The organism is Citrobacter sp. Cb004 (assembly GCF_030337065.1).
Taxonomy (GTDB): Bacteria; Pseudomonadota; Gammaproteobacteria; order Enterobacterales; family Enterobacteriaceae; genus Citrobacter; species Citrobacter braakii.
Window position 1 is genome coordinate 172,026 of sequence record NZ_JAOWCH010000046.1, and the last position, 57,671, is coordinate 229,696.

The 57,671-nt window shown below is 49.6% G+C and carries 58 protein-coding genes and 1 pseudogene (2 of these 59 cut by a window edge); 21 read left to right on the forward strand and 38 right to left on the reverse strand.

The features are described from left to right. The 4 genes in view from OGV65_RS06005 to OGV65_RS06020 are tightly spaced (at most 27 nt apart) and all read right to left on the reverse strand, a layout consistent with a single transcriptional unit that may run on beyond the window. Positions 1–789, reverse strand: the 5' portion of a protein-coding gene (locus OGV65_RS06005; RefSeq protein WP_016152822.1) for a ketose-bisphosphate aldolase. It extends 48 nt beyond the left edge of the window; 789 of the gene's 837 nt are visible here — the first part of the coding sequence; the start codon lies at positions 787–789; the stop codon falls past the left edge of the window. A 24-nt stretch (positions 790–813) separates the two neighbouring features. Continuing rightward, positions 814–1,857 carry an NAD(P)-dependent alcohol dehydrogenase gene (locus OGV65_RS06010; RefSeq protein WP_047498905.1) on the reverse strand — a complete coding sequence of 348 codons (1,044 nt, stop codon included), beginning with the start codon at positions 1,855–1,857 and terminating at the stop codon, positions 814–816. A 17-nt stretch (positions 1,858–1,874) separates the two neighbouring features. Then, the gene (locus tag OGV65_RS06015) at positions 1,875–3,254 is read right to left on the reverse strand and encodes an MFS transporter (RefSeq protein WP_286454737.1); all 1,380 of its coding nucleotides are present in this window, start codon (positions 3,252–3,254) and stop codon (positions 1,875–1,877) included. A gap of 27 nt (positions 3,255–3,281) precedes the next feature. Continuing rightward, positions 3,282–4,358 carry a zinc-binding dehydrogenase gene (locus tag OGV65_RS06020; protein WP_286454738.1) on the reverse strand — a complete coding sequence of 359 codons (1,077 nt, stop codon included), beginning with the start codon at positions 4,356–4,358 and terminating at the stop codon, positions 3,282–3,284. A 294-nt stretch (positions 4,359–4,652) separates the two neighbouring features. Between OGV65_RS06020 and chiD the strand changes: the two genes are divergently transcribed. Next, positions 4,653–5,906: a chitinase ChiD gene (gene chiD / locus OGV65_RS06025; protein ID WP_286454739.1), complete on the forward strand. Its 1,254-nt coding sequence runs from the start codon at positions 4,653–4,655 to the stop codon at positions 5,904–5,906. Between the two features lie 93 nt (positions 5,907–5,999). Beyond that, entirely contained in the window at positions 6,000–6,344 is a 345-nt protein-coding gene (gene yajD / locus OGV65_RS06030; RefSeq protein WP_003832478.1) for an HNH nuclease YajD, read from the forward strand. A 44-nt stretch (positions 6,345–6,388) separates the two neighbouring features. On the opposite strand, the gene OGV65_RS06035 is transcribed toward yajD, so the two are convergent. Both OGV65_RS06035 and msrB read right to left on the reverse strand, forming a co-directional pair. Then, positions 6,389–6,664, reverse strand: coding sequence for a YeaC family protein (locus tag OGV65_RS06035; RefSeq protein ID WP_016152817.1), 276 nt, complete (start codon positions 6,662–6,664; stop codon positions 6,389–6,391). 42 nt (positions 6,665–6,706) lie between these two features. Next, entirely contained in the window at positions 6,707–7,120 is a 414-nt protein-coding gene (gene msrB, locus OGV65_RS06040) for a peptide-methionine (R)-S-oxide reductase MsrB (protein WP_049282061.1), read from the reverse strand. Positions 7,121–7,461: 341 nt separating this feature from the next. Here msrB and gapA point away from each other — a divergent pair, with 341 nt between their 5' ends. Then, positions 7,462–8,457: a glyceraldehyde-3-phosphate dehydrogenase gene (gene gapA, locus OGV65_RS06045; protein WP_003030697.1), complete on the forward strand. Its 996-nt coding sequence runs from the start codon at positions 7,462–7,464 to the stop codon at positions 8,455–8,457. Between the two features lie 199 nt (positions 8,458–8,656). Beyond that, positions 8,657–9,541, forward strand: coding sequence for a D-hexose-6-phosphate mutarotase (locus OGV65_RS06050; RefSeq protein WP_131348412.1), 885 nt, complete (start codon positions 8,657–8,659; stop codon positions 9,539–9,541). A 95-nt stretch (positions 9,542–9,636) separates the two neighbouring features. Here OGV65_RS06050 and OGV65_RS06055 read toward each other — a convergent pair whose 3' ends face one another. The 4 genes from OGV65_RS06055 to OGV65_RS06070 form a co-directional block, all read right to left on the reverse strand. Beyond that, positions 9,637–10,491: an aldo/keto reductase gene (locus OGV65_RS06055; RefSeq protein WP_047498916.1), complete on the reverse strand. Its 855-nt coding sequence runs from the start codon at positions 10,489–10,491 to the stop codon at positions 9,637–9,639. 178 nt (positions 10,492–10,669) lie between these two features. Further along, positions 10,670–11,023 (reverse strand): hypothetical protein, encoded by a 354-nt coding sequence (locus OGV65_RS06060; RefSeq protein ID WP_016156306.1) that lies wholly within the window; start codon positions 11,021–11,023, stop codon positions 10,670–10,672. A gap of 10 nt (positions 11,024–11,033) precedes the next feature. After that, complete coding sequence (locus OGV65_RS06065) at positions 11,034–11,276, reverse strand: hypothetical protein (protein WP_019076610.1); 243 nt, start codon at positions 11,274–11,276, stop codon at positions 11,034–11,036. Between the two features lie 579 nt (positions 11,277–11,855). Beyond that, positions 11,856–12,602 (reverse strand): MipA/OmpV family protein, encoded by a 747-nt coding sequence (locus OGV65_RS06070; RefSeq protein WP_235116717.1) that lies wholly within the window; start codon positions 12,600–12,602, stop codon positions 11,856–11,858. Positions 12,603–13,036: 434 nt separating this feature from the next. Here OGV65_RS06070 and yeaG point away from each other — a divergent pair, with 434 nt between their 5' ends. Both yeaG and OGV65_RS06080 read left to right on the forward strand, forming a co-directional pair. Then, on the forward strand, positions 13,037–14,971 hold the full coding sequence (gene yeaG, locus OGV65_RS06075; RefSeq protein WP_286454740.1) for a protein kinase YeaG: 1,935 nt from the start codon (positions 13,037–13,039) through the stop codon (positions 14,969–14,971). 123 nt (positions 14,972–15,094) lie between these two features. Beyond that, entirely contained in the window at positions 15,095–16,378 is a 1,284-nt protein-coding gene (locus OGV65_RS06080) for a YeaH/YhbH family protein (RefSeq protein ID WP_047498921.1), read from the forward strand. 62 nt (positions 16,379–16,440) lie between these two features. On the opposite strand, the gene OGV65_RS06085 is transcribed toward OGV65_RS06080, so the two are convergent. The 9 genes from OGV65_RS06085 to OGV65_RS06125 all read right to left on the reverse strand — a co-directional run bounded on the left by OGV65_RS06085 (position 16,441) and on the right by OGV65_RS06125 (position 25,015). After that, complete coding sequence (locus tag OGV65_RS06085; protein WP_080756015.1) at positions 16,441–17,697, reverse strand: fimbrial protein; 1,257 nt, start codon at positions 17,695–17,697, stop codon at positions 16,441–16,443. Beyond that, the gene (locus OGV65_RS06090) at positions 17,690–18,295 is read right to left on the reverse strand and encodes a fimbrial protein (protein WP_047498925.1); all 606 of its coding nucleotides are present in this window, start codon (positions 18,293–18,295) and stop codon (positions 17,690–17,692) included. The genes OGV65_RS06085 and OGV65_RS06090 overlap by 8 nt, the downstream gene beginning before the upstream one ends. Before the next feature lie 74 nt (positions 18,296–18,369). Next, on the reverse strand, positions 18,370–18,984 hold the full coding sequence (locus tag OGV65_RS06095) for a fimbrial protein (protein ID WP_153690439.1): 615 nt from the start codon (positions 18,982–18,984) through the stop codon (positions 18,370–18,372). A 16-nt stretch (positions 18,985–19,000) separates the two neighbouring features. Beyond that, positions 19,001–19,567, reverse strand: coding sequence for a fimbrial protein (locus tag OGV65_RS06100; RefSeq protein WP_047498928.1), 567 nt, complete (start codon positions 19,565–19,567; stop codon positions 19,001–19,003). 145 nt (positions 19,568–19,712) lie between these two features. After that, positions 19,713–20,324, reverse strand: coding sequence for a fimbrial protein (locus tag OGV65_RS06105; protein ID WP_047498930.1), 612 nt, complete (start codon positions 20,322–20,324; stop codon positions 19,713–19,715). A gap of 15 nt (positions 20,325–20,339) precedes the next feature. Beyond that, positions 20,340–20,909, reverse strand: coding sequence for a fimbrial protein (locus tag OGV65_RS06110; RefSeq protein WP_103766200.1), 570 nt, complete (start codon positions 20,907–20,909; stop codon positions 20,340–20,342). 63 nt (positions 20,910–20,972) lie between these two features. Then, the gene (locus OGV65_RS06115; protein ID WP_052137993.1) at positions 20,973–23,600 is read right to left on the reverse strand and encodes a fimbria/pilus outer membrane usher protein; all 2,628 of its coding nucleotides are present in this window, start codon (positions 23,598–23,600) and stop codon (positions 20,973–20,975) included. A gap of 33 nt (positions 23,601–23,633) precedes the next feature. Next, positions 23,634–24,341 carry a fimbria/pilus periplasmic chaperone gene (locus tag OGV65_RS06120; RefSeq protein ID WP_047498933.1) on the reverse strand — a complete coding sequence of 236 codons (708 nt, stop codon included), beginning with the start codon at positions 24,339–24,341 and terminating at the stop codon, positions 23,634–23,636. A 65-nt stretch (positions 24,342–24,406) separates the two neighbouring features. Continuing rightward, a complete protein-coding gene (locus OGV65_RS06125) occupies positions 24,407–25,015 on the reverse strand; it encodes a fimbrial protein (protein ID WP_141875090.1) in 609 nt (202 codons plus the stop codon). 860 nt (positions 25,016–25,875) lie between these two features. On the opposite strand from OGV65_RS06125, the gene dgcJ reads away from it, so the two are divergent. The 3 genes from dgcJ to OGV65_RS06140 all read left to right on the forward strand — a co-directional run bounded on the left by dgcJ (position 25,876) and on the right by OGV65_RS06140 (position 28,498). Next, complete coding sequence (gene dgcJ, locus OGV65_RS06130; RefSeq protein WP_103766197.1) at positions 25,876–27,366, forward strand: diguanylate cyclase DgcJ; 1,491 nt, start codon at positions 25,876–25,878, stop codon at positions 27,364–27,366. Positions 27,367–27,410: 44 nt separating this feature from the next. Then, positions 27,411–27,914: a YbaK/prolyl-tRNA synthetase associated domain-containing protein gene (locus OGV65_RS06135; RefSeq protein WP_286454742.1), complete on the forward strand. Its 504-nt coding sequence runs from the start codon at positions 27,411–27,413 to the stop codon at positions 27,912–27,914. Between the two features lie 137 nt (positions 27,915–28,051). Beyond that, a complete protein-coding gene (locus OGV65_RS06140; protein ID WP_016152803.1) occupies positions 28,052–28,498 on the forward strand; it encodes a DUF441 domain-containing protein in 447 nt (148 codons plus the stop codon). On the opposite strand, the pseudogene OGV65_RS06145 reads toward OGV65_RS06140, so the two are convergent. Beyond that, positions 28,475–29,273: pseudogene (locus OGV65_RS06145) on the reverse strand (AraC family transcriptional regulator). The gene OGV65_RS06140 and the pseudogene OGV65_RS06145 overlap by 24 nt on opposite strands. A 99-nt stretch (positions 29,274–29,372) precedes the next feature. Between OGV65_RS06145 and OGV65_RS06150 the strand changes: the two are divergent. Further along, complete coding sequence (locus tag OGV65_RS06150) at positions 29,373–30,560, forward strand: CynX/NimT family MFS transporter (RefSeq protein WP_094761887.1); 1,188 nt, start codon at positions 29,373–29,375, stop codon at positions 30,558–30,560. 36 nt (positions 30,561–30,596) lie between these two features. Here the strand turns inward: OGV65_RS06150 and OGV65_RS06155 are convergent, their stop codons facing one another. Next, positions 30,597–31,304 carry a CTP synthase C-terminal region-related (seleno)protein gene (locus OGV65_RS06155; RefSeq protein ID WP_141875088.1) on the reverse strand — a complete coding sequence of 236 codons (708 nt, stop codon included), beginning with the start codon at positions 31,302–31,304 and terminating at the stop codon, positions 30,597–30,599. 198 nt (positions 31,305–31,502) lie between these two features. Between OGV65_RS06155 and OGV65_RS06160 the strand changes: the two genes are divergently transcribed. Then, complete coding sequence (locus OGV65_RS06160) at positions 31,503–31,850, forward strand: DUF488 domain-containing protein (protein WP_016152799.1); 348 nt, start codon at positions 31,503–31,505, stop codon at positions 31,848–31,850. A 7-nt stretch (positions 31,851–31,857) separates the two neighbouring features. Here OGV65_RS06160 and OGV65_RS06165 read toward each other — a convergent pair whose 3' ends face one another. Next, complete coding sequence (locus OGV65_RS06165) at positions 31,858–32,106, reverse strand: putative hemolysin (RefSeq protein ID WP_016152798.1); 249 nt, start codon at positions 32,104–32,106, stop codon at positions 31,858–31,860. Positions 32,107–32,292: 186 nt separating this feature from the next. On the opposite strand from OGV65_RS06165, the gene OGV65_RS06170 reads away from it, so the two are divergent. From OGV65_RS06170 to yoaJ, 3 genes are read left to right on the forward strand one after another with little or no spacing between them, the layout of a single operon-like run. Then, positions 32,293–33,318, forward strand: coding sequence for a sensor domain-containing diguanylate cyclase (locus OGV65_RS06170; RefSeq protein WP_103766195.1), 1,026 nt, complete (start codon positions 32,293–32,295; stop codon positions 33,316–33,318). A gap of 47 nt (positions 33,319–33,365) precedes the next feature. Further along, complete coding sequence (locus OGV65_RS06175) at positions 33,366–33,464, forward strand: YoaK family small membrane protein (RefSeq protein WP_032941789.1); 99 nt, start codon at positions 33,366–33,368, stop codon at positions 33,462–33,464. 2 nt (positions 33,465–33,466) lie between these two features. Then, on the forward strand, positions 33,467–33,541 hold the full coding sequence (gene yoaJ, locus OGV65_RS06180; RefSeq protein WP_101700011.1) for a protein YoaJ: 75 nt from the start codon (positions 33,467–33,469) through the stop codon (positions 33,539–33,541). 50 nt (positions 33,542–33,591) lie between these two features. Here the strand turns inward: yoaJ and OGV65_RS06185 are convergent, their stop codons facing one another. Next, entirely contained in the window at positions 33,592–33,840 is a 249-nt protein-coding gene (locus tag OGV65_RS06185; protein WP_047498947.1) for a GlsB/YeaQ/YmgE family stress response membrane protein, read from the reverse strand. A 358-nt stretch (positions 33,841–34,198) separates the two neighbouring features. On the opposite strand from OGV65_RS06185, the gene fdhF reads away from it, so the two are divergent. Continuing rightward, on the forward strand, positions 34,199–36,346 hold the full coding sequence (gene fdhF / locus OGV65_RS06190) for a formate dehydrogenase subunit alpha (protein ID WP_047358587.1): 2,148 nt from the start codon (positions 34,199–34,201) through the stop codon (positions 36,344–36,346). A gap of 49 nt (positions 36,347–36,395) precedes the next feature. On the opposite strand, the gene OGV65_RS06195 is transcribed toward fdhF, so the two are convergent. From OGV65_RS06195 to OGV65_RS06240, 10 genes are all read right to left on the reverse strand, one after another. Further along, positions 36,396–37,043 carry a hypothetical protein gene (locus tag OGV65_RS06195; protein ID WP_200047773.1) on the reverse strand — a complete coding sequence of 216 codons (648 nt, stop codon included), beginning with the start codon at positions 37,041–37,043 and terminating at the stop codon, positions 36,396–36,398. Positions 37,044–37,259: 216 nt separating this feature from the next. Next, positions 37,260–37,442, reverse strand: coding sequence for a DUF1869 domain-containing protein (locus OGV65_RS06200; protein ID WP_003832433.1), 183 nt, complete (start codon positions 37,440–37,442; stop codon positions 37,260–37,262). Positions 37,443–37,445: 3 nt separating this feature from the next. Next, positions 37,446–37,808, reverse strand: coding sequence for a DUF1971 domain-containing protein YeaR (yeaR, locus tag OGV65_RS06205; protein ID WP_005120376.1), 363 nt, complete (start codon positions 37,806–37,808; stop codon positions 37,446–37,448). A 173-nt stretch (positions 37,809–37,981) separates the two neighbouring features. Next, positions 37,982–38,620 carry a leucine efflux protein LeuE gene (gene leuE, locus OGV65_RS06210; RefSeq protein ID WP_016152793.1) on the reverse strand — a complete coding sequence of 213 codons (639 nt, stop codon included), beginning with the start codon at positions 38,618–38,620 and terminating at the stop codon, positions 37,982–37,984. A gap of 140 nt (positions 38,621–38,760) precedes the next feature. Then, positions 38,761–39,411, reverse strand: coding sequence for a metal-binding protein ZinT (zinT, locus tag OGV65_RS06215; RefSeq protein ID WP_016152792.1), 651 nt, complete (start codon positions 39,409–39,411; stop codon positions 38,761–38,763). Positions 39,412–39,496: 85 nt separating this feature from the next. Continuing rightward, entirely contained in the window at positions 39,497–40,087 is a 591-nt protein-coding gene (locus OGV65_RS06220; protein WP_029139511.1) for an ATP-binding cassette domain-containing protein, read from the reverse strand. After that, the gene (locus OGV65_RS06225) at positions 40,071–40,865 is read right to left on the reverse strand and encodes an ATP-binding cassette domain-containing protein (RefSeq protein WP_016152790.1); all 795 of its coding nucleotides are present in this window, start codon (positions 40,863–40,865) and stop codon (positions 40,071–40,073) included. The genes OGV65_RS06220 and OGV65_RS06225 overlap by 17 nt, the downstream gene beginning before the upstream one ends. Then, positions 40,859–41,671 (reverse strand): ABC transporter permease, encoded by an 813-nt coding sequence (locus OGV65_RS06230; RefSeq protein ID WP_047358584.1) that lies wholly within the window; start codon positions 41,669–41,671, stop codon positions 40,859–40,861. The genes OGV65_RS06225 and OGV65_RS06230 overlap by 7 nt, the downstream gene beginning before the upstream one ends. Beyond that, complete coding sequence (locus OGV65_RS06235) at positions 41,661–42,635, reverse strand: ABC transporter permease (RefSeq protein ID WP_286454743.1); 975 nt, start codon at positions 42,633–42,635, stop codon at positions 41,661–41,663. The genes OGV65_RS06230 and OGV65_RS06235 overlap by 11 nt, the downstream gene beginning before the upstream one ends. Beyond that, on the reverse strand, positions 42,635–44,221 hold the full coding sequence (locus tag OGV65_RS06240; RefSeq protein ID WP_286454744.1) for an ABC transporter substrate-binding protein: 1,587 nt from the start codon (positions 44,219–44,221) through the stop codon (positions 42,635–42,637). The genes OGV65_RS06235 and OGV65_RS06240 overlap by 1 nt, the downstream gene beginning before the upstream one ends. A gap of 432 nt (positions 44,222–44,653) precedes the next feature. Here OGV65_RS06240 and OGV65_RS06245 point away from each other — a divergent pair, with 432 nt between their 5' ends. Then, positions 44,654–46,741 (forward strand): TonB-dependent receptor, encoded by a 2,088-nt coding sequence (locus OGV65_RS06245; RefSeq protein ID WP_286454745.1) that lies wholly within the window; start codon positions 44,654–44,656, stop codon positions 46,739–46,741. A gap of 285 nt (positions 46,742–47,026) precedes the next feature. On the opposite strand, the gene htpX is transcribed toward OGV65_RS06245, so the two are convergent. The 4 genes from htpX to msrC form a co-directional block, all read right to left on the reverse strand. Further along, positions 47,027–47,908 carry a protease HtpX gene (htpX, locus tag OGV65_RS06250; RefSeq protein WP_003034964.1) on the reverse strand — a complete coding sequence of 294 codons (882 nt, stop codon included), beginning with the start codon at positions 47,906–47,908 and terminating at the stop codon, positions 47,027–47,029. A gap of 192 nt (positions 47,909–48,100) precedes the next feature. Further along, the gene (prc, locus tag OGV65_RS06255; RefSeq protein WP_046276431.1) at positions 48,101–50,149 is read right to left on the reverse strand and encodes a carboxy terminal-processing peptidase; all 2,049 of its coding nucleotides are present in this window, start codon (positions 50,147–50,149) and stop codon (positions 48,101–48,103) included. A 19-nt stretch (positions 50,150–50,168) separates the two neighbouring features. Beyond that, positions 50,169–50,855 carry an RNA chaperone ProQ gene (proQ, locus tag OGV65_RS06260; protein WP_003833781.1) on the reverse strand — a complete coding sequence of 229 codons (687 nt, stop codon included), beginning with the start codon at positions 50,853–50,855 and terminating at the stop codon, positions 50,169–50,171. Positions 50,856–50,951: 96 nt separating this feature from the next. Then, a complete protein-coding gene (gene msrC / locus OGV65_RS06265; protein ID WP_016152783.1) occupies positions 50,952–51,449 on the reverse strand; it encodes a free L-methionine (R)-S-oxide reductase MsrC in 498 nt (165 codons plus the stop codon). Positions 51,450–51,577: 128 nt separating this feature from the next. On the opposite strand from msrC, the gene yebS reads away from it, so the two are divergent. The 5 genes from yebS (at position 51,578) to OGV65_RS06290 (ending at position 57,599) form a co-directional block, all read left to right on the forward strand. Beyond that, complete coding sequence (gene yebS, locus OGV65_RS06270) at positions 51,578–52,861, forward strand: membrane integrity lipid transport subunit YebS (protein ID WP_016152782.1); 1,284 nt, start codon at positions 51,578–51,580, stop codon at positions 52,859–52,861. Further along, positions 52,830–55,463, forward strand: a complete 2,634-nt coding sequence (locus tag OGV65_RS06275) for a PqiB family protein (protein WP_286454746.1) — start codon at positions 52,830–52,832, stop codon at positions 55,461–55,463. The genes yebS and OGV65_RS06275 overlap by 32 nt, the downstream gene beginning before the upstream one ends. A gap of 83 nt (positions 55,464–55,546) precedes the next feature. Then, complete coding sequence (gene rsmF, locus OGV65_RS06280) at positions 55,547–56,968, forward strand: 16S rRNA (cytosine(1407)-C(5))-methyltransferase RsmF (protein ID WP_286454747.1); 1,422 nt, start codon at positions 55,547–55,549, stop codon at positions 56,966–56,968. A 100-nt stretch (positions 56,969–57,068) separates the two neighbouring features. Further along, on the forward strand, positions 57,069–57,305 hold the full coding sequence (locus OGV65_RS06285) for a YebV family protein (RefSeq protein WP_029139506.1): 237 nt from the start codon (positions 57,069–57,071) through the stop codon (positions 57,303–57,305). A gap of 102 nt (positions 57,306–57,407) precedes the next feature. Beyond that, positions 57,408–57,599: a YdfD/YebW family protein gene (locus OGV65_RS06290; protein ID WP_016152779.1), complete on the forward strand. Its 192-nt coding sequence runs from the start codon at positions 57,408–57,410 to the stop codon at positions 57,597–57,599. On the opposite strand, the gene pphA is transcribed toward OGV65_RS06290, so the two are convergent. Then, positions 57,600–57,671 carry the 3' end of a protein-serine/threonine phosphatase gene (gene pphA / locus OGV65_RS06295; RefSeq protein ID WP_286454748.1) on the reverse strand. 570 nt of this gene lie beyond the right edge of the window, so only the last 72 of its 642 coding nucleotides appear in the window; its start codon lies beyond the right edge, outside the window; it ends in the stop codon at positions 57,600–57,602.

Consider the following 57,671-nt stretch of genomic DNA (forward strand, 5'->3'; position numbering starts at 1 on the left):
GCGCTCTTTTACCGCTTTGCGAACTTCACGTTCAACGTGCAGGAAGGGCTGATTCTGGTTCTCCTGCACTGCCACCATGGCAGCCTGGCACAGTTCGGTATGAATGTTGATTTTAGAGATACCTAATGAAATGGCTTTTTTGATATCCGCATCGCTGATACCCGACGCACCATGCAACACCAGTGGCACGGATACGGCTTCCCGCACGCGTTTAACCACGTCGAAATTCAGTTTCGGCTCTGAGGTATAGACGCCGTGCTGGTTACCAATCGCCACCGCCAGAGAATCGCAGCCGGTACGCTCGACAAATTCCGCCGCCTGGTTCGGATCGGTATAGTGATAACCCGCCAGCGCTTCTTCGTACACCGTTTCATTGCCCACATGGCCCAGCTCAGCTTCGACCGGCACACCCAGCGGATGGAAAAAATCCACGGCCTCTTTTGTCAGACGAATATTCTCTTCGAAATCAAAGGCAGAGGCATCACGCATCAGCGAATTCATACCATGAGTCCAGGCGTTATGGATAATCTCCATGCTACGTCCGTGATCCCAGTGGGTAATAACTGGAACCGAGGCCTTTTTAGCCATTGAAACCATCATGTGCGAAAAATCTTCGAACGAGGTATTACCCACAAAACCAGTACCGAAAGAGATAATCACCGGCGATTTCGATTCTTCCGCCGCATCAATCACCCCCATTAGCATTTCCGCATTCCACACGTTGAAGTGAGCAATCGCATAATGTTTATTTTGGGCATCATTTTCCCAATATTTAATATCTGCCAGCATAGTTATTTCTCCCTTTTCGATAAATTAATGATTTACTTTAATTACGCCTTTAATAATTTCGCTTTTGTTATTAACGGATTCATCAAACGCGCGCTGAACATCTGCATAATCGTAAATATGCGTCACCATCGATTTCACATCGAACCGACCGGAGGATATGGCTTCAATAGTAACCGGATAGCGGTTGGCGTAACGGAAAACAGTCTGAATAGACACTTCACGGTTAATTTTGAGGAAATTAATTGCGGAATCACCAGGTACTGTACCAACGATCATGATTTTCCCGCCGCGCATCACCAGATACGGCGCCTGCTTAACGGTTATGGCTGAACCGGCAGTTTCGAAAACAATGTCCGCGCCCATATCGCCAGAGAACTGCTGGCAGCGGACAATGGTGTCCTCTTTTGCACCGTTTATAACGGTTGTCGCCCCGAGTTGTTCAGCCATCGCCAGACGTTTTTCCAGCACATCAACCACCGCGATCTCAGTTGCGCCCAAACATTTACACGCCTGCAAAGTCATTAAACCAATACACCCCGCCCCAAGAATGACGATTTTCTTACCCGGTTTAACGTCTGCCAGCATTGCAGCATGCATACCCACCGCCGCTGGCTCCACCAGCGCACCTTCCAGGGTGTCCATGTTATCGGGCAATTTGTAAGTGAAACTCTCCGGATGACACAGATAGTGGGTTAGCGCGCCGCGGTAGTTGGGCTGCGTAGCCATAAAATCGACGTCCGGGCAGATATTATATTTCCCTTCCAGGCAGTAGCGGCAGTGACCGCACGGTACACCGGGTTCAATATTCACCCGATCACCCGGTTTAAATTTGGTTACACGGTTCCCTACCGCCACCACCGTACCGGCGCATTCATGCCCCAAACCAATTTCCTGATTAGGATCTTTCGGCGGAATAAAAGGACCTGATTCAAAACCGTGAACATCTGAACCGCAAATCCCAACGTATTCAACTTTGATCAGCACTTCATGCTCATTGGGCACCGGAATATCGGCGGCGATAATTTTCATCGTGCCCGGCGTTTTTAATATCGCTTTCGAGTTTTTCATTTTATTTCCCGTCAATATTATTTGCTGGTAACTGCATCAATCCCGAGACTTTCGACAGAGACGCCTTTGGTTTCAATTCCGATGGTAGCAATGGCAATGGCGACAATAATGGAGACCGCACCTAGCAGTACAAACACCCCTGTCACGCCGTAACCATTAAGTAATACTGCGACTGCATAAGGTGCGGCGATACCACTGACACGCCCGACAGCGTTGGCCAGTCCCGAACCGCGAAGTTTCGCTTCGGTCGGCCATATTTCCGGAACGTATACAGCGGAGGCATAACAAACATACATATAAACAAAAGTAATCAGGAAAAAACCTATTAATGTAATTAGCAGCATACTGGTTTGCAGCGAATAGATATAACCCAGCACAGCAATTAACACTAATAACCCCACCCCCATTGTTTTTCTCGGAATTTTATCCATTACCAGCATGGCGATAAAAATCCCAAATGGCGCACCGAACATGCTCATGGTATTTAAGACAATGGAGTCTTTCAGATTAATACCCTGGGTCATAAATATTGTCGGTAGCCAGTTAATTAAGGTGTACTGAACGACGTTCATGGCAATCAGAACAAAAGAACCCAAAATAACCCGCTTCAGCAATACACCTGTTAATAAGGCGGAGTACGGTACAGAACGAGGTTGTTTGCCATCATCCTTTATCAGGACTGGCGGAAGAGGCTTACCGGTCTGTCGAATAACACCTTCTTCAATTGCCCGCATCACCTTTTCGGCTTCCTGGTAGCGCCCGCGAGACTCCAGCCAGCGAGGCGACTCAGGGAAACTGCGCCAGGCAATAACAGTTGCTATGAGCGACAGCACCGCAGGAATCAACAACTGTACGCGCCAGTTCCATTCCGCGCTGATAAGTGGCGTCAGCCCCATCGCGATCAGTGAACAGAGCGGATAAGACCAGTTGCCGATAAACGAGACCCGACTCGACCAGGTGCCACGATTTCTGCCAGGCATATATTCGGTAAACCCGGCAAATAAGGTGACCAGCAGCGCGCCTAATCCAACTCCCATCACAAAACGACAGGCGATCAGGAAGGTCATATTGGGTGAAAACGCACCAACGATCATAGAAATAATATGAATCGCTTCATACAGAATAAATGCATTTTTACGCCCGATCTTATCGCCAATAATTCCCCCACCGAGCGCACCGAGAAACATTCCAGCCGTCGTAATGGCAGAGAATGTGGCGGTGGTGGAATTATCAGTCCAGCCAAGTTCTTTTAATTGCGCGAGAATTAATCCGCCGACGGCATTACTCCAGCAAACCAGTAATCCGAAGGCAACCATGGCAAACATAGACGTATGCCAGCGACAGTCAGGCAGCCTGTCCAACCTCGCGCCGCAGTGCGGTTTTGCTATCTGTTCCATCCGGGAACCTTCCTTTAATAAATGGGGTTATTCATCAAAGTCGTAGGTCATGATGACCTTAATCGCGGTCTTATCGACCATCGCGTCAAAACCTTCTCGCCATTGCGATAAGCCGATACGGTGAGTGATCATCGGTTTGACTTTTATCGCACCGCTAGCGAGCAGGCGAATAGCATTGCGCCAGGAAGTGGAATCGTAGGCCATATGACCAATGATGCTTTTATTCCACGCAGTGATGTCGTTAATAGAAAAATCGAGAGGTTTGAAGCCCATCCCCACGCGGACGACTTCACCGTTAGGACGCAGCATTTCGATAGATTGTTTCAGGGCAATATTGGCACCAGAACATTCGATGACCAGTCCCAGATTGTCTTTCCCGCAGATCTCCTGACAACGTGCGACCACATCTTCGGTTGAACCGTTGACGACAGCCGTGGCCCCCATTTCTTTGGCTATCGGGAAACGTACCGCGACATCGTCTTCCAGCCCGACCATCACGATATTAACGGCCCCCATAATGCGCGCCATTTGTACCGAAAAAAGTCCCAGCGGGCCGGTACCAAAAACCACCACATCCTGACCCGGAAGAAATTTGGATTGCTGGGCGATAGATTTGTAGGCATTGCAGATGGGATCGAGTACAGCCGCCTCTTCATAATCAACGCCTGTTGGGATTTCCCACAGCGCATGACGGTGAATTTTGAGGATCTCCCCAGGGACCAGACAGTATTTCGAAAACCCCCCTCCCCAGGTATTGTTATCCAGACCTAAATTCACCTTTTCTGTACAACAAAGAAAATTACCTTGTTCGCAAGACGGACAAACGCCGCAGACGTGCCCGCTGTTGTCAGAAACCACTCGCTGACCGACTTTCCAGTCCTTAACCTTATCGCCAACCTGCACAATTTGGCCGGCAAATTCGTGACCACGAATCGAATTGAACTGGTCGGACCCACTGTCGACATTGTAGTGTTTCATGTCCGCGCCGCAGATAGCTGCCGCCTTGATTTCAATCACTACGTCATCCGGGCCGCATATCGGTTCCGGGACATCAATCATCTTGTAGCCGCCAAAGCTCTTGCCAAATCTTGCCAGTGCTTTCATTGAATTTTCCTTTGTGTTTAGTTTTGCATCACCTGGCATCATACTTATCCATATAATTTTTGAGGTCAACACAAAATCTTTAAAACACAGATTGTGATCTGCATTTCACAACTTAGATCACAAATAAGTGCCAAGATGAATTGAAAGCCAAAGACACAGCAGCCGCTTGGTTAAAATGACGTGAACACCTTCGCATTTTTCCTGTTATGAAACTGTTAACCTGCAGGTGCTGTTTTTTTCGCCACGCCATTTCCGTGGCGTGTTTGCTTGTTTAAATGTCAAAGAGGAACACCGATGAAACTATTGCCTTTGTTGGCAGCATTACCCCTGCTTTGCGCCAGCGTTGTTTCCGCCAGTTCACTGATGTCAGTTGGCTACTTCAATGGTGGCGGCGACGTCACTGCCGGTCCTGGTGGCGACATCAATAAACTGGATGTTCGTCAGATAACCCATCTCAACTATTCGTTTGGCCTTGTCTACAACAACGAAAAAGACGAGACCAATGACGCCTTAAAAGACGCCGGCAAGCTGCATCAGATTTGGCTTTCACCGAAAGTGCAGGATGATTTACTGAAAATTCCACAGCTGCGTAAACAAAATCCGAACCTGAAAGTATTGCTTTCCGTCGGTGGTTGGGGGGCACGTGGATTCTCCGGCGCGGCAGCAACGAAAGAATCGCGCGCGGTGTTTATTCAGTCTGCTCAGGAGATAATTGCGAAATATGGCATTGATGGCATCGACCTCGACTGGGAATACCCGGTCAACGGCGCCTGGGGACTGGTCGAAAGTCAACCGGCCGACCGAGCTAACTTTACCGCGCTGTTAAAAGAGCTCCGCGCCGAATTGGGGCATAAAAAACTACTGACTATCGCCGTGGGCGCAAATGCGGAAAGCCCGAAAAGCTGGGTGGATGTGAAAGCCATTGCGCCATCGCTCGACTACATAAACCTGATGACCTATGACATGGCTTACGGTACGCAGTATTTCAACTCGAACCTGTACGATTCGACACAATGGCCGACAGTCGCCGCGGCGGATAAGTACAGCGCTGATTTTGTGGTCAACAACTATCTTGCTGCCGGTCTAAAAGCGAGTCAGATGAACCTGGGCATTGGTTTTTATGGTCGCGTACCGAAACGCGCTGTTGAGCCAGGCATTGACTGGAGCAAACCTGACGCACAGAAAAATCCTGTTACCCAGCCCTATTTCGGGCCCGCGCAAATTGAATTGTTCAAATCACTGGGCGTCGATCTGAGCAAAGATACCTATGTGAAGTACAACGATATCGTGGCGAAATTGATCAACGATCCGCAGAAGCGCTTTAGCCAGCATTGGGATGATGAAGCAAAAGTACCGTGGCTGTCAGTGCAGTCTGTGGATGGAAAAGCGCTCTTTGCCCTCTCTTATGAAAACCCGCGCTCGGTAGCGATCAAGGCTGACTACATCAAGAGCAAGGGGCTGGGAGGCGCCATGTTCTGGGAATACGGTGCGGATGACCAAAACCAGTTGGCGAAGCAGTTAGCCGATTCGTTAGGCATCAAACACTGATCCCAACGCCTGACACAATAGGTTATGATTATCGCATTCTGCTGCGCCAGCTTTTGGCGCAGCTTTTCATTTTCTACTGGAGGCATGAGCTTTATGGCTTTTATCCCTAAAAATTACGCCCGTCTGGAAGTCGGTTACCGGGAAAAGGCGCTTAAACTCTTCCCCTGGGTCTGCGGACGTTGTTCCCGTGAGTTCGTGTACTCAAATTTGCGCGAATTGACGGTACACCATATCGATCACGATCACTCCAATAACCCGGAAGATGGTAGCAACTGGGAAATGTTGTGCCTGTACTGCCACGATCACGAACATTCCAAATATACGGAAGCGGACCAGTATGGTTCAACGGTGGTTGCAGGCGAAGATGCGCAGAAAGCGGTGGGCGAAGCGAAATATAATCCGTTCGCCGATCTGAAGGCGATGATGAACAAGAAATAACTTCAACTGCGGGCCCGACATAGATGTTTGCCGGGCCTGAGTAATCAGGATTTAAACGTCGCAATGGGTTCGGGCGTAATACCAAACTCCACTTTCAACTGCTGCTTACTCTTCATCACCATCTCACCGTTGGTATCAATCGTCATATGCTGCGCGTCAATATTGTTTCGCGCCTGCCATAACATCACCAGCTGTAAGCAGTTCTCTTTTTGTTCTGCCGTTAGCGCCACGCCATCCGGCCATTTTCCGAGTTCAACGGCAGTTGATAAGCGCTGATAAACTTCCGGCGTCATGCTGTTGATCATCTCATCAAGATTCATGTTAAATCCACTCTCCGTAGAATAATTTGCTGAATCGTTTCTTCAGCCTTTGGTCTGCTCACCGTTTTCACCATCGGTGAAGTTCAAAGAGGCTGAGTTAACGCAGTAACGTTCACCGGTAGGTTGCGGACCATCCGGGAAAACGTGCCCCAGATGCGCATCACAGTTACCACAGCGGATTTCAATGCGCTGCATACCGTGTGAAGTATCTTTAATGTAACGGATAGACTCTGCGCTGACAGGCTCGTAAAAGCTGGGCCAGCCGCAGCCAGAGTCATATTTTGTCTCGGAACGAAATAGCGGTTTGTCACAGACCAAACAGTGGTAGATTCCGTCACGCTTGTTGTGCAGCAAACGTCCGGTAAATGGCGGTTCTGTCCCGTGATTCTGCGTCACGTAGAACTGCATTTCGGTTAAATTTTTTTTTAGTTCTTCTGGAGAAGGTTGATTAGCCATTTGCTCACATCTCGCTTTATCTAAACTCACATCGCGAGACAGATTCTAACAAAACATTAACACCAGAGTGCGAACTTTTGTTCTAAACTTGATCCGTGCGAAATGGCAGCCTGCAATTCGTGATCACAATCACGTTTTTATCTTGATTGCCCTTTAAAATTCGGGCCGCCGACCCCATGTGGTTTCAAGCCCAAAGGAAGAGTGAGGCGAGTCAGTTGCGCAAAGCTTAAGCAGCAGATTGATTTGTCGCAATGATTGACACGATTCCGCTTGACGCTGCGTAAGGTTTTTGTAATTTTACAGGCAACCTTTTATTCACTAACAAATAGCTGGTGGAATATATGACTATCAAAGTAGGTATCAACGGTTTTGGCCGTATCGGTCGCATTGTTTTCCGTGCTGCTCAAGAACGCTCTGACATCGAGATCGTTGCAATCAACGACCTGTTAGACGCTGACTACATGGCTTACATGCTGAAATATGACTCCACTCACGGCCGTTTCAACGGTACCGTTGAAGTGAAAGACGGTCATCTGATCGTGAACGGTAAAAAAATCCGTGTTACCGCTGAACGTGATCCGGCTAACCTGAAATGGGACGAAGTTGGTGTTGACGTAGTAGCTGAAGCTACTGGCCTGTTCCTGACAGATGAAACCGCTCGTAAGCACATCACTGCTGGCGCGAAAAAAGTGGTTCTGACTGGTCCGTCCAAAGATAACACTCCGATGTTTGTTAAAGGCGCTAACTTTGACAAATACGAAGGTCAGGACATCGTTTCTAACGCTTCCTGCACCACTAACTGCCTGGCTCCGCTGGCTAAAGTTATCAACGACAACTTCGGCATCATCGAAGGTCTGATGACTACTGTTCACGCGACCACCGCTACTCAGAAAACCGTTGATGGCCCGTCTCACAAAGACTGGCGCGGCGGCCGCGGCGCATCCCAGAACATCATCCCGTCCTCTACCGGTGCTGCTAAAGCTGTAGGTAAAGTACTGCCAGAACTGAACGGCAAACTGACTGGTATGGCGTTCCGCGTTCCTACCCCGAACGTATCTGTTGTTGACCTGACCGTTCGTCTGGAAAAAGCTGCTTCTTACGAAGAAATTAAGAAAGCAATCAAAGCTGCTTCCGAAGGCCCGATGAAAGGCGTTCTGGGTTACACCGAAGACGACGTAGTATCTACCGATTTCAACGGTGAAGTTTGCACTTCCGTGTTCGATGCTAAAGCTGGTATCGCACTGAACGACAACTTCGTGAAACTGGTATCCTGGTACGACAACGAAACCGGCTACTCCAACAAAGTTCTGGACCTGATTGCTCACATCTCCAAATAAGTTGAGATGAAACAGTAATCTGTAAGAGCGACTCAGGTCGCTCTTTTTTTTGCCTGAAGATACCCGTCATACTTCAAGTTACCGGTGTGTTGGCAATGCTCTCTCACCCGAATCACTTACTTCTGTAAGCTCATCGGGATCGTTCACTTGCCGCCGTCCTGCAACTCGAATTATTTAGGGTAAAAAAAAGGATTGCATAATGATTAATAAAATTTTTGCACTTCCGGTAATCGAACAAATTACCCCGGTCCTCTCCCGCCGCCAGCTTGATGAACTTGAGATTCTTGTGGTCGATCATCCACAGGTTAAAGCATCTTTCGCACTGCAGGGCGCACATCTTCTTTCCTGGAAACCCAACGGCGAAGAGGAAGTCCTGTGGCTAAGTAACAATACCCCGTTTAAAACCGGCGTAGCGCTGCGTGGCGGCGTACCAATTTGCTGGCCGTGGTTTGGTCCGGCTGCTCAGCAGGGCCTGCCTTCTCATGGTTTTGCCCGCAACCTGCCATGGACGCTGAAAGCGCACAACGAAGACGACAATGGCGTGGCGCTAACGTTTGAATTGCAAAGCAACGCTGAAACGCGTCAGCTATGGCCGCACGAGTTCTGCCTGCTGGCCCGTTTCAAAGTAGGTGCCACCTGTGAAATGGAACTGGAAGCCCACGGTGAATTTGAAACCACCTCTGCGCTGCATACCTATTTCAACGTCGGTGACATTGCGGCAGTAAAAGTCAGTGGACTTGGCGATCGCCTGATCGACAAAGTGAATGATGCTAAAGAAGATGTGCTGGCTGATGGTATCCAGACCTTCCCGGACCGCACCGATCGTGTCTATCTGAATCCGCAAGCGTGCAGCGTTATCCATGATGATGCGCTCAACCGCAATATCGACGTCGTCCATCATCACCATCTGAATGTCGTGGGCTGGAACCCGGGTCCGGCGCTGTCCGTTAGCATGGGCGACATGCCGGATGACGGCTATAAAACGTTTGTTTGCGTAGAGACGGCTTACGCGACCGCGCCGCAGAAAACCCGCGAAGAAAAACCATCACGCCTGGCACAAACTATCCGCGTTGCTAAACGCTAAAATTGTGTCTGTAGCCTGACGGAGCTTGCGCCTTATCCGGCCTACCAAACATTGCGTTGGCCGGATAAGAAGCGTGAGCATCGCCATTCGGCAAATCAGGCCATATCCAGCGCCGTTTTACCCTTTGGCGCTGGATATGCCTTATCTAACTGCTTCAGCTCATCAACTGAGAGCGTTATCTCCAGCGCGGCGGCATTTTGTTCGACATGCGCTACGCTTGCCGCTTTTGGAATCGCCATCACGCCCGGCAGACGAATCACCCATGCCAGCAAAATCTGCGCAGCACTAACATTGTGCGCGTGCGCGATGTCGTTCACCACAGAGTGAGAAAGCAAGTCACCGCGCAATCGCCCCGCCTGAGCCAGCGGACTGTAAGCCATGACCGGCATCTGCTGCTGCTGGCACCACGGCAGTAAATCATATTCAATACCGCGCGATGCTAAATGATAAAGCACCTGGTTAGTGGCACATTCCCGCCCACCAGTGACTTGCCATAACGCCTGCATGTCATCGTAATCGAGATTAGAGACGCCCCAGCGGCGGATTTTCCCCTGCGCAATGAGTGCTTCCATGGCATCAACGGTCTCAGCAAATGAAAAACTGCCCGTCCAGTGGAGCAAATAGAGATCCAGATAATCGGTTTTTAGTCGACGCAGGCTCGCTTCACAGGCGGCAATGGCTTTCTGACCACCGGCATTCCAGGGGTATACTTTCGAGACTAAAAAAGCGCTATCACGACGCCCGGTTAATGCTTCACCCACTACCTCTTCCGCTGCACCATCTGCATACATTTCGGCGGTATCAATCAACCGCAGACCGAGATCCAGACCAGCCCGCAGCGCTGAAACCTCTTCCCGGCGTCGGCCAGGATCCTCGCCCATGTACCATGTTCCCTGCCCAATAGCAGGCAGCGATACCTGCTTTGTAAACATCACCTGTTTCGCTGTCATTGCACCCTCCTGTGTTAATGCACCACAGTAAAGCAAAACAACTGGCATGTGTCCTGTTAGGGTGCACAAATTGCACCTTCTAAGATTGGAAGTTGACCGCTATGGCAACGGCAATAAAAAAACCGGGAACAAACAATGCTCCCGGGCCGAATGACAGAAAATCTTAACTGCACTGCGGTTATTTTAAGCGACCTAAATATTTCCCCTCTTTCATCGCGTTAATTTTCCCATTTTTATAGACAATGACGGAAATCAAGCCCGCGCTATAAGACTGAGCATCTGCATTGTTCTCATCATTTGCCGCAGCTTTGCCATTAATATAAGCAATACCATCAGCGCCACGTTTAAAGTCTACGCCCAGTTTATTCACATGCACGGGTGTGATTTTACTGGCGTGCACCGGAGCATTAGCATCGCTGACCATCGTTTTATGTTCATGCTGTAACTGCTGACGGTAAGCCTCGCTGATGGCATAGGCTGGTGCAGCCGCAGATGTTGCGACCAGTGCAGCGATAATTATTAATTTCTTCATAAGTTACACCTTAATAATTATTGTGTTTGTGGTGATGACTGGAATTAGTATCATTTGAGTTATATACGTTTTGCGCGTTCTCCATAGCTTGTTTTTCAGCTACGGCATTGATTGTCGCCTGACGGTTTTGCTCAGCGATATAGCAGGCATCGCGGCTCACGCCCTTGCTTTCGCAAGCACTCATGCGTGAAGCCTCGGTGGAACATCCCGTCAGAATCCCACCCATCACTGCTATCATGATTAACTTTTTCATTATCTCTACCAGGTTTATTCGCAAGAAAACCACATGACATTTAATATCAGAGCCATGCAGCGTTACTGTCTTTACTTATTAAGTTGGAGTAATATCTGCAATCGCTTATTTAATGTCAATTTTAATTTTTTCAGATAAATACCTAAAAGATGTAAAATAAAAATTAACTTAATGATTTTATTTTTTTCAAATGAAAGTTAACTTTCATCGTTACACAAAAATAATAAAATAGTTATCTTGCTATTTTTAGTGGCGAGAGTTTCACGATAAAATTATACCGTGATTATAAAATAGAATATTATCAATATATTGCGCAACCAGAAATCACTCTCCCAGAACAATGATTCGTGAAACTGTACAGATACTCTTCCATTCACAAACGAATAGATTTCAGTCTCATCAAACAACAGGTTTAATTTTGGTAATTGCGGCAGGAAAAATACGTTAACTATTTGTTGCGGCCGATGTAATGCCAAAACAGCACAAAAAATCAAATCACATGTTTTGGATCAATATTCATCTCTGATATGCACAAAAAAGCCCGCATCTCTGCGGGCGAGTGTTTGACACACAGTGGTATCAGAACTTGTAGGTAACACCCGTTGAAATCAGACCCGTCCAGGATTTGTCCACCATCGGGCTGTCTGTCACTTCATCAGACAGGCGGGTATAACGCGCAGTACCGTATACGCTCCAGTTGCCCAGGAAGTTATAGTTTGCGCTGAGCTCCAGATACGGGTTCCAGGAGCTTTCAGGATCGTAGCTACGCAAGCCGCTACGGGCAGATTCATGGCGTGAAACACCATAATAGTATTCATTCTGGTTTTCACTGTTCCACTCGACACCAATCCCCGGAGTCAACGTCAAACCGCCATTGGTATAGCGGTATAACCACGCCAGATCCCATACAATACCATTGCTGTTATCCAGCGTGTCCCCTGCAAGGCTGGTACGCAGGAAACCGTATTGCGTGTTGTGAATGTAAGAAAGGCCAGCCATCATGGTGCTCTTACGTTTATCCAGACTACGCAGACGGTTGTCGTCGCTGTCACCCGGTTTGAAGTACATTGGCGACCAATAGGCCATCACCGACAGCTTATCGGTATCGTCATTCCACAGGTAGTAACCACCGCCCAGACCATGGAACCAGAAGTTATCGCTTTCATAACTCACCACCGGGACCGGGTAAACGTCACTGTCGTAATCTTTGTAAGGGTGCTCAACCACACCAACGCCTGCGCCCAGCGTCAGGTTGCTCTCTGCCTGTGCGACGTTAGCGGAAGTGGCAATAAGCACGCTAAGTGCCAGAAGTTTGAGTTTGGTCACAGTCAATAATTCCTTATTTAAATGTGTAGCGGTCAAAGTTTAACCGTTAATACGCTTCAGCCCAACTATTTTACGGATTCACCCCAGAATGTAACCCCCTAATTTCTCAGCGAGTGATGACATTTTGCTTGCAGGACAGTGAACACTGCATGAATCCTGCCCCATTTATTTACAAAAGATGTGCTTTTTTTGCTGATGAGTTATTGATATGCCATTGAAATTCATTTGCGCACACAGGCAAGTTTTGCAAATGCCATCTACGCTTAATTTTAGAAGGTGTATCACCGAATACGTTGATCTCCTGACCACCACAATGGCATGAGAGTTGCTTATTTCTTCAGCAGCGACGTCGTTCAGTTTACCTCTTCAGGGGCCTCTACTATTCATATGAACGGCTCTTAACATGTGCTAAAAAAACGAAAGGACGGCATACCATGAATATATTCGATCACTATCGCCAGCGTTATGAAGCTGCCAAGGACGAAGAGTTCACGCTGCAGGAGTTTCTTACCACTTGTCGGCAAGATCGCAGCGCTTATGCCAATGCGGCAGAGCGGCTATTAATGGCTATTGGTGAGCCTGTCATGGTCGACACTGCCCACGAACCTCGTCTTTCTCGACTCTTTTCGAATCGGGTGATCGCACGATACCCCGCTTTTGAAGAGTTTTATGGCATGGAAGAGGCCATTGAGCAGATTGTTTCTTATTTGAAGCATGCGGCTCAGGGTCTGGAAGAGAAGAAGCAGATTCTGTATCTGCTGGGGCCTGTGGGAGGGGGGAAATCATCTCTTGCTGAGCGGCTGAAGTCGCTGATGCAGCGAGTACCGATTTATGTCCTGAGCGCCAACGGCGAGCGTAGCCCGGTAAACGATCATCCGTTATGCCTGTTTAACCCACAGGAAGACGCGCAGATCCTGGAAAAAGAGTATGGGATCCCGCGTCGTTATCTCGGTACGATCATGTCGCCCTGGGCTGCAAAACGTCTGCATGATTTTGGCGGGGACATTACAAAATTCCTCGTTGTCAAAGTCTGGCCGTCTATTCTGGAGCAGATCGCTATCGCCAAAACGGAACCTGGTGATGAAAACAACCAGGATATCTCTGCGCTGGTCGGGAAAGTGGATATTCGTAAACTCGAACACCACGCCCAGAACGATCCTGATGCCTACGGTTATTCGGGCGCACTGTGCCGCTCAAACCAGGGGATAATGGAGTTCGTTGAGATGTTTAAAGCACCGATTAAAGTGCTGCATCCTCTGCTGACCGCAACCCAGGAAGGAAACTACAACGGGACAGAAGGTATCTCTGCCCTGCCGTTTAACGGAATTATTCTTGCCCACTCGAACGAGTCCGAATGGGTGACGTTCCGTAATAATAAAAACAATGAGGCGTTCCTTGACCGTGTTTACATCGTCAAAGTGCCTTATTGCCTGCGGATCTCCGAAGAGATCAAAATTTACGAAAAACTGCTTAACCACAGTGAGCTGACCCATGCGCCTTGCGCACCGGGCACGCTGGAAACGCTCTCTCGCTTTACCATTCTTTCTCGCCTGAAAGAACCTGAGAACTCGAGCATTTACTCGAAGATGCGCGTTTACGATGGGGAAAGCCTGAAAGATACCGATCCAAAAGCGAAGTCCTATCAAGAGTATCGGGATTACGCCGGGGTCGATGAGGGAATGAACGGTCTTTCCACGCGTTTCGCGTTTAAGATCCTCTCACGCGTCTTTAACTTTGACCACGCCGAAGTGGCAGCTAACCCGGTGCATCTGTTCTACGTACTGGAGCAGCAAATCGAGCGCGAACAGTTCCCGCAGGATCTGGCAGAACGTTATCTTGAGTTCCTGAAAGGCTATCTGATCCCGAAATATGCTGAGTTCATTGGCAAAGAGATCCAGACGGCTTATCTCGAATCCTATTCCGAATATGGACAAAACATTTTCGACCGTTATGTCACTTATGCGGATTTCTGGATTCAGGATCAGGAGTATCGCGACCCGGATACCGGTCAGCTGTTTGACCGCGAGTCGTTGAACTCAGAACTGGAGAAAATTGAGAAACCGGCGGGTATCAGTAACCCCAAAGATTTCCGTAACGAGATCGTCAACTTTGTTCTGCGTGCCAGAGCGAATAACAGCGGTCGCAATCCAAACTGGACCAGTTACGAAAAACTGCGCACGGTCATTGAGAAGAAAATGTTCTCCAATACCGAGGAGCTGCTGCCGGTCATTTCGTTCAACGCAAAAACCTCAACTGACGAGCAGAAAAAACACGACGATTTTGTCGACCGGATGATGGAAAAAGGCTACACGCGTAAACAGGTGCGTTTACTGTGCGAATGGTATTTGCGCGTACGTAAATCGTCTTAAAATAAGTGCCCGGAGGCGCATACGCTTGCCGGGCCGACAATACACATCCGTAGGCCGGATATGCTCAGCGCATCCGGCGTTACTGATGTAGCATAAAGTTGGCAAATGCAGTACGGGGGGCTTATGACCTGGTTTATTGACCGGCGTCTTAACGGCAAAAACAAGAGCACGGTAAACCGCCAGCGCTTCTTACGCCGTTATAAATCGCAAATTAAACAGTCGATCTCCGAGGCCATTAACAAGCGTTCGGTGACTGATGTGGATAGCGGCGAATCTGTCTCTATTCCGACTGATGATATTAGCGAACCGATGTTCCATCAGGGGCGTGGCGGCTTGCGCCATCGCGTGCATCCGGGTAACGACCATTTTGTGCAGAACGACCGCATTGAACGCCCGCAGGGCGGCGGCGGTGGTTCAGGAAGCGGACAAGGCCAGGCCAGCCAGGATGGCGAGGGTCAGGATGAGTTCGTCTTCCAGATCTCTAAAGATGAATATCTCGATCTGTTGTTCGAAGATTTAGCACTTCCTAACCTGAAGCAGAATCAGCAGCGTCAGTTAACGGAGTACAAAACGCACCGGGCAGGTTTCACCTCTAACGGCGTGCCGGCCAACATCAGCGTGGTGCGCTCCCTGCAAAACTCACTGGCGCGCCGCACAGCGATGACGGCAGGTAAGCGTCGCGAATTGCATGCGCTCGAAGCGGATCTGGAAACCATCGCGAAAAGTGAACCAGCGCAGTTGCTGGAAGAGGAACGGTTACGCAAAGAGATTGCCGAACTACGGGCAAAAATCGAACGCGTGCCGTTTATCGACACCTTTGATTTACGCTACAAGAATTATGAAAAACGGCCCGATCCTTCCAGCCAGGCAGTGATGTTCTGTCTGATGGACGTCTCCGGTTCAATGGATCAGTCGACCAAAGATATGGCCAAGCGTTTTTATATCTTGCTGTATCTGTTCTTGAGTCGGACCTACAAAAACGTGGAAGTGGTTTATATTCGCCACCATACCCAGGCGAAAGAGGTGGATGAGCACGAGTTCTTCTACTCTCAGGAAACCGGGGGAACCATTGTCTCCAGCGCGCTGAAGTTAATGGATGAAGTGGTAAAAGACCGTTACGACCCAGCCCAGTGGAACATCTATGCCGCACAGGCCTCGGACGGTGATAACTGGGCGGATGATTCCCCGTTGTGTCATGAGATTCTGGCGAAAAAACTGCTGCCGATGGTGCGATATTATAGCTATATCGAAATCACCCGCCGCGCGCACCAGACCTTGTGGCGTGAATACGAACATCTGCAATCAACGTTTGAAAACTTTGCGATGCAGCATATCCGCGACCAGGATGATATTTATCCGGTATTCCGTGAGCTTTTTCACAAACAGGGCGCGTCAGTGAAAGATTAACTGAATCAGCACCATCCTGATAAACGACAATCCCAGCAGACGCTGGGATTGTCAGAATTCACTCAGGGAACTTCAAAGGTTACGGTAGCCGTCGCGTTAAAATCGCCACCACCAGATGGCTTGGTATCTGTCGTCATCGTCGGGTAGGCATAAAACGTCGCCATTGCCTTATTGCCAATGACCTCTGCTCCTTGCAAATTATCACCACCTAGCTTAACAGGCGTATTTCCTGAAGAATCGCTGGTGATTTTCACCCCCACCCCATCAATGGTGTTCCCATTGCTGGGTTTCGCGACCAGCACGCCATCCAGCCCTGAACCACTGCTGGCTGAGGTCGGTGAAATTGACCATTTCATCGCACCGTAGGTATCGCCAATGTCTCGTTTACAGGAAAATGTCAGGACTGTGGGTTTTGGCGTATACCCCGATGGTTTTCCCCCTTTCGTCGTAAACGTCGAACTGACGATGTTACCCAGAGGCACTTCCAGAACGACGGGACCATTACTAATTTGGCAGGACTGATCCATCCTCAAAGTACCCGATAAAAAAAAGTGAAAATAGTCATAGCCTTGGCTACCAACAACACTTTTCGAATAATCGCGGGCAGCGGACCAGCTATCAGTTGAATACGCTGAATGGATCTTGCCCCTGGCAATCTCTATACCGGTGAACGTTATATCATTGGTCGGTATTTTAGGCATATAAAAATAGATCGTACCATTACGCCCGGAAACTGTACCATTTTGATTGATATCAATAGTAAGACTACAAGTATAAGGATCTTCTGTATTGGTCCACGTGTTTACACAATCGGAGTAACTACTCATGGTCTGTATCTCCGTCACTGAGTTATTATGTTCCAGATAGGGTACAAAATAGTAACTCATGGCGTCTGCTGTATTGTCGTAGATACCTTGTCTAATAGCGACATAGAGAGGAATGTTACTCCCTACGTCTGTACTTACCTTATAATATTTAATACCGCCAAACGTTGTGGTACTGGACGTGTCTACTGCACTTGTGAAATCAACTTTAAAAACCTGAGGGCCGAAAATATTCAACGTATTAGTTTTGTTCGGAAATCTCCAATTCATAGCACCTGAAGGGGAACTAAATTCTGTCTGCTCGGCCAGCGAGCCGACAGTGCCGGTAAAAAGCTTATCCACCTGCATGGTGTAGTTAACATTTGGCACTCCCCCATTTAGGGTTGCAGAGGCTGTTACCGCAGAGGCATTTTCTGAAACAATATATAAACAGACTGCGGGTATCAGTAAAGAATAGTGACAACTACGTAGTTTTGATCTAATCAACTTAATCATAAAATGCACTCACTAGCAATGTGGCTGTCACCTGCCCGGCGGTGATTGCGGTTCCCGCTTGCATATATCTGACATAATAATCACGCGGTGTCGCCAACGGAGCCTGAGGGGTAATCGGATACGTCAGAAGACGACTCTGACCCGTATTATCTAACACGTTCTGATTATCCCGCTGGTCAAATACCGCAAAGCCCACGCCGTTATCAATACGTTGACCAGAACCGTCGACGGCCTGATTGGTAAATATGCCGGGCGCGGCTTTACCATTACTCGCCAACGCATCGAAGCTAATGCGAATGTTCGACGCGGTTATCGGAGACAATATACAGTTTTCAACTATCAACGAAAAATTTTTACTCAGGGAAGAGAGCCGTTGTTCTGAAAATTCCCCTACACCGATGGGTGATAAAAACAATACATCACTATTGAAACGGACATCGCAGGTTGTTTGAATTAGTTCACCGCCAAAATTTAAGCCATACCCACTACCGTCAGCAATAATACCGTCCGCCGCGACAGCATTCCCAGGCATAAAGTAAGGTGTCATCAGAAAGGCTAATGAAATAATTCCCTTTCTTTTCATTATCAACTCACTCACGGTAAACGCTCCAGAATATTCATATCAGATTAAAAAGCGCACGGCATACACGCTACCGCGCGCTTTTATCGGTATTACTCGTAAGCAATATTTACATAAGCAGATGCGCTAAGATCTTTACCCGCACTGTTGGTATTGACAGCGGCAGAAGTGTTAAGCAGTGCGTTTTTAGTCACTACCATTTTGGCATACAGCGGTAATTTATAGGTTTCACCTGTCTTGGTCAGGTTGGCAAGCTCGAAATATTCTAATTCGCCAGCTTTCATGCTAATGGCTTCAAGATTCGATGTTGTTGTTTGATCTTTGAAAATGGCAAAACCAAGGCCAGATAATGCATTAGCATTAAGCGGATCCACGAAAGACGCCGCGGTACCGTTAAAACCATACCCTGAAAGTGCTGTACCGACAAAATCTAGTGAAACACGGGTAATACCGCCACCACAACCCGTCAATTGTATGGACACATCTTTTACCGGAGCTGCTGTAATAACAGTATTGTCTGCTTTGCCCACAATATCGGATGCGTTGATGTTACCAAAAGCAATATCTGTCCCCCCCGCCATACCGGTAAATGCAGCACTACAGGTTGGCTGGGTCAGCGTTCCTTTGAACGTTAAATCAACAGTTGCATCTGCTGCCAGAGCAGAAAGCGGTGCGCAAAACAGAACCGCAGAGATAATTTTTTTCATTGTAAGCGTCCCTTTCTTACTGATAAGTAATATTTACAACAGCGGTGGAGTTCAGAGAACCTGAAACCATGTTGCTATACGCTGCAACGGTCGGCACGATAGTGGACTTAATATAAACACTCCGTTGTGGCGCAAATTTATCTGTGCCAGTATTCACCGTTTGGTTATCTGCCTGCATCGGATAATAGGTCCCCGTTGAATCGTCTTTCACCTCGGTCTTGAACGCCACACCTGTCGCACCACCGGTGGCAGGGATAACCCATTTACCTTTATAGGCACCAGCGGCAATATCAGTAGTACTGGTGGAACTCAAAGAAAGGGTCATGTTGTTTACAGCGACACAGTTATTCAGTTTGAATGACTGCTCAATATTCCTTGTCCCGGCAAATGCCACAACAGGCGTCACCTCGCCAAAATCATATACCAGCCCTTCAGTCCCCGTACTCAGGGTACAGGTACCACGATTAATATGGGTGCTTGCCGTAAAGTCGACTCGTTCCGCCAGTGCGGAACCACTCAGCATCGCTGCGCACAGCAAACCTGAAATAAGTGCGGCTTTCCTACCCGCCAAATGCTTATTCATAATCATTCCTTTTTAATTTTAGAGAGTTTTTTACTCTCAAATAATTTGGCAGAAAATATCCTGCCCCTCATACGACAAGAGTGTTATAAGGCGAACACCCGCGCCGCATTTGAAAGAGTGTGTTGCACAACCCCGCTAGCGGGTATTAGTCATAAACAATATTTGCGTAAACATCTGCTTTAAGATCTTTTCCCGCACTGTTGGTATTAACAGCGGCAGAATCTTTAAGCAGTGAGTTTTTAGTCACTACCATTTTGGCATACAGCGGCCAGGTATAAACTTCGCCCGTTTTGGCCAGGGTCGCCAGTGACAAAACGGTCGGTTCACCCGCTTTGTCCGCACTAACGTAAACCGCATCATCAGTCGAGGTAGAGTCGGCATTTTTGAGTAATGCGACCCCCAGACCTGACTCTCTATCACTGGTATCACGGAAATTTACCGCTTTACGGACAAAGCCATAACCTGAAGTGGATGCACCAACAAAATTGACTTTAATATTAGTGATACTATTACAGCCAGAGAACTTCAGAGAGACGTTTTTGACTGGCGCAGCTGGAACAATCGTCCCTTCCGCTTTCCCCACGATATCAGATGCATTGAGGCTGCCAAACGCAATATCCACACCACTAGAACCAGTAAAAGAAGCCGTACAGGTTGGTGCGGTCAGTGTTCCTTTAAAGGTTAAATCAACCGTTGCATCAGCCGCCAGAGCGGAAAGCGGTGCGCAAAACAGAACCGCAGAGATAATTTTTTTCATTGTAAGCGTCCCTCCCTACAGATAAGCAATGTTTATAACTGCGGTCGAAGCCAAAGAACCCGCTTCCATATCCGCAATGGACGCTACTGTTGGAATTAACGTAGCTTTAACACCCATATACCAGTCTGTTACATAATTTTGTGTGCCAGTGGGAACTTGACCATCCGCCTGAATAGTGAAGTAGGCTGCTGTTCGACCATTTCTTATTTCTGTTTTGTACGCCACGCCTGTTGCGCCACCGCTAGCAGGTACAACCCATTTCCCGGCATAAGTCCCCGAGGCAATAGTGGTTGTATTAGCGGAAGACAGAGAAACGTTAATATTATTTACCGCCACACAGTCATTGAGCTTAAACTCTGCGTCCTTGGCGAAGGTACCAGCAAATGCGCTAATTGGCGTAACTTCACCAAAATCAAATAACAACCCATCGCCACCACCAGTAACTACCAGCGTACAGGTACCACGATTAATGTGGGTACTTGCAGTAAAGTCGACTCGTTCAGCCAGTGCAGAACCACTCAGCATCACCGCACACAGGGAACCCGTAATGAATACTGATTTCCCTTTTAATTTGAATTTATTCACTAAAAACTCCTTTTTTAATTAAAGACATCAATGCTGATGTGGCTTAACTTAACGATGATGTTATTAATCACAGATTACGTTATCGACAGACAACGTCTTACTGTTGATATCTTCCTGAGTCGTTTCAGGTAACTGATAATTAAACCGACACTGTTCTTCGGTGTTATCGCCCCAGATAACAGATAACGTCCCGGACTGCTCTATTCCTCGAGTAAAGGCACGACCACCTTGTCCAACCGTGCCCACGACCTCATTATTTTCATTAAATATCTCAGACCCCAGAGGAATATTTTTACCATTTTTCAAACTAAGACGGAAAAATACCGAGCGACGATCGTCCGTAGCGAAAGGAACATAAATAATAGCCCCTGCACGCGGAACAACTTTCGTCGATGTCTCTTTTAATTCGGTATCCTGTTCCATTTTCGATGGATCGATACTCACATCATTAAAGCGGTAAGGTGACAGGCTAGAAACATAGGCATACCCGGCACTGTTAATTCGCGCAGCCCTGTCACCCATCGCCAGTGCGCCTTTCGCACCTTTCGCCTCAATCAATGCAACAGGCGTGTCACCGTTAATGGTTCGTCCGAAAGTTACGCCGCCCTTGTGAATTAAAACCCCACCGCTGCCGTTCACAGACATCTGACGGCTGTTCTCTGTATCGGCAGATATGTTCCCCCCCCAGCTACCGTAACGGGTATCCCAGGAGGCATTCGCCCCAATATTCTCAATCTTATTATCGTCGTAGCCGTTGCGGCGATAACTTGCGTTGACGCCATAGTTCATGCCTGCATCCTGGTTATAACCCGAGGTCGAGGTCGATAAATTACTGTCTCCCTTGCTGCTTCGGGTATAACTGGTGTTCAGATAATCAAACAGCGGCGCTTTATCACCGGAACGATCGCCAAGCGGTATAGAAAACGACAAATAAACCTGATCGTCTTTCTCATTACCGTCAGTGTAGTAACGGTTAACGGAAACGCTATAGCTGACTTGTCCCAGAGAGTTGCTGTAACCCAACTGATAACTTTTCTCTTTGCGCCCTGAACGCCAATACTCTGATAGCATCGCTGAAGAATAAAATGAGCCCCATCCATTTTCCAGCGACTGGTTGACGTTGAGTTGTACCTGTGACTTAAGGCGATCCTCCAGGTCCATCCAGTCGGTTTCCGATAGTCGATCCACTGCCTCACTCAGCGTATAGAAATCTTTTGTCGAATAACGGTAAGCCGCAATATTGAAACTGGTATTTGTCGAGGAGATAAAACTGTTGTATTTAATCCCCACACTCTGCCCTTCCCGACTGCCTTCTTCCGCTGACAAATGCGACTGTGTCAAGTCTATTGAGACTGCACCAATCGGCGTATTCAGCGCCACCCCGCCGAGAGCAGAGTAGTAGCCCGACATATATTCAGCACCGGTATATAAAGACAGATAATTATTCAGACCATATTGCCAGGTTCCCTGGGTGACAACAGGTTTCTCTGCGCTGCTCGATCCGTTATATTCCCCCACCGCCAGCGAATAAAGGCTGACCCCTGGGTAAAGCAGCTGCCCACTGCCATTGAAAGGTATAATCAACTGACGCGTCCGACCGTCCGCCTCCTGAATCGTAACGTCAAGCTGTTCGCTGGAGCTGATCGGATTATAATCGTCAATCGAAAATGCTCCCGGCGGCACGGTTGTTTCTAATATTTTAGTGCCAGCCTGGCTGATAATAATTTTCGCATTTGACTCCGCAACCCCACGAATAACCGGACGGAAGCTGTTCAGGGAGTCTGGCAGCATTCGCGTGTCGCTGCTCAGCGTCACACCGCGTAATGGAAACCCATCAAAAAAGGTGCTGCTGCTATAGATCTCACCGACCCGTAGCCGTGACTTCAGCGGCGCGACATCGTGTTCCACGTACAGGTTCGAACTATCGAACGTTGTTCCACTGTCTTTTGTGTAGTTCGCGTCGCCACGGACACGGACGCGCCAGCCCAGTAAATTCAGTCCACCATCAAGGCCGACCCAAGCGCTATCAGAGCTAACCCCACTGTAACTTGAACGATAATAACTGGTGTTATAACCGACAAACGCCGCGTTAACGCCGTCATCCCAGAGCGTATCCGGCACTTCATCAGGACGTGTTGCCAGTACCATGGCCTGTGGAATATTCAGCATAAAACGCTGATCGTTGATATCCATTTTCCATTTAGCCTGGGGGATCAGGGTTTTCAGCGAAATGCAGCTTTCCGCCTCTGCGCCAGAAACATTAATGGCACCAGGATCAACACCAAAATTCGCCAATTCTTTCAGGCTCAGGCAAGGAATTGCACGTAACGGATCTTTTGGGTTTTCATCAAACTGAATTTCAAACTTACCCATTTCGCGCTCGTTAAGTACAACGGTTGCGTAATGCTTCCCGGCGGTAACAGGGTTTCCTTTGGAAAAACGGCTAACGTCTATTGGCTGATTAGATAAAAAGATATTACTAAATTCTACCTCTTCATCTTCAGTACCGATTTCCTCACTTTCTTTATTTTCTTCTTTTTCCTGCACATTAGAATTTTCTACTGATGATGCAGGCGAAACACTATTTTGTGCAGGGGTTTCAGTAGCATTCGCTGTCCCGACAACATTCAATAAAATAAATGTGCTAGCAATACTCGACAAACGAAAACGATCGCTAATTAACATATCCATAGAAAAACCCGAACGTTCCATCGTGAAAAAATACTATTTGATAACAGCAGTACCCTCTACATCGTTACCATAATCCGAAATATAGCTATACGTCAGATTGGTTCCTACAGCTGCTTTAAACGTTTTGTTATCAAATGTGAACTTTTCCGTTGCAAAAGGTGCAACCATTCCTGGCTTCGCCGAATTATTACCAACTTTCATCATGTTGAAGGTCAGATAATAAGGGGAGTTATTTTTTGCAACTAATGTGCCATTTTCCGCACGCCATTCAACCTTACCTGCCGCATCTTGTGGTTTTACGGGTAAAGCATCTGGGCGATAAAACATCTTAATCCGAGTACGAAATGCCAGTTGTAATTTATTATTGCCAGCAGCCTCACCTTTTGCTTTTGGCGGAACCTCTAACACGTTCAGATAATAAATACTTTCACGATCTTTCGGCAAACTGGCGTCCATTTTAGAAATACGCAGCGTCTGGCCTTTCTTCGCATCAATACGTGACACCGGAGGTGTTAACATAAATGGCAGATCGATATTTTCCGGCGATTCCGTTGCACGACCATCATCCAACCATGACTGCACCAGCAGTGGACGCGGCCCCTCATTGGTCAGGCGAACGTTAACTTCTTTGGCTGCTTCTTTATAAATCACACGCGTGGTATTAATGACGACATCGGCCCATACAGACGAACTGAAGGCCAAAGTCGCGGCCATAATTGCAGATAAATATTTGATGGACATTTAATTTATTACTCTCTGAAAAATAAGGCGGCAATAAAAACTGCCGCCTCAGTCTTAATCAATAATTACTGGTAAACTACGCTGAAGGTAGCTACCGTTTCGATATCACCAGCGACAACATCTGTACCCGTCTGGACATAACGAGTGTTAAAACTGTAGGTCTGGGCATTCGTCTCTGTACTTTTATAATCCGCTGGATCTACAGTATTTGGACCCATCGCCAGTGTTTTGGTAGCGTCAGTGTCTTTAGTGAAGCCAATCTGCACGCCTTTAGCAGCAGTATCCATGGTATTGACGGAGTCCAGCAGGACGTTACGATAGGTGCTGGTGCCTGAATCCGCATAACCAGTAGAATCAAAGCTAACCGCAACACCGGTTTTACCGGCTGGCATCACGCAGCCTTCCAGAGTGATATTTACAGTACGCATATCTCGAGAAGCATTCATATTGGTACCATTCGCGATCGCAACAGAATCCGTCATATCCACAGCAGCAATCGGATCAATCTGCAGCAAAGTAGAAGTCGGTGCACCGTTGATCGCCACAGCACACGTTTTGTTAATGACTTCGCCATTAATACGAATCTGGCCATCAGCCGCCATCGCATTCACCGCACTTAAACCACCTGCAACCAATGCAGCAACCTGAGCAATTTTAATAATTGAACGACACATAATTCATAACTCCATTTATTTACAAAAAATATAACTAATACTTACCGTGCATTATGCTGGCGTATACAAAAGCACCACATTTTAGTTCCACTGCAGCCCGCAATAGCGGTGTAGATCAAAAACAGTAGCAAAGATTATTAAGGGTAACGCCGTGAGCACATTATTATATTAATGGATGTAAATTGCAACCAATTGACACGCTACAAAATATATATGAAAGCATTCACAGGCCGCATTTAAAATTCACTTAAAACATAGAAAAAAAGTCACACAGAAAATAAAATGATAAGTTAAAACAATTAGTTAAAGAAAACATAATATAATTTATAAATAGAAAAACCTATGACATCAATAGATGAAATACACTCTATTTTTAGGAATAAATCCAAGATCAATCGATCTCATGAATAAATTCACGAGATGAATTTAAAAAAAATATTGATACAATTACAATATAAGATATTTGAAAACAATTTTATTGTCGCAACTTATTTACCTTATCATTAATAAAACATATACATTAGGAACAATAACCACCGCCGTTATATTCCTCCCAACCCAGAACAATAAACGAGTCACTGGATGTCTGACTCTCCATTGCAAGCAATCTGCCTCTCGGCTTTTATAGATAACGTTGTTATCAGCGACCTTAGTGATAACTTCTGCCCATCTTTATGCCCGTATCAGCATGGTAAACACTCTGTTGCTTTAACGCCCCCGGACGCTGACGGGTTTTGCCCTGGCTGACTAAGAACACACGCGAATGATTTTTATTACAAAATGCCCTTCCCAGTAGCGTTAGAGCGGATGTATGGCGTGTGATAGACTGAAGTATCAGACTTACAGGGCTGTACATCATTATGCAATTGCATCATAAAGCGCTCAGGCTCTTTATCTCCGTCAGCGTCGTTGTTTTGACGTTTTCTTTTTTAGTTTATGAGCTCATTGCCAGCGATAAAGCAATGAATGCGTACATGCGCTATATCAATGAGAAAGCCGACTCATCGTTTCTCTATGATAAGTATACTAATCAAAGTATTGCAGCCCATCTGATGCGCACATTTTCATCCCCCCAGGTACCCGCTTCTATCGAGCAACAAAAAGCACTTTGCAACGCTTTCGACAGCGTTAACGGCACTCATGGGCTCAACCTCACCCAGCATAACTACCTACCATTACACGGTACGTTGCAAACCCCCACCACAAAATGTAGCGAGAAACTTGCAGACATATTTCTACTGCCCTCTTTTGACCGGGCGGTAAACGTTAATCGTGAGCAGAAAGATTACGGTCATGGTTTAGGTATGCAGGAGTATAAATTTCGATATTACGTCGATCTCAAAAATAACTACGTCTATTTCTTTGATCTGGTCGACTCGCGGAAATTTGCGATACACAACTGGTCGTTTTTGCAAAAAGGAAACCTGGGTATCAACCAGAATGATATTGACGGTATATTCACTGGCCGCACGGTAATCTCCCGTATTTATGAAGATAACCTGACCGAGAAAAAAGTGATGAGCTTTTTAACACCGGTCTACTATGCCGGTAAGTTAAAAGGCGTGGTGATGGTGGATATCAACAAAGAGAATTTAAAGAATATTTTCTATACCAGCGACCGCCCTCTCGTCTGGCGCTATCTTAACGTGACGCTTTCGGACATCAACTCAGGTAAAGAGATACTCGTTCACCAAAGTGAGAACAACCTGTTTAGCTATGTTCACTACCAGGAGGACATGCCCGGCGGTATACGCATCACCTTATCGCTTGATTTTATGTACTTTATTGTCTCCTCCTGGAAAGTATTCGCCTTCTATCTGCTGGCGACAATACTGTTGCTGAATATGGTCAGAACGCATTTCCGGCTGTATCACAACGTCACGCGTGAAAATATCAGTGACGCGATGACCGGGCTCTACAACCGCAAAATTTTAACGCCGACGCTCGAACAACGTTTACAGCAGTTGGTAAACGCGGGCACCCTCGTGACCTTTATCGCCATTGATTGCGATAAACTAAAAGTCATTAATGATACGCTGGGGCATAAGGAAGGCGATCGCATTATCACTATTCTGGCTAGAGCCATTCAAACCTCGATTCGCAAAAACGACTATGCCATCCGCCTCGGTGGGGATGAATTTTGCATTATCCTCATCGATTACCCCGCTGAATTAACGCCTCGTCTGCTGGAGAGGATTCGCTATAACTTACAAATTATTGCGCAAGATAGAGCAATCAGCTTCTCCGCAGGGATTTATAATATGCAGCCAAACGACACCATTGATGATGCCTACAAAGCATCCGATGCACAGCTCTACCTGAACAAACAGAAAAAACGCGCGGATGCGTAATCATTTTTCTGACAGGATTTTCATTGTTGTACCAGGAGTAAGTCATGACGGAAGTGAACAAAGGTAACGCAACGCATCAGCGTTTAATTTCGCTGTTGTCAGAACAAGGCGCGACGTATCGCGTGGTAAGCCATGAAGCGGTCGGCAAATGTGAAGCGGTTTCTGAAATTCGCGGTACCGCACTGGGCCAGGGAGCAAAAGCGCTGGTTTGTAAGGTCAAAGGCAACAGCGTTAATCAGCATGTCCTGGCGATTCTTTCTGCCGACCAGCAGGCCGACCTGAGCCTGTTAGCCAGCCATATCGGCGGGTTAAGAGCATCACTTGCCAGCCCGGCGGAAGTCGATGCACTGACAGGTTGCGTATTCGGCGCTATCCCACCGTTTAGCTTCCATCCAAAACTTAAGCTGGTCGCCGATCCGCTATTGTTTGAGCGTTTTAATGAAATTGCGTTCAATGCCGGAGTGCTGGAAAAATCCGTGATTATGGATACCGCAGATTACCTGCGTATCGCGCAACCGGAATTACTCCCGTTCCGCCGCGTACAATAGCCGCCCGAGTCAGGTGTAAAAACGTAGCATCGTGCATTAGCCCAAAAAAAATCATAATCATTAAAAAAAGCCTGTTCCGTCACGCGTTTACGCGTACAGTAAGCAGGCTTATTTTTTCTTTTGGCAAGGAAACTACGATGTTTGATGTCACTCTGCTGATCCTGCTCGGACTGGCAGCTCTGGGCTTTGTCAGCCACAACACCACTGTCGCTGTTTCAATTCTGGTGCTGATCATTGTCCGTGTTACCCCTCTGAATACGTTCTTTCCATGGATAGAAAAACAGGGCCTGACCGTCGGGATTATAATTCTAACCATTGGCGTCATGGCGCCGATCGCCAGCGGAACGCTCCCCCCCTCCACGCTCATCCACTCCTTTGTGAACTGGAAATCACTGGTCGCTATTGCCATCGGGGTATTCGTCTCCTGGCTTGGCGGGCGCGGTGTCACGCTCATGGGTAGCCAGCCTCAGCTTGTGGCCGGTTTACTGGTGGGTACGGTACTGGGCGTGGCGCTATTTCGCGGTGTGCCGGTGGGACCGCTCATTGCGGCAGGTCTGGTGTCATTGATTGTTGGGAAGCAGTAGCCAGTCCAGCCAGATAACGGCCTGGCGTCTGTCCCAGGCCTTTTTTGAACATGGTGATAAATGCCGTGGTCGAATCGTAACCGAGCATTTGCGCAACCTGTTGCACGTTATGACCATCTATCAGCGCCTGCAGCGCCAGAATCAATTGAAGCTGGTGACGCCAGCGGCGAAAACTCAACCCCGTTTCTTTAACGACCAGACGGGCGAGGTTCCGCTCACTCATCGCAAATACGCTGGCCCACTGTCCCAGCGTCTGCCACTGCGCGGGCTCCCGCGCCATCGTCGCGACCATTCTGCGGATTTTCGGGTGATCGGAAACCGGCAACTGCATTTGCTCCTGCGGTTGCTGCGGGAGTTCATCAAATAGCACTTGCGTCAGCCGCTGGGTAGACGGCTCCAGCCGTTGATCATCCGTTTTGGACGCCAGCGCCAGAATGAGCTCCCGACATAATGGGGCGATTTTCAGGGTGCAGCAGCGTTCAGGCATCACGACTGCCTGCGGCTCAATAAACAAAAAGCACAGTTGTGCCCCAACGGTAACGTGGTTGCTGTGTGGAATTTCACCGGGGATCCATACCGCATATTGTGGAGGCACCATCCACATGGCATTTTCAACCTCACAGGTGATCGCGCCATGCAAGGCCAGAATCAACTGCCCCTTACGGTGCTGATGCAGCGGACTGAAGAGTTCATCTTCCCGGGCCTGAATACAAAACGCCACCGCCGCATCGTGGTAAAGGTCGGGCTCATACCCATCCAGCCTCAGTCCTAACATAAAAATGTCCGTTTTTAGCGATAAACTGTCATTTTAGCTTGATTCATCCATTGAGTAAAAACGCTAAAGTATCGCCTCGCCTGACGATATGAGAAAAAAATGACAAATATGCCTTCCTCCCGCGGCAAAAACGCAGCCTGGCTGATCGCGGGGATCCTGATGATTGCCACCACGCTGCGCGTCACCTTTACCGGAGCCGCCCCGCTGCTGGATGCAATTCGCACCGACTACGGCCTGAGTACCGCCCAGACGGGACTTCTGACCACCCTGCCGCTGCTGGCCTTCGCACTGGTATCGCCTCTGGCCGCCGCCGTTGCACGCCGTTGGGGTATCGAACGCAGCCTGTTTGCCGCAATGCTACTGATTTGCGCAGGTATTGCGATACGTTCTCTGCCCACGCCAGGTTTCCTGTTTAGCGGCACAGCTATCATTGGTTGCGGAATCGCGCTGGGAAATGTGCTGTTACCTGGGCTGATTAAGCGTGATTTTGCTCAGCATGTGGCAAAACTCACTGGCGCATACTCGCTGACTATGGGCGCAGCGGCGGCACTGGGTTCAGCTATTGTGGTTCCGCTGGCGCTGAACGGGTTTGGCTGGCGCGGTGCGCTGATGGTACTGATGGTCTTTCCGCTGCTGGCGCTGATTATCTGGTTACCCCAATGTCGCCAGACGGCCAATGCCAGTTTGAGCAACTCGCGCGCTTTGCATTCCCGCGCGATCTGGCGCTCGAGCCTCGCCTGGCAGGTGACGCTGTTTCTCGGGATCAATTCACTTATCTACTACGTGATCATTGGCTGGCTACCTGCCATTTTAATCAGCCACGGCTACAGCGAAGCGCAGGCCGGTTCGTTGCATGGTTTACTGCAACTGGCAACCGCCGCGCCGGGGTTATTGATCCCTCTCGTCCTGAACAGATTTAAGGATCAGCGCGCCATCGCCGCACTGGTTTCGTTAATGTGCGCCATCGGCGCAGCGGGATTCGCGGTAATGCCCGGGCAGGCTTTGCTGTGGACCATACTGTTTGGCTTTGGCTCAGGCGCTACGATGATCCTTGGTTTGACCTTTATTGGCCTGCGCGCAAGCTCAGCGCATCAGGCCGCGGCCCTGTCCGGCATGGCACAATCCGTCGGGTATTTACTGGCCGCCTGTGGGCCACCGCTGATGGGTAAGATTCACGACCTCAATGGTAGCTGGCTGATTCCATTAGCTGGGGTCGCCGTGTTAGCGATACTGATGGCAGTGTTTGGTCTGTGCGCGGGGCGTAATCGGGAGATCGCAAGCGCATAAAGCAGCGGGCAGGTTTGAGAACAACCTGCCCGTTTTTTATCCTCGCGCAGCGCGCAGCATTGCCTGAACTAACGGCACGGGTTTTCCCGCCAGCGCTCCACGTTCATGCTGAAAGAGTGTGCCGACAAAAAAAGGATGCGTCACCAGCTCAACGGCACGGATATCACCAGCCTCATCCCAGCCAGTCACACGAAGATCACCGCTCTCAAGCTCGGCGGCAAAATCTTCCGATACGCCATAGTTGCAGTGATACCCCTCGGAGATAACACCCCGTCCGTAGGCTTTGGCAATCAGCGTATTGGCCCTCAGTTCAATATCATCCGTTTTTTCTACCAGCGAGCAGGTCAACGGTGCGATGACCATCCGCCCCCTGGTATCCGTTTCCGCATGGGCAGCATCACTCCAGCCCAGCACGTTGCGGGCATACTCCAGAATCGCATGTTGAAAACCGCCACAGGTCCCGAGGAATGGGATGCTGTTTTCACGCGCGTAGCGTATCGCGATCAGTGCGCCTTCCAGGTGCCGATATGGACTGCCAGGAACGACCCAAATAGCATCATAGCCAATCAGATCTTCACTGCTGCTAATATCAGAGGTGGTTAGCCAGTCATAATCAGCCACTAATTCCAGGACGGCAGCGGCATCATCGATAGCAAGAGGAATGGCCTGATGCGCCACAATATCAGGGCTGTAATCACCCACCAGCGCAATGCGAAGCGTATCTTTAAACGGGGAAATTTCCATTAAGCTTTCCTTATGTCCAGACAATGAGGGACAATATAAGGAGCCTCAGCCTACCGATTTTTTGTTGGTATCACAATCCCTTAAATTGGGAGTCAGGACGGGCAGAATGTTACAATTGTCACGTTTTACGATCTTATTTAACCGTAATAAAGGTGTCGAAATATATCAAAGCAGTGGATTAATGGAGCAGATGAAAAGATGAAAATTCAATGTAAACGCGTGTATGACCCAGCAGAAAAAAATGATGGTTATCGCGTACTGGTCGACAGGCTGTGGCCTCGCGGGGTAAAAAAGACCGACCTTATTTTTAACGAATGGAATAAAGCGCTTACGCCGTCATCTGATTTACGCAAGGCGTTCCACGCAGAATTGATTGATTTCACACACTTTTCCGAGCAATATCGCGCTGAACTCGCCCTACAGCAGCAGGAAGGAAAGCGTCTCGCAGAGATTGCCCGACAGCAAACCTTAACGCTACTGTATGCGGCGAAAAACACCCAGCAAAACCACGCGCTGGTGCTGGCTGAATGGATACGTCAATGCTAACCGGATTTCATTTGCCCGTTGTCGGATGATCTCTGCGCCAGAGCGCCCATTCATCAATCACTTCCCCGCCCGGTAATTTGCAGTCCGACCTTACGCCTTGCGGGGTCTGCACCGCAATCAGCGAGCCGCCCTTTTGTTCGCAATACACCGATGCCGGATTCGCCAGACCAATCTTCGGCGGTTTGGGGGCTTCGGGCTGAGTGGTACATCCCGCTAGCACCAACAAGCCGGGCAAAATAATAGACGCCAGTTTCATATCGACTCCTGTTAAAAACCTTATCCCGGCAGGTTACCCCGACTTTCCATCTATCTCCATGTTTTACTGTCAGCTTTCAATTTAATGTTTAAGTTTTGAGCGGGATGGCGTGTTTCATCTTTCATCTTGATGTTCTATCATGCGGGCCACGTTAGCCCAGTCATTACTCAGGAGCATTTACACCTCATGTCGGACATGATCCTTGCCAGAGTCTCACAATCCTTAGCCACGGAGCAGTCAGTTGAGAGCCTGGTTCGGCAACTTCTGGAGATGCTGGAAGTGGTGACTGAGATGGAATCCACCTATTTAACCAAGGTCGATTTAGATGCCCGCCTGCAGCATATTTTGTATGCGCGCAATAGCAAGCAGATGCAGATCCCTGAAGGGCTGTCCGTACCCTGGGATGAGACGCTATGCAAACGCGCTATAGACGAAAACTGTCTGTACAGCGACAACGTCCCCGCTCGCTGGCCGGAGTGTACCGCCGCCCGCGCGCTGGAGATAACCACTTTCCTGAGCACGCCGGTTCATCTTCCCGACGGAACGTTTTACGGTACGCTCTGCGCCACCAGTCGCCACCAGCACGCATTAAGCCAACGTGGCGAACAGGTGTTACATCTGTTTGCAGGCCTGATCGCCCAGTCAATTCAAAAAGAGTCGCTGGTTGCTCAGTTACGCGAAGCGAATGCCGCGCTGATTGCGCACTCTTACACCGATGCCCTGACCGGATTACCGAATCGGCGCGCCATTTTTGAAAATGTTGAGACTCTTTTTTCCCTTGCCCGACATCTCAGGCAGAAGATTATTTTTGCCTATATTGATTTGGATGATTTCAAATTGATCAATGACCGCTTTGGCCACGAGGTTGGCGACCAGTTTCTGATCCAGATTGGTCAGCGTCTGCTTCGCGAATGCGGTGACAATGATATCCTTGGCCGACTGGGTGGTGACGAATTTTTAGTCGTGAGCCTGTCACCGGAAGATGACAGGGATCCGCGAGACCGCCTGCAGCAGGTGAAAAATCAGCTACAACAGCAAATTTGCGGTGACTACTACCTGGGTGACATTCATCTATTTTATCCTGGCGCCAGTCTGGGCGTGGTGGAAATTAATCCGTTGGAGACTGATGTAAACTGCGCGCTTCACCTCGCAGACAGCGCAATGTACAAGGATAAAAAGCGTCAGGATAAAACCACTTTTGTCGTACATTAAGCCCTGCTATGCTAACCCGTCTTTAAATAACTCTGGCAGATAATCGTATGCGACTCGGTATTATTTTCCCCGTCATCATTTTCATTTCCGCTGTCGTTTTCTTATCCTGGTTTTTTATTGGCGGCTACGCTGCGCCGGGAGCATAACGATGAAAAAAACAACGCTTATTATGATTGGTGTGGCTATCATCGTCGTTCTGGGAACAGAATTCGGCTGGTGGTGACCTAAAGAAAAAGGCCACATATTAGTGGCCTCTATTGTCTGTATGTTTACTTAGCTTTTGATTTTTCTGTAGATAAACAACACCACAATCGCACCGATCACCGCCACGGCGAAACTGCCGAAGTTGAAACCATCGACTTTACCAAAACCAAATAAGGTGCTGATCCAGCCACCCACTACCGCACCGACAACCCCTAAGATAATGGTCATAAAGAATCCGCCGCCATCTTTACCCGGCATAATCCATTTTGCCAAAATCCCAGCAATAAGACCGAAAACCACCCATGAAATAATGCCCATAATTTCCCTCACTTATGTTTTAAATTAACGATTCACTCGTCGTATAAAAGCATAGCATAGCGCTGAAAAATTAAAATTTGTGATCGCTATCACTTCTGTTTTTCATCTTTTTCCGATGTTTCATAAGGTTACACCGCTGACCGGCAGACTAATTTTGTCGCGCCTCGTCATTAATGTCGAATCGTCAGTCATTCTGCTTAACGCTTTGGCCGTCAGCCCCTGCTATTGCTGGGTTTTCACTTCTGGCACACTTTATGCTTAAACAGCCCGTCACTACGACACATCGTAGTCCGCGATGCGTATCGCGTGACTGCGTCTACAATTCGCGCTATTTCAGCATTTAACAGGTCTGTTATTGATGAAAAAAATCACCAGTGTATGCCCATACTGTGGGGCCGGGTGCAAGCTCAAGCTTGTTGTTGAGAATAACAAAATCATCCGCGCTGAGGCCGCAGAGGGTGTAACGAACCAAAATCAGTTATGCCTGAAAGGCTATTATGGTTGGGACTTTCTTAACGACACACGCCTTCTGACTCCCCGTCTGACTCGCCCGATGATCCGTTATGAAAAAGGTGGAAAATTCACTCCCGTTAGCTGGGATGAAGCCATTCGTTACACCGCAAAACGCTTAACTGAAATCAAAAATACCTATGGCCCTCGTGCCATCATGACCACCGGCTCTTCCCGTGGAACTGGGAATGAGACCAACTACGTGATGCAAAAATTCGCACGTGGCGTGCTCCATACCAACAATGTCGATTGCTGTGCCCGCGTCTGTCACGGCCCTTCCGTTGCCGGGTTACAGGAGACGTTAGGCAATGGCGCCATGAGCAATTCCATCAGCGACATTGAAAACTCAAAATGCCTACTGATCTTTGGTTATAACTGTGCCGATTCACACCCAATTGTGGCCCGCCGGGTAATTAAAGCTCGCCAGAACGGCGCAAAAATCATTGTCTGCGACCCACGCCGTATTGAAACTGCCCGTATCGCTGACCAACATTTGCAGTTGAAAAACGGTTGCAATATGGCGCTGGTCAACGCCTTTGGCCATGTTCTCATCGAGGAGCAACTCTACGATCGCGAGTATGTACAAAAGCATGCGGAAGGACTGGAAACATACTGGGAAACCGTTAAGGAGTATGCGCCTGAAGACGTTGAACATTTAACCGGTGTTCCCGCACAGCAGGTTCGTCAGGCGATGCGTACTTTTGCCGCGGCGCCATCGGCCACCGTGATGTGGGGGATGGGCGTCACCCAGTTTGGTCAGGCCGTTGACGTGGTTCGTGGTTTGTCGAGCCTGGCCTTGCTGACCGGAAATCTGGGACGCCCTAACGTCGGTGTTGGCCCGGTGCGCGGGCAAAATAACGTGCAGGGCGCGTGCGATATGGGGGTGCTGCCTAACCAGTTTCCAGGGTATCAGGACGTAACCGATTTCGCCGTCAGGGAGAAATTTGCCGCCGCATGGGGTATTGACGTTAATCAGATGGATGACAAGGTTGGGACCCGCATCACCGAAGTTCCGCATCTGGCTATCGAAGGCAAAATCAAAGCCTACTACATCATGGGAGAAGATCCGCTGCAAACCGAGGCCGATTTGGGTCTGGTCCGCGAAGGATTTAACGCGCTCGATTTTATCGTCGTGCAGGATATCTTCATGACCAAGACGGCGGAAATGGCCGATGTCCTCCTGCCTGCCACCTCATGGGGTGAACACGGTGGCGTCTTTACCTGCGCCGATCGCGGTTTCCAGCGTTTTGAGAAAGCGATTGAACCCACTGGTGATGTAAAGCGTGACTGGGAGATTATCAGCCTGCTGGCCAGCGAAATGGGTTATCCAATGCAGTATCAAAATAACCAGCAAATCTGGGATGAGATGCGCGAGCTGTGTCCACTGTTCTACGGCGTGACCTATGAGAAAATGGGTGAGATGGGTCATGTTCAGTGGCCATGTCCGGATCTCGATAGTCCTGGTACGCCCTACCTTTACGCGCACAGCCAGTTCGATACCGCCAATGGCAAAGGCAAACTGTTTGCCGCACCGTGGCGAGCGCCAGCAGAAGTTCCTGATGAGCAATATCCGCTGGTGCTGTGTACCGTGCGTGAGGTTGGGCACTACTCCTGCCGTTCGATGACCGGCAACTGCGCAGCGTTGCAAGCGCTGGCAGACGAGCCAGGGTATGTGCAAATCAATACCCATGATGCTGAAAAAATGGGTATTCGTCATCGCGATCTGGTATGGGTCAGCTCGCGCCGCGGTAAGGTCATCAGCCGCGCGGATGTCTCCGAGCGCATCAATGTCGGAACGGTCTATATGACCTATCAATGGTGGATTGGCGCGTGTAACGAGTTAACCCAGGACAATCTCGATCCTATTTCGAAAACGCCAGAAACCAAATATTGCGCCGTAAATATTGAGCACATTACCGATCAGGGGTGGGCAGAAAAATATGCCGCACAAACGTATAGCGATATGAAGTCACGTCTGTGTGAGGCTATTGCGTAAATCACCGCCATCATCGCCTGAGTCTGGCTTTCCAGACTCAGGCCTTATCTCATGACTTCGCCAGCTGTGGTTCACTAAAGCGGATGGATGCAGCTTCCTCCTGCTTATCCCGCCGCATAAAGCCGAGGTTCATCAGAAACAATCCCGCCATAAACGGTAGTTCGTACAGTTCTTCAATCAGATCGCCATACTGAGCATTGTGCAGAAAGATGGGAGCCAGCAGACGATGATGCTCTACCGTATCGGAGATCAAAAATGCACAGGTGGTGATCGCTAACAGCCACAGAGGTAGCGGTTCATTGCGAAAGCGACGGGCAATATCCTGGCGTAAGCGCTTCGAAATCAGCACTGGCAGAATAATCATGGCAATCAATACCACTGAGATAGCCCGGAACAGGAATTTAGGATGCTCAGGAAAATAATCGCGGCCCCAACTTGTGCTTCGGCCCAGTAATACCAGCCACCACGCTGCCGCCCAAAGCCAAAATTGCTTCTCGCCTTCGGGACGTGATAAGGGCCTGATGTAACTGAGTGTAAATATGGCACCAAACAGCAGCCATAGCGCCTGGCCATTTTCAATCCAGCTGACGACAGTACCGTTGAGTAGCGGGAGATGCCAGTTCGCGGCGAACGGGATCGCCACGATGGCTAATCCGAGAATGATTGTGGGTAATGTAAGTCGGGTATTGAGTTTCATAAGCGCGATGTTCTGTTTTATATCTGTTTCGCGATCATAACCCCTGTGAATGATCAACTATTAGCAATCAATGCGAATCTCTTAAGGTATTCTTAAGGAATCCTTGCAGGATATTTCCCTGTTTCGCCCAGATAAAAAAACGCACTGCGCCGTCAAAGCGCAGTGCAGTTTTTAGATTAAAAACTAATATATTCAATCAGTAGCAGTGACTAATGCCTACCACCCGCAGACTTCGTGCTCATTTTCGGTATCGTACGAACGCACGGTATTGACCAGATCTTTGACCACTTCAGCTGCCACATCCGGCACCAGTAATGTCATTGGTGCCTCTGTTTCATAATCAACAGAAACACCGTTGCTGTTATTGGTCACGGTTACGGTATAGGTTGCTTTACCCATGATTTACTCCTTGCCGGTGCGCACGACTTTTCGTTGATTTGCACTCTCCATCAGAACTTCCGGGGCGACGAAAAAATCGATATTAAAGTAAGTGTCGTCGGTCATCACTTCGATGTTATGCCATTTTTCCGGTGGAAAAACGCCAAACTGACCGGCTTCAATAATCATCACCTCTACTGGCTCCGGACTGTGTTCGTCTGCGTATCCGAGATATTTGACCGCCCCCTGCATAACCGAAAGTCGAGGATAAACCCCGGCTCGGGTCCCTTTATCAAGGTGGCGTTCGAAAATTCCGGCAGGCGCCGTTTCTTTGTTCCAGAATGGCGTAGAGCGTGTATGGATATGATTCTGTGGAATTTGAAGCATTTTTCTTCCCTTTTCCAGTCGACAACCAGCGAGTCATGATGAACCGCTGCTGTACACAGGGTACGCCTCAAAATATACATTTAAAATACCATTTATTGGTTATAACCCTACGATTATAAATGAAAAGCAGAGCGCAATATTAAAGGCCCGCCGCAATCAGCGGGCCGATGGCATCACGATTGAAGCGTGGCCAGACGGGCGGCAAAACCAACGAAAATCAGGCCGATAAGGGAATTACCCACTTTGGCCAGTTTCTTCTTCGTACGGATATATTGCGTCACAAACGCGCCGGAGAAAATAAGGAAACTCAAATAGAAAAAGCTCACTATCTCAAGCGTAATAGCCAGAATAAAGAATGACAGCCCTGAATGCGGCGCATTGACATCAATAAACTGCACGAAGAACGACACATAAAACAGAATAGCTTTGGGATTGGTCAGGCTCAGGATTAATGCGCGCTTAAAAATAGCGCCAAACGGGACTTCCTCAGGCGCGGCGTCGCTTGCTTTCGATTTCAGTGTTGCATACAGGATCTTCGCGCCAAGATACAGTAAATAGAAAGCGCCAAGATAACGAACGATATTGAACAAAACGGGCGTTGTTTTAATCAATGCAGCAACACCGGCATAGGCCAAAAACATCAACACGGCATCACCAATAAACACACCGCTGGCGGCGAGATACCCCCCCTTTACTCCCCTACCGACGCTGTTTTTCAGCACAAATATCGTATTTGGCCCCGGTACCAGCACGATAAAAATAGCCCCCACCAGATACGTCCAGTAATTCAGAACTCCATACTCTGCGAACACGTTAACCTCTTCCTTAAAAAACACATGCACTTGCTGCGATACAATATGCTAACGAATGCGACAGGTGATGGAAAGAGCAGGTTATTAATTAAAAAAACCCGCCACTGGTGGCGGGTGTGTACAGACAAGGTTAGCCCGGATTAATGGTGCAGCATCTCATCCACAACTTCTTCGCCCTTCAGCTGATAAGGGTAGTAGGTAGGCCAGTTTTCCATCTCCTCAAGCAAGGCGGCCTGCGAGGTATTTCCCATAAAGATATGGAAGTGGCTCGATTTACGCGGCGCGATAATATGATCGCTGAATTGCACGTATTTAGGCGCTTTGCTGTCAGCGGCTTTACACTCAAACAGATACCGTACACCTTTCTTGCCTGATTTATAGTGCAAGATTTTATACCCGGCATAATCGTATTTGCACGATGCGACCTGATTACCGGTGTGAAATTCCATCACGCCATCTTCGATGCCGATGGTGTCTACATTGGTTGCATAGCCTGTACGGTAATAAGCTTTAATTTGTTCTGCCGTTTTGCTTTTATCTTTCTCCGCTTTCTTTTTGAAAACCGGATCAAGTTCGCCACTGACCAGATACGGATAGACAGATTGCCACATGCCATCCCAGTCGGACAGCGCTCGGTTCTGCACCTGGTTATCATCAAATACCCCTTCCGACGCCTTTTGTTCTGCTTCACTCATCGGCGCACCATGGGAATGATGACCATGCGCCAAAACCTGCCCACTGACTAAAAGCATCCCCAGAGCGATTGTCAGTTTGTTAAAACGAATAGCCAAAATTTCACCCTCAAATCGTTTGCGAGTGAATTGTTATAATATAACGTAACAATTTAATCAATAGACATTACTGCACGTTATTGCCTCACGCTTCAATGAGTTTTCTGGAGCAGATCTGCTCAAGCAGAGCCTGCTGATGGCTGATAATGAGCATACCTAATGGCCGACGCTGGCACTCTTCAAGCAGCAATACCCAGATATCTTTTTGAATGGAAGGATCGAGCTGGGCGGTAATTTCATCGGCAATAAGAAAACGTGTCCGCGGATCCAGCGCGCGAAGTAAAGCAATTCGCGCCAGTTCACCGCCAGAAAGCTGTCCAGGACGGCGAGTTAACCACTCAGGGTTGATGTGAAGACGGGTAAGCAGTTCAGCATCAGGTCGCCAGGCATCATGAACCGCATCGCCGGTGCTACGCCGCGGGTTAAAGGTTAATTCCGGATGCTGTGGCACCAGTTGCACCGGGCAATACTGGTGCATTGGCAGCGGTTGGTCATCAACCAGAATGTCACCCGAGGTCGGTTTTTGCCAGCCCGCCAGTACGCGCCCCAACGTTGTTTTGCCGGTTCCGCTGGGTGCGCAAACCCCAATGCGTTCTCCGGGGCGCAGAGAGAAGGTCAGATTTTGCCATAGCACCTTTCCTCCCTGACAAATCGTCACCTCACGACAGCACAGCATCGCGCTCTCCAAAAAGTTGATTTCTTTCAGGCAGGGCCCGCCATTGGCGTTGCAGATGCTCGCTGATCTCTCCGCGTAACAGCTGTTCCCGGCTGACGTTATCCGACACCCTTCCCTGATGCAGCGCGACAATGCGGTCCGCGTGGCGAGCGGCCAGCGTAAGGTCGTGCGTTACCCATAAAACGCCAGCCCCTTGCTCACATTGCTCGCGTAGCTGTTCAAGCAGTTGATTAGCCAGCGGTGCATCAAGCCAGGCGGTAATTTCATCCGCTAGAATATAGCGAGCCTGGCTCAGCGACGCGTGACAGGCCAGAACACGTTTCGCCATCCCCCCCGAAAGCTGGCGTGGGAAGGCATCTAATACGCGACTTTCCAGTTGGCTACGCTGGAGCAATCGTTCAATTTTTCCGGCATTCCAGGCCTGGCCAGAGAGCTGACTTGCCCTGCGCAGATGTTTTTCAATCGAGAGCAGCGGGTTAAGCGCCTGAACACCTTGCGGGACATAGCTGAAAGTATTGCCACGACATTTGCGAATATCATCACTGTCCAGCGTTTTCCCCTCCAGGGTGATGGAGCCGTTGAAGCGCAAATTGTCCGGTAAGAGATCAAGCAGACATTGCAGCAACAGGCTTTTACCTTCCCCACTTCCCCCGACTAACGCCACCATCTGACCAGGCGCTACGTCGAAAGAGATATCCTGCAACAGCGAAGACCAGTTTCTCGCGCCGTACCAGCGATAACGCGCCACGTCCAGCGAGACCTGTCTTAAACTCAACATGCGTCACCTCGTAACCATAAACGATGCACTGCCCTTGCGAGCTGATCGAATAACATAACCAGACTGAATAGCATCAGCCCAGGAAACAGCACTAACCACCAGTCGCCATGACTGATAAACCTCAGCGCATCAGCCAGCAACAGGCCCAGCGATGGTTCATGCGGCGCCAGCCCAAAACCGAGGAAGCTCAACGCCGCACTGTGCAACACCGCGTGGGGAAACATCAGCAAGGTTCCCGTTAACCACTGGGGTAACAATGCCGGGAGATAGTGATGCCGCCAGCAGTAAAAATGTCCGTGTCCCAGACGCCAGGTCAATGTTAGATAGTCACTGTGGGCCACGCGCTGCGCTTCGGCACGCAGGATTAGCGCCAGACGCGGCCAGTGGGTCAACGCAACCGCCATAATCACCCCATTTTTTCCGCCACCCAGCGTGAAACAGATCAATATGAGCAACAGCAGATGCGGCATTGACAGCATGGCATCGGTAATCAGACGCATTAGTACATCCAGACGCGGATGTATACGTGAAACCGCCGCCATCAGTAATGCGATGAAGCCGCTGCACAACGCCGCGCCAATACCAATTTGCAGACTGGTTAACGCGCCCTGAAAGCAACGAATCCACAGATCGCGACCGAGGTTATCGGTGCCAAACCAATACAGCGCATCAGGCGGTAAATGACGGGCAAGCAGATTAACGCTCAATGGGTTATCCAGCGTCGCTGCGCCATACACCGCAATGCATAGCAGGCAGCTAAAAGAGAGCAGAAGACGAATCAGCGTCGGCGTCGGATTATAGAGCATCAGGTCGCTCCAGAGCACGGTTCAACACATGGACAAGCCAGGTAGACAACGAGTTGCCAATGAACACCAGTACGGTACTGAACAACACAATCCCCATCAGTAACGGCAGATCGCCGCGTAATCCGGCATCAATAGTGGCCTGTCCCAGTCCCGGATAAGCAAAAACTTTTTCCGCCAGCAATGCGCCGCCCAGCAGTTCTCCCAACGAGGCGAACTGCAGGCACAGCGCGGGCGTGATAGCGTGGCGCAGAACCTGATGACGCAACAGCGACCAGCCTTTATCTCCCTGAGAACGCGCAAAACGGACAAAATCGCTTTTCATCACGCTGGCGATACTTTCCCGCGTATGAAGTGTAATTTGGCCAAGTCCCAATAAACTTAGCGCGCAAACGGGCAGCACTAAATGGTGCAGACGCTCAGCCAGCGTGGCCATATCGCCACTGTTGCCCGGCTCCCACGCGCAGCAGACCGGAAATACCGGCCAGCGCACGGCAAATAACGCCAGCAGCAGCATGCCAATCCAGAAGGTCGGCAACGACGAAAGCAGATAGCTGAGTCGACAGATTGCTTTATCCGGCCAGCGATTCAGATAACGACCCGCGACAAATCCCATTGCCGTTCCCAGTATGCCGGAGAGCAGCCACGCGCCGCCAAGCAAGGCAAACGAAGTCGCAAAGCGCTCCTTGATTACGCTGGCAACCGGTGCATTAAACAACATTGAGTAGCCGAGATCGCCCTGCAATACACGTATAAACCAGTGACCAAAACGCTCCCATAACGGCTGGTCTAATCCCCAGCGGGCAGCGATACGCGCATATTGTTCCGGTGGCACGTGCAGGAGATCGTTGCCGATATAGGCGCGAATCGGATCGACAGGAGAAAAGCTGAGCAGCATAAAAGTGCCAGCCGCAACCAGCACTAATAACACTATCAGCCGTAGAAAATGGCCTACAACAGACTTCATCAACGGCAGGTCCAGGTCCATTCATCCAGATTATTGAGCAGGGACCAGCTACCGTGGATCTCCGGCGCGCCTTTGCCTAAGTCAATACACGGATTTGCCAGATAAGTGTGCTGAATGTTCAGCAGCCATGCCCAGGCGGCATCGCCCTGCACCCCAGCCCCTTGCTTGCCATCCCACTCCACCTGTTGCCAGAAAGGCAACGCTTTTTGCCAGTCCGGAGCATCAATGGCCTGTTTAAGATGTTGTTCAACGACGGGATTGCTGTAATAGCCTGGATTGTAGTATTCCACGCCCGCGGCCTGATTGCTGTAGTGATGGAAAAGCTCCATCGGATCCAGGCTTCCCCAGCCAAACAGCGTCGGATTCGCATGCATATGCCGCTCAACGGTTTCCCAGCTTCCGGATTGCAGCGAGACCTGAATACCCACGGGCTCCAGCATCGCACGTACGGCCTCGGCTAAATCCCGGCGCGTACTGTCTCCGCTGGCGTACCACAGAGTCAGGCGAGCCTCTTTACCGTCTTTCACACGTACGCCGTCTTTCCCCACCTTCCAGCCGGCTTCTTCCAGAATCATCCGTGCTTTTTCGCTGTCGCCATCTTTGAACGCAACTGACTGTCCCTGCCATGGCAGGCCCTGAACCGCGCTATACGCCGGAATCGCATGACCTTCCATGACCTGATCGGCAAGTTGTTTACGATCGATGGCGTAGTTGATGGCGCGTCTGATGGCGATATCAGCCGTGATATCGTTACCGATCGGATAACCATTGGCGTCTTTTTTACCCGCTGGAACCATCGGGAACACAATGCCACGGTTTTCCACGCTGTCGCGTACCCACAGCTTCAAATTCTGCTGTTGAGGGGCGACCGCCATCGAAGGCGCAATACGCACGAGTCCCAGTTGACCACTGCGCGCTGCGGCATAAGCGTTATCTTCATCAAGGAAGACAAACACCAGCTTACTGAAATCATTTTTCTTACCGGCATACCAGGGGTTCGCCTCCACGATCAGCTGCTGCCCCGGCTGAAAACTCACCAACCGATAAGGGCCCGCGCCAATCGGATTTTTGGCGAATGTTTTTTCGTCATACCGTTTTTCGGGAACAATACCCAAAGAGCCCAGCACGTTCACAAAGGTGCTCTGCGGGCTGCGCAGCGTGATTTCTACCGTGCGGTTATCTTTCAGGCTGGCATGAGTAAAGTTTCCCATGTCGATTTTGCCGCCGCTCTTTGCGGCTTTATTATAGGTGAACACCACATCTTCAGCGGTTAGCGGGGAACCATCGGAGAATTTAAGGTCGGGTTTTAACGTCAACGTCCAGGTTTTGCCGTCAGCACTGGTTTCAACTTTTTCCGTCAGCAGGTTACCCCAGCTCATATCTGCGTTTTGTTTTAATAATGGTGCATGCAAAAGCAAATAGCTGCCATGACTCCACCCCAACATCGGGTCAAACCCTTCCGTTGGCTCAGGTCCAATTGCCAGCTTCAACGTCTGACCCTCGCTCACATTTTGCGCGGCGAGAAGTGGTGAGGTTATTGCGAGAGTCAATGCGCACGTAAGCAGTGCCAGCTTGCCTTTAATCATTATGTTATCCAGATTTGCGTTATTTTTATGCCGCTCAACGATTCATTGCCGTTAAACGGTCTCCTGGGGAAGGGATTATGGCGGACTGAAATGACTAAAAAAATGATGCGGCGCAGAAAAGTATGACGATTTTCTAAAATTATCATACTTTTTTCTAATACTCCTAATTGAGTACTCTCTGAATCACAGAAAATAGATTAAATGTTAGCCATTCAATTAATGGCAAATTAATTATAACCTAATGATTACAAATAGTAATTATTGGTCATTTCCGCTATTTACTTAGCTAAAATTAATGACAATTTATGTATATTTATTCAAGAAAAACACCAGAAGTGATAAGTTATGTAAACATATAATGATAATTATTTTTATTATCATTCCCATCAATTATCTTACTTCCTTTGAATTTTTAACAAAGGAAGTTTGACTATGCGCTTAAAACCTGTTGCTTCTGTTGTTCTGTCCTGTTTAGGATTTTCCAGTCCCCTAGCCTTCGCTGAAGATGTTATGGTGGTAACCGCTTCCGGTTACGAAAAGAAAATCACCAACGCTGCCGCCAGCGTCTCCGTTATTTCACAGCAAGAGTTACAAACCAATAAATATAATGATTTAGGCGAAGCCCTGCGTTCTGTTGAAGGGGTGGATGTTGAAAGCAGCACCGGTAAAACCGGTGGTCTGGAGATCAGCATTCGTGGCATGCCCGCCAGTTATACCCTGATCCTGATTGACGGTATTCGTCAAAACGGCAGCAGCGATGTGACGCCAAACGGCTTCTCAGCTATGAATACCAGCTTTATACCTCCACTGGCGGCAATCGATCATATTGAGGTGATCCGCGGCCCGATGTCGACGCTTTACGGCTCCGACGCAATCGGTGGCGTGGTGAATATCATTACCAAAAAAAGCACCGATAAATGGAGCACCTCCATCAATACCGGCGTTAACCTGCAAGAGAGTAATAAATGGGGTAACAGCACGGTCGCCAACTTCTGGTCAAGCGGCCCGTTAATCGCTGGCGTACTGGATATGCAGGTTCGGGGTAGCACCACCCAACGTCAGGGTTCCAGCGTTACCTCCCTGAGCGATACCTCCTCCACCCGCGTACCTTATCCTACCGAGTCAGAAAACTATAACATCGGCACGCGACTCGACTGGAAAACGAATGAAAGCAATACGCTATGGTTAGATCTCGACTCCGCCAGACAGCGCTATGATAACGATGACGGTCAGTTGGGTAACCTGACGGGGGGTTACGATAAAACGTTGCGCTATGAGCGTAACAAAGTCACCCTCGGCCACGATACCGCCTTAACGTTCGGCACCTGGAAATCCTCCCTCGGCTGGAATGAAACTGAGAACAAAGGACGACAATTGGTCTCCTCCGCACTCAAGCCAGAGAACGCAGGCCGGGCCGGTGACGCACGTGAACTGAAGAACACCAACGTCATTCTGGACTCAGTACTGCTGACGCCATTAGGTGATTCGCACCTCTTAACCCTCGGCGGGGAATATTGGGATGCGCGCATGAAAGACGGTGTGGTGCTGGCCAATACCGGCGAAACGTTCCATCAAAAAACGTGGGCGGCCTATGTAGAAGATGAATGGCATATTCTCGACTCGTTGGCCTTAACCGCAGGGACACGCTACGAGCATAACGATGTCTTTGGCGGTCATTTCAGCCCACGAGCGTATATGGTTTGGGACGTATCCGACGAATGGACGCTCAAAGGCGGCGTGACGACAGGTTATAAAGCACCATCACTGAGCCAGTTACATAGCGGGATCAGCGGCGTCACCGCGCAAGGAACCGTGAATACGGTCGGTAATCCGAACCTAAAACCTGAGGAAAGTATCAGCTATGAAACCGGGCTGTATTACGAGAACGACACCGGGCTGAACGCCAACATTACCGGCTTCTATACCGAATACAAAAATAAAATTGTCTCGTATTCTATCGATGATAATACCAACAGCTATACCAACAGCGGCAAGGCAAGGACCGATGGCGTTGAATTTGCCAGCACCTTCCCTCTGTGGTCGGATGTGCTGACTTTATCCCTCAACTACACCTACACCCAGAGCAAGCAAAAAGATGGTGACAATAAAGGCGCGCCGTTAAGCTACACGCCAAAACATATGGCTAACGCTCGCCTGAACTGGCAGGCAACGGAAGATATGAATGCCTGGCTGAGCGCACGTTATCGCGGTAAAGCTCCACGCTTTACCGAAAATTACAACAACCTCAGCGCAGTACAAAAGGCCGTCTATGACGATAAAGGCGCTGATTTAAAAGCCTGGACCGTTCTCGACATGGGTATGTCTTATAAGCTGACCAAAGATCTGACGCTGAATACGGCGGTCAATAACGTGCTGGATAAAGACTTTAGCGAGGTTAAACTTTATCAGGTAGGCCGTAATAGCACCTACGCAGGAGATTACTATCAGACTGCACAATCCACTACGGGATATGTAAACCCGGGCCGTAACTATTGGGTATCGTTAAACTACCAGTTCTGATTTAGTTTTTTCCTACCAGACGGGCTGTCAATGATAGCCCGTCGACCACTGGGTTTCACCAAATGCCCGGCACTGTTCTTTTTGCCAGCCAGCGGGGCTCCAATGTTTTTACCAGAGATAAAGCGGCAAGAAATATTTTCGTCTCCGGCAGAGAAAAAATGGCGGAATGAGAGGTAAAGCAGAACTGGGACAGAATAGTCTGGGCGAGACTTTAATCGATAGCTTTAAATAGCCATTATGTTTTATGAGTCACGGAGCAACGGGTGCCCCGTGACAGTCATTAACTTACTTCAAATACTCTCCGCTGCGCAGCGCTTCAATACGTTTATCCAACGGCGGGTGAGTCATAAACAGCTCACTCAACGACTTGGATTTACCGTTGATGCAGAACGCCATCATGCTGGTCGCTTCCTGCGGCTCATAGCTGGTTTTCAGACGCTGCAGCGCGGCGATCATTTTCTCACGCCCCACCAGTTTTGCTGAACCGGCATCCGCATGGAATTCACGATGACGTGAGAACCACATGGTAATAATGCTCGCCAGAATACCAAACACCAGTTCCAGCACCGTCGCCACTGCGAAGTAGATCAATGGGTTGCCGTTACTGCCCTCACCCTCATCGCGGTTTCCGCCCATAAAGCCAGCGGCAATTTGCGCCAGAATACGTGAGATAAAGATAACGAAGGTGTTCACCACACCCTGAATGAGCGTCATGGTAACCATATCGCCATTAGCAATGTGGCTGATTTCATGCGCGATAACGGCTTCGGCTTCGTCCGGGCTCATGTTTTGCAACAGGCCTGTACTCACAGCCACCAGCGAAGCATCCCGGCGCGCACCGGTAGCAAACGCGTTAATATCTGGCGCATGGTAGATTGCAACCTGCGGCATAGCGATCCCAGCCTGGCGAGCCTGATTCGCTACCGTATTCATCAGCCAGCGTTCTCTTTCATTGCGAGGCTGTTCGATCACTTCCCCACCAACGGATTTTAACGCCATCCATTTGGACATCAGCAGCGAAATGAAGGAACCACCAAAACCAAACAGCAGTGCCATGATCAACAAGCCTTGAACGCTGCTTGACTGAATCCCTGTCAGGCTCAATACCAGCCCGAAAACGACCATCACAGCCAGGTTCGTCAGCAGGAAGAGCGCGATTCGCATCATAATTTTCTTTTAACCTCAATTTAACAAAACGCACTATGCGATTACCCATATCGTATGGGTCTTATGGCTATTTTCAAGCATCCATAGGTGCTAAGTCACCAGAAAGACACAACTTTACATTTTATCGTATCAGACTGACGTCTTCATGCGTTTGTTAAAAAAACAGGCACAATTTCTTGTGCCTGTTGGAGGTTATTTACTGGTTGCGGGCTGTTCCGCTGGCTTTTCTTTTTCAAGATGCGCCAGGTCAAGCGCAATTTTTACCGTTTCATCCAGGTAGGGATCTGGTTCCTGGTAATCCTTCGGTAAATCGTCCAGTTTCTTCAGCGGCGGCTTACCTTCTCGCTTAAACCGATCGTTGATACGCGCCAGACGCATTGCGTCATCTTCGTTATTCTCTTTCTCACGCTGAGCGTAATTGAGAGAAGCGATGTTGCGTTTATCCTTCATCGCATTGAAACGCGCAATATCCTTCATGATGTACTGGAACTCAGGATCGTTGGCAATTCGCGCATTGTGCTCTTTTAGCAATTCAGGTCCGAATGGCGTCAGATTCTCTGATTTGGTGTAGGTCGCAGCATCAATGCTATCCCACGGCAGCGCGTTATCTTCAAACTTCTCACCGGTTTCCGTTTCTTCATTACCTGTCGGCATGATGATGTCCGGCGTAACGCCCTTACGCTGTGTACTGCCACCGTTTACACGGTAGAATTTCTGGATCGTATACTGAACAGAACCCAGCGCCGGCCATTCCGGACGCAGCATCTGATCATAAATACGGTTCAGAGAGCGATACTGCTGTACAGTGCCTTTCCCGAAAGTCGGTTCACCAACGATCAGCGCACGACCATAATCCTGCATTGCCGCAGCAAAAATCTCTGATGCCGAAGCACTGAAGCGATCGACTAACACTACCAGCGGACCTTTGTAGTACACAACGCCGTCGGTATCGCTGTCTTCACGCACTTTACCGTTATTGTCACGAACCTGAACCACCGGGCCGGAAGGAATGAACAGACCGGAGAGCGAAACGGCTTCGGTCAGCGCGCCGCCACCGTTAGTGCGCAGATCGATAATGACGCTGCTGACGTTCTGTTTTTCCAGCTTCTGCAACTGAACTTTGACATCATCCGTCAGGCCAACATAGAAGCCAGGGATATCCAGTACGCCGACTTTTTCTTTGCCAACGGTTTTCACGGACATTTTCACGGCGCGGTCTTCGAGACGAATACGTTCACGCGTTAACGTGACGGTACGCGTCTTGGTTCCTTTACCGGCAGGCAGGATTTCAAGGCGAACTTTGCTGCCTTTGGGTCCTTTGATCAGCGCAACAACGTCATCCAGACGCCAGCCAATCACGTCGACCATTCCCTTACCGGTCTGACCCACGCCGACAATACGGTCGCCAACGCTTATTGCTTTGCTCTTGGCTGCCGGGCCGCCCGCCACCATGGAGTTAATGACGGTGTAATCATCATCCATTTGCAAAACCGCGCCAATACCTTCCAGAGACAGGCTCATTTCAGTATTGAACTGTTCGGTATTGCGTGGAGAGAGATAGTTAGTATGCGGGTCGATCTCACGGGCGAAAGCCGTCATCGCCAGAGAGAACACATCTTCGCTGTTGGTCTGCGCCAGACGGCGAATCGCAAACTTGTAGCGACGCGTCAGCGTTTCACGAATTTCCGCATCGGTTTTGCCGGTCAGCTTCAGGCTGAGTTCGTCAAATTTAACCTTGCCGTCCCACAGCGCGTTAAGCTCTGCTTCGCTCTTCGGCCATGGCGCTTTGCTCCGGTCGAGGTTAAAGGTGTCGGTACCGGTGAAATCCATTGGACGTGCCAGTACGCTTAAAGCGTACTGATAACGTTCAAATCGGCGTTTTTGCGCCAGATTATAGAGATCGTAAAAGACATCCAGCTTGCCGGTACGCAGTTCATCGCCAAGGACCGTTTTCTTTTTTGCATACTGTTCGATATCGCTCGCCAACAGCACGTTGTGGCTGTAGTCGAGCAGATTCAAATAGCGGTCAAAAATTTTTGCCGAAAACGCCTGATCCAGATCGAACTGGCGATAGTGCGAACGCGTAAAACGCGATGTCACACGTTCACTTACCGTCGCATGCTGGGTTTCTTCCTTTAAAACGGGGATTTGATCGGCACGCGTGATGTCTTCCACAGCAAGTGCCTGGCCTGCTAATGCAAGCAGACCAGCTAACGCAGTAAGCCTAAAAAAAGTGTTCATGCCAGGCCTGGCCTCCGTTTCAGAACACCAGGTGTTCTGCGCGTACAATCAAAGACATACCCGAATTCAGCTGTACACGGACGCCATCTTTGGTGATTTCTAATACGGTGGCATCCATCGCATTATTACCTGCTTTCACCTTCAGAGACTGCCCTACCGTCAGTACTGAAATATCAGATACCGGGGTATGCTGTTCTTCACGAGGAGCACGCGGTGCTTTTGCTGCTGGTTTCTCAGCGCGAGGTTTACGCTCAGCGCCTTCTTTACGACGCGGTGCAGGACGCGGCTTACGCTCGCGACGCGGTGCGTCTTCTTTTTCACCGGCAGCAGCGGCTGCTTCGCGTTTTTTCGCCTGTTGCTCTGCACGTTGCGCCTGAACGCGGGCTTTAGCTTCTTCCAGCTGTTTGCGAGCATGTTCAACGTGCTGCTCATCCAGCTCACCACAAGGGTTGCCGTCGAGATCAACACGCGTTGCGCCCAATTTAACGCCATACAGATAGCGCCAGCTTGAAGTATAGAGACGTAAGGCAGAGCGGAGCTGCGTCTTGCTGAGGTTCATTTCGCCCTCAACACGCTCTACCAGATCCTGAAAAATGCCAATTTTCAGTGGGCGCGCTTCGCCTTCCGCACTAAAACACTGCGGGAAGCGTTCGGCCAGAAACGCGATGACTTCTTTACTGCTATTCAACTTAGGTTGATTTTCCATGAAATTTCCTGATTACAACGGACGTAGCCAACAAGCGCAGGCATGAACAGGCGACATTATAATGACGTCATCAGTAATTGCTACGTTATCCGTTGATTATCCTGCGACGCGCGCAAAGAATTTTTTGTAATCCGTCGTTGCAAGCACGGTTTCAAGCTGTGCCACCAGCGTTCGCAGCCCCTGTTCATCCTCGTCAGTAAAGCGGCCAAACGCCGTGCTATCGATATCCAGCACGCCGATTATCTGATTTTCGACGGTGATTGGCAGGACGATTTCAGCGTTGCTGGCGGCATCACATGCGATGTGTCCGTCAAAAGCATGAACGTCCTCAATGCGCTGAACCTGGTTCTGCGCTACTGCGGTCCCACACACCCCGCGTCCTACCGGGATCCGCACGCAGGCGATTTTTCCCTGGAAAGGTCCCAGCACCAGCGTATCGTTTTCGAGCAGATAAAAACCGGCCCAGTTTACTTCTGCAAGACGTTCGTACAACAACGCGCTGGTATTTGCCAGCGTTGCCAGAAAACTGGTTTCACCTGCCATTAATGCCTGAAAGTCACGGTTCAGATCCGTGTATAGCTCTGTTTTGTTCATTATGTAATCACTTAGTTGTCTTACTTAAAGCTGCAGCCTACTAAAATAAACATTAAATGCGTTAATGCTCAAGATCATTCCCGTCATGAGTTAAGATAACATTACTTCAACAATTTGATTCGCGATACATGGCCTTAACGACACCACGCATCACGCCGACTAAAAAAATAGCCATCAGGTCCATTGGTGATGCACTCCCTCGTGCGCATTACCATCGTTGCCCTGAATGTGACCTGATCTTTAGCTTGCCTAAAATGCGTTCGCATCAAAGTGCATTTTGCCCACGCTGTCAGGCAAAAATTCGTGACGGACGCGACTGGTCATTAACACGACTGGCGGCTATGGCTTTCACCATGCTGCTGCTGATGCCCTTTGCCTGGGGAGAACCGCTCCTGCACATCTATTTATTAGGTGTGCGCATTGACGCCAATGTGCTGCAAGGCATCTGGCAAATGACCCGACAAGGCGACCCACTCACCGCATCCTTCGTACTCTTTTGCGTTGCCGGTGCGCCCATCATTCTCGTGACCTCAATCGCTTATCTGTGGTTTGGCAATATTCTTGGGATGAACCTGCGCCCAGTGCTGCTGATGCTGGAAAGGCTCAAAGAGTGGGTGATGCTTGATATCTATCTGGTGGGCATTGGCGTCGCATCAATCAAAGTTCAGGACTATGCTTTTTTGCAACCCGGTGTGGGTCTGTTTGCTTTTATTGCGCTGGTGATCCTCAGTGTTTTGACGCTGTCGCACCTTAACGTTGAGCAGCTTTGGGACCGTTTCTACCCGCAAAGACCAGCCCGTCGGCCCGATGAAAAACTCCGCGTCTGCCTCGGCTGCCACTTTACAGGTTATCCGGACGCCCGAGGTCGCTGCCCTCGCTGTCATATCCCGTTACGCTGGCGCAGGAATCAAAGTATCCAAAAGTGTTGGGCTGCTCTGCTGGCCTCGATCGTCCTGCTTTTGCCTGCTAATCTGCTGCCTATCTCGGTAATTTATGTCAATGGTGGCCGCCAGGAAGACACGATCCTGTCAGGCATAATGTCCCTGGCGAACAGCAACGTCGGCGTGGCGGCGATTGTTTTTATCGCCAGTATTCTGGTGCCATTCACCAAAGTGATTGTGATGTTTACGTTGCTCATCAGCATCCATTTTAGATGTGAGCAAGGATTGCGTACCCGCATCAAACTGCTGCGTATGGTGACCTGGATTGGTCGCTGGTCGATGCTGGATCTCTTTGTTATCGCTTTAACCATGTCGCTGATTAATCGCGATCAGATACTTGCTTTTACTATGGGGCCAGCTGCGTTTTATTTCGGCGCAGCGGTAATATTGACTATTCTTGCTGTGGAATGGCTGGACAGCCGCTTACTTTGGGATGCACATGAGTCAGGAAACGCCCGCTTCGCAGACTGAAGCGCAGATTAAAACTAAACGCCGTATCTCTCCGTTCTGGCTGCTGCCGTTCATCGCGCTGATGATTGCAGGATGGCTAATCTGGGGAAGCTATGAAGATCGCGGCAATACCGTAACCATTGACTTTATGTCTGCTGAAGGCATTGTGCCGGGCCGTACTCCCGTTCGCTATCAGGGCGTTGAAGTGGGCACCGTGCAGGATATCAACCTCAGCGAAGATCTACGCAAAATTGAAGTGCGCGTCAGCATCAAATCGACCATGAAAGATGCTCTGCGCAAAGATACCCAGTTCTGGTTGGTCACGCCGAAAGCGTCGCTGGCGGGGGTTTCTGGTCTGGATGCGTTGGTTGGCGGCAACTATATCGGCATGATGCCCGGAACCGGCGAGCCGGAAGATCATTTCGTCGCCCTCGATACGCAGCCCAAATATCGTCTGGATAATGGCGATTTGATGCTGCATCTGCGCGCCCCCGACCTCGGGTCGCTCAATAGCGGTTCGCTGGTTTATTTCCGCAAGATTCCGGTGGGCCGGGTGTATGACTACACCATCAACCCAAATCATCAGGGCGTAACCATCGACGTGCTGATCGAACGTCGCTTTACCAACCTGGTGAAAAAAGGCAGCCGTTTCTGGAACGTGTCCGGTGTGAATGCGGATGTCAGCCTCAGCGGAGCGAAGATCAAGCTGGAGAGTCTGGCGGCGCTGGTCAATGGCGCCATTGCTTTTGATTCGCCCGAAGACTCTAAACCCGCGGTGGCCGATGACACGTTTGGTTTGTATCAGGATCTCGCGCACAGCCAGCGGGGAGTGATCGTCAAGCTTGATTTACCCAGCGGCGATGGACTCAAGGCCGGCTCAACGTCGCTGATGTATCAAGGATTAGAAGTCGGGCAACTGACCAAACTGGATTTAAATCCAGGCGGTAAAGTGACCGGCGAAATGACGGTCGATCCCAGCGTCGTAACGCTGCTGCGCGACAATACGCGGATTGAATTACACAGCCCTAAATTATCGTTAAACGATGCCAATATCAGTTCGCTACTGACGGGCAAAACTTTCGAGCTGGTACCTGGCGAAGGCGAGCCGCGTAACCAGTTTGCGGTTATTCCTGCTGAGAAGTCGTTGTTACACGATCCGGGCATCATGACGCTTACACTGACCGCGCCGGAGAGTTACGGTATTGATGCCGGTCAGCCACTGATTCTTCACGGCGTACAGGTCGGTCAGGTGATTGATCGCACGCTCTCTGGCAAAGGTGTTTCATTTACCGTTGCCATCGAACCACAGCATCGCGCCCTGGTGCAAGGTGACAGTAAGTTCGTGGTCAACAGCCGCGTTGACGTCAAGGTCGGGCTTGATGGCGTGGAATTCCTTGGCGCCAGCGCCAGCGAATGGCTCAGCGGCGGCATTCGTATTTTGCCCGGTACCAAGGGTGAAATGAAAAAAAGCTACCCGCTGTATGCCAACCTGGAAAAAGCGATTGAAAACAGCCTGAGCGATCTGCCAACTACCACGCTCAGCCTGAGCGCCGAAACGCTGCCTGATGTGCAGGCCGGTTCGGTGGTCTTATACCGCAAATTCGAGGTCGGTGAAGTGATTAGCGTTCGCCCACGCGCCGATGCGTTTGATATCGATCTGCATATCAAACCGGAATATCGCAACCTGCTGACCAGCAACAGCGTATTCTGGGCCGAAGGCGGGGCAAAGGTTCAGCTTAACGGTAGCGGATTGACCGTACAGGCATCTCCCCTGTCGCGAGCGCTCAAAGGGGCGATTAGCTTCGATAACCTAAGCGGCGCCAGCGCCAGCCAACGCAAAGGCGACAAGCGTATTCTGTATGCTTCCGAAACCGCTGCACGTGCGGTGGGCGGCCAGATAACCCTGCACGCGTTCGATGCCGGTAAACTCGCGGCCGGCATGCCAATTCGCTACCTGGGGATCGATATCGGCCAGATCCAGACGCTTGAGCTAATCACCGCCCGTAACGAAGTTCAGGCAAAAGCAGTTTTGTATCCGGAATACGTGCAGACTTTTGCCCGTAGCGGTACCCGCTTCTCCGTGATCACACCGCAAATTTCAGCGGCAGGCGTCGAGCATCTGGATACGATCTTGCAGCCGTATATTAACGTTGAACCAGGACGCGGTAACCCGCGCCGTGATTTTGAACTGCAGGAAGCCACCATTACCGACTCTCGTTACCTCGATGGTCTGAGTATTGTGGTAGAAGCGCCGGAAGCAGGTTCGCTGAATATCGGTACGCCGGTCCTGTTCAGAGGCATTGAAGTGGGGACCGTCACCGGGCTGACGCTGGGCTCGCTTTCTGACCGCGTGATGGTGGCGATGCGCATTAGCCAGCGTTATCAGCATCTGGTGCGGAACAACTCCGTGTTCTGGCTGGCATCCGGATACAATCTCGACTTTGGTTTGACCGGCGGCGTCGTGAAGACCGGTACCTTCAATCAGTTCATTCGCGGCGGAATCGCCTTCGCTACGCCACCGGGTACGCCACTGGCCCCGAAAGCGCAGGCAGGTAAACACTTCCTGCTGCTCGAAAGCGAACCAAAAGAGTGGCGTGAATGGGGAACCGCCCTGCCACGTTAATCTCTCCCCTTGCTCCGGCGTACATACTCGCGCCGGAGCACTTATGCTACACTGCGCACCTGTTTTTTTGCCGGTGGTACCAAGTGGCTTATTTTCCCGACGCCTTTCTAAACCAAATGCGTGAAGCAATGCCTTCCACGCTCTCATTTGATGATTTTCTCGCTGCCTGCCAGCGTCCGCTACGTCGCAGCATCCGCGTCAATACGCTGAAAATCTCCGTTGCCGACTTCCTCACTCTGACTGCACCTTACAACTGGTCGCTCACTCCGATACCCTGGTGCGCTGAAGGTTTCTGGATCGAACGCGATGATGAAAAGTCAGTACCGCTCGGCAGTACCGCGGAACATTTAAGCGGTCTGTTTTATATTCAGGAAGCCAGCTCAATGCTGCCGGTAGCCGCGCTGTTTGCCGATGGTAACACCCCGGATCGCGTGATGGATGTCGCGGCAGCCCCCGGCTCCAAAACCACGCAAATTGCCGCAAAAATGAATAATCAGGGTGCGATTCTGGCGAATGAGTTTTCCGCCAGTCGCGTCAAAGTCCTGCATGCCAATATCAGCCGATGCGGGATAGCCAATGTCGCGCTAACCCATTTTGACGGGCGGGTATTTGGCGCAGCGTTGCCAGAAGCCTTCGATGCCATTTTGCTGGACGCCCCGTGTTCCGGTGAAGGCGTGGTGCGTAAAGATCCCGATGCGCTAAAAAACTGGTCGCCAGAAAGTAATCTGGAAATTGCAGCAACCCAGCGCGAACTTCTCGACAGCGCCTTTCATGCCTTGCGTCCCGGCGGCACGTTGGTTTACTCGACCTGCACGCTGAACCGTGACGAAAATGAAGACATTATGCAGTGGCTGATTGAGACCTACCCGGACGCCGTCGAGTTTTTACCACTGGGCGATTTATTCCCGCAGGCTGAACGCGCCCTGACCCCGGAAGGATTCCTGCATGTGTTCCCGCAGATCTACGATTGTGAAGGTTTTTTCGTCGCGCGTCTGCGCAAAACTGCCGCGATCCCTGCACTACCGACGCCAAAATACAAAGTCGGTAACTTCCCGTTCAGCCCGCTTAAAGGACGTGAATCCGCGCTTGTCACTCAGGCCGCTAACGCCTGTGGATTGCAGTGGGAAGACACTCTGCGCCTGTGGCAGCGTGATAAAGAGATTTGGCTGTTCCCAACCGAGATTGAACCCCTGATCGGCAAAGTCCGCTTTTCCCGACTCGGCATCAAACTCGCTGAAACGCACAATAAAGGGTACCGCTGGCAGCATGAAGCCGTCATTGCTCTCGCCAGCACAAATCACAGCCATGCGTTTGAACTGACCCTTGCCGAAGCCGAAGAGTGGTACCGCGGACGGGATGTCTACCCGCAGACCGCACCGACCACCGACGATGTGCTGGTTACGTTCCAGCATCAGCCGATTGGCCTGGCGAAACGTATTGGATCGCGATTAAAGAATAGCTACCCGCGTGATCTTGTCCGGGATGGCAAACTCTTTACAGGATAACGCACGTTTTTACTGGCGCTTTTGCTAACGTTGACTACGCTGAAAAATGGACGACCTAACTGGTCGTACCACAACCAGCAAATAAACGGAGAGCACGATGATGAAAACCAGTGTGCGCATTGGCGCTTTTGAAATCGACGACGCCGAGTTACATGGCGAATCGCCAGGGGACCGAACGTTAACCATTCCGTGTAAATCCGATCCGGATTTATGCATGCAACTTGATGCCTGGGATGCCGACACCAGCGTCCCGGCTCTTCTTAACGGAGAACATTCAGTTCTATTTCGCGAGCACTACGATCGTAAGTCAGATGCCTGGATCATGCGCCTTGCCTGATTCAAAAAGAACCCGTCGCCAGACGGGTTATTTCTTGGTTAATTTCCCTCATCTATCAACATCTTCTACACTACAGCTATGGCTTTACCATTTGAGGATGGAATGTTCACGCTGGTTCTTTTTGTGTGCTACCTGGGTGGCGGTTGTGAAGATATCGTTGTTGATGTCTACAAAACTGAGCAGCAGTGCCTGATATCGATGGACGATCAGCGTATTCGTAACGGCGGATGTTTACCCGCGGATGACTACATCGACAGCTTCTGGCGTCCGGCCCAGGAATACAGCGATTTTTGATTATTGCAGTTGCACCAGCGTTAACTCGCCGCCAAACACCGCACCGGTATCAATATAGTGCAGATTCTCGTG

Bases quoted from the DNA above. Each gene is read 5' to 3' on its own strand.
- OGV65_RS06010 (WP_047498905.1), bottom strand. From the start codon at position 1,857: ATGAAAAACTCGAAAGCGATATTAAAAACGCCGGGCACGATGAAAATT.
- OGV65_RS06015 (WP_286454737.1), bottom strand. From the start codon at position 3,254: ATGGAACAGATAGCAAAACCGCACTGCGGCGCGAGGTTGGACAGGCTG.
- OGV65_RS06020 (WP_286454738.1), bottom strand. From the start codon at position 4,358: ATGAAAGCACTGGCAAGATTTGGCAAGAGCTTTGGCGGCTACAAGATG.
- chiD (WP_286454739.1), top strand. From the start codon at position 4,653: ATGAAACTATTGCCTTTGTTGGCAGCATTACCCCTGCTTTGCGCCAGC.
- yajD (WP_003832478.1), top strand. From the start codon at position 6,000: ATGGCTTTTATCCCTAAAAATTACGCCCGTCTGGAAGTCGGTTACCGG.
- OGV65_RS06035 (WP_016152817.1), bottom strand. From the start codon at position 6,664: ATGAATCTTGATGAGATGATCAACAGCATGACGCCGGAAGTTTATCAG.
- msrB (WP_049282061.1), bottom strand. From the start codon at position 7,120: ATGGCTAATCAACCTTCTCCAGAAGAACTAAAAAAAAATTTAACCGAA.
- gapA (WP_003030697.1), top strand. From the start codon at position 7,462: ATGACTATCAAAGTAGGTATCAACGGTTTTGGCCGTATCGGTCGCATT.
- OGV65_RS06050 (WP_131348412.1), top strand. From the start codon at position 8,657: ATGATTAATAAAATTTTTGCACTTCCGGTAATCGAACAAATTACCCCG.
- OGV65_RS06055 (WP_047498916.1), bottom strand. From the start codon at position 10,491: ATGACAGCGAAACAGGTGATGTTTACAAAGCAGGTATCGCTGCCTGCT.
- OGV65_RS06060 (WP_016156306.1), bottom strand. From the start codon at position 11,023: ATGAAGAAATTAATAATTATCGCTGCACTGGTCGCAACATCTGCGGCT.
- OGV65_RS06065 (WP_019076610.1), bottom strand. From the start codon at position 11,276: ATGAAAAAGTTAATCATGATAGCAGTGATGGGTGGGATTCTGACGGGA.
- yeaG (WP_286454740.1), top strand. From the start codon at position 13,037: ATGAATATATTCGATCACTATCGCCAGCGTTATGAAGCTGCCAAGGAC.
- OGV65_RS06080 (WP_047498921.1), top strand. From the start codon at position 15,095: ATGACCTGGTTTATTGACCGGCGTCTTAACGGCAAAAACAAGAGCACG.
- OGV65_RS06085 (WP_080756015.1), bottom strand. From the start codon at position 17,697: ATGATTAAGTTGATTAGATCAAAACTACGTAGTTGTCACTATTCTTTA.
- OGV65_RS06095 (WP_153690439.1), bottom strand. From the start codon at position 18,984: ATGAAAAAAATTATCTCTGCGGTTCTGTTTTGCGCACCGCTTTCTGCT.
- OGV65_RS06100 (WP_047498928.1), bottom strand. From the start codon at position 19,567: ATGAATAAGCATTTGGCGGGTAGGAAAGCCGCACTTATTTCAGGTTTG.
- OGV65_RS06105 (WP_047498930.1), bottom strand. From the start codon at position 20,324: ATGAAAAAAATTATCTCTGCGGTTCTGTTTTGCGCACCGCTTTCCGCT.
- OGV65_RS06115 (WP_052137993.1), bottom strand. From the start codon at position 23,600: ATGGATATGTTAATTAGCGATCGTTTTCGTTTGTCGAGTATTGCTAGC.
- OGV65_RS06120 (WP_047498933.1), bottom strand. From the start codon at position 24,341: ATGTCCATCAAATATTTATCTGCAATTATGGCCGCGACTTTGGCCTTC.
- OGV65_RS06125 (WP_141875090.1), bottom strand. From the start codon at position 25,015: ATGTGTCGTTCAATTATTAAAATTGCTCAGGTTGCTGCATTGGTTGCA.
- dgcJ (WP_103766197.1), top strand. From the start codon at position 25,876: ATGCAATTGCATCATAAAGCGCTCAGGCTCTTTATCTCCGTCAGCGTC.
- OGV65_RS06135 (WP_286454742.1), top strand. From the start codon at position 27,411: ATGACGGAAGTGAACAAAGGTAACGCAACGCATCAGCGTTTAATTTCG.
- OGV65_RS06140 (WP_016152803.1), top strand. From the start codon at position 28,052: ATGTTTGATGTCACTCTGCTGATCCTGCTCGGACTGGCAGCTCTGGGC.
- OGV65_RS06150 (WP_094761887.1), top strand. From the start codon at position 29,373: ATGACAAATATGCCTTCCTCCCGCGGCAAAAACGCAGCCTGGCTGATC.
- OGV65_RS06155 (WP_141875088.1), bottom strand. From the start codon at position 31,304: ATGGAAATTTCCCCGTTTAAAGATACGCTTCGCATTGCGCTGGTGGGT.
- OGV65_RS06160 (WP_016152799.1), top strand. From the start codon at position 31,503: ATGAAAATTCAATGTAAACGCGTGTATGACCCAGCAGAAAAAAATGAT.
- OGV65_RS06165 (WP_016152798.1), bottom strand. From the start codon at position 32,106: ATGAAACTGGCGTCTATTATTTTGCCCGGCTTGTTGGTGCTAGCGGGA.
- OGV65_RS06170 (WP_103766195.1), top strand. From the start codon at position 32,293: ATGTCGGACATGATCCTTGCCAGAGTCTCACAATCCTTAGCCACGGAG.
- OGV65_RS06175 (WP_032941789.1), top strand. From the start codon at position 33,366: ATGCGACTCGGTATTATTTTCCCCGTCATCATTTTCATTTCCGCTGTC.
- OGV65_RS06185 (WP_047498947.1), bottom strand. From the start codon at position 33,840: ATGGGCATTATTTCATGGGTGGTTTTCGGTCTTATTGCTGGGATTTTG.
- fdhF (WP_047358587.1), top strand. From the start codon at position 34,199: ATGAAAAAAATCACCAGTGTATGCCCATACTGTGGGGCCGGGTGCAAG.
- OGV65_RS06195 (WP_200047773.1), bottom strand. From the start codon at position 37,043: ATGAAACTCAATACCCGACTTACATTACCCACAATCATTCTCGGATTA.
- OGV65_RS06200 (WP_003832433.1), bottom strand. From the start codon at position 37,442: ATGGGTAAAGCAACCTATACCGTAACCGTGACCAATAACAGCAACGGT.
- yeaR (WP_005120376.1), bottom strand. From the start codon at position 37,808: ATGCTTCAAATTCCACAGAATCATATCCATACACGCTCTACGCCATTC.
- OGV65_RS06220 (WP_029139511.1), bottom strand. From the start codon at position 40,087: ATGCTGTGCTGTCGTGAGGTGACGATTTGTCAGGGAGGAAAGGTGCTA.
- OGV65_RS06225 (WP_016152790.1), bottom strand. From the start codon at position 40,865: ATGTTGAGTTTAAGACAGGTCTCGCTGGACGTGGCGCGTTATCGCTGG.
- OGV65_RS06230 (WP_047358584.1), bottom strand. From the start codon at position 41,671: ATGCTCTATAATCCGACGCCGACGCTGATTCGTCTTCTGCTCTCTTTT.
- OGV65_RS06235 (WP_286454743.1), bottom strand. From the start codon at position 42,635: ATGAAGTCTGTTGTAGGCCATTTTCTACGGCTGATAGTGTTATTAGTG.
- OGV65_RS06240 (WP_286454744.1), bottom strand. From the start codon at position 44,221: ATGATTAAAGGCAAGCTGGCACTGCTTACGTGCGCATTGACTCTCGCA.
- OGV65_RS06245 (WP_286454745.1), top strand. From the start codon at position 44,654: ATGCGCTTAAAACCTGTTGCTTCTGTTGTTCTGTCCTGTTTAGGATTT.
- htpX (WP_003034964.1), bottom strand. From the start codon at position 47,908: ATGATGCGAATCGCGCTCTTCCTGCTGACGAACCTGGCTGTGATGGTC.
- prc (WP_046276431.1), bottom strand. From the start codon at position 50,149: ATGAACACTTTTTTTAGGCTTACTGCGTTAGCTGGTCTGCTTGCATTA.
- proQ (WP_003833781.1), bottom strand. From the start codon at position 50,855: ATGGAAAATCAACCTAAGTTGAATAGCAGTAAAGAAGTCATCGCGTTT.
- msrC (WP_016152783.1), bottom strand. From the start codon at position 51,449: ATGAACAAAACAGAGCTATACACGGATCTGAACCGTGACTTTCAGGCA.
- yebS (WP_016152782.1), top strand. From the start codon at position 51,578: ATGGCCTTAACGACACCACGCATCACGCCGACTAAAAAAATAGCCATC.
- OGV65_RS06275 (WP_286454746.1), top strand. From the start codon at position 52,830: ATGAGTCAGGAAACGCCCGCTTCGCAGACTGAAGCGCAGATTAAAACT.
- OGV65_RS06285 (WP_029139506.1), top strand. From the start codon at position 57,069: ATGAAAACCAGTGTGCGCATTGGCGCTTTTGAAATCGACGACGCCGAG.
- OGV65_RS06290 (WP_016152779.1), top strand. From the start codon at position 57,408: ATGTTCACGCTGGTTCTTTTTGTGTGCTACCTGGGTGGCGGTTGTGAA.